We start from the raw sequence: 42625 nt of genomic DNA on the forward strand, positions 1-42625 counted from the left end.
TCAGTTAAACTGTGAGTAAGTTTCCATGTCATTGCATCTCGCTTGGCATCCTCTCGGAACTTAAGGTGTACACCATGAATGTTAGAATGTTTGAAGTCGGCAGGATTTACCACAGAGTCACTTGTAACTCCTACATGGAAACTGCCGAGGCCATCAATCGTGACCTCCTCACCATTAAGAAGGTGGTCACGAATTACATCCATCAACTCAGTAAGGACCAAAGTAACATCGCCACACGTGGCTGAACAGTTCCTTTGTATCTCTTTAGCGATTTCATTCATGCCGATTTTTCCAGTCTTTCTTGTTCTTGCGAAGTATTTTTCTTCTGTTCTGGATTTCTCCAATGTGCATTGTATTGCCATAATAATATTTTTTTATTTTGTTTTTTAATGTCGTTTCCTACATGTTTTTACGAAACGCATTGTTATACAACACGTTAGCTAGTGTATATGAATCCGTTGTTATACACTAAACAGAGTGATTAGGGCTTAATCACTCGATTGTTCTACATGCTTTTCAGAGTGATTAGGGTCTAATCACTCAAAGGCGCAACGAAAAAGGTGATTTTATTCTCGCTGCGCTTCGTGATTATGCAGTGACTATAACCTTGTATTTCATGCCTACAGCTAGTCTTTTTGATTCAAATCCACGGTTAGTCAACAATCGTCCAAGACTTATTAGTGCCTGGCGGTCGTAGGTTATCAACTTATAATACTTCCTAATGATATCAACCATCTCTGGCAATGTCAATTCTTGCGGTGTTTCGTAAGGCTTTGGTACACGGAACAGGCTGTCGATTATTGGTTCAATATCTGAAATTTCGATAAACTGTTTGTTGTCCAGCATGATCTTCATGGTTTCCTCGTCGTTGAAAAAATATCTTTCACCAGCAGCTATCTCAGCAACAAGTTGAGCATAAAGCTGTTCATATTCTACCTCACTTGTGAAATCTATGTTACCATCTATCTCAATACACAGATAACGACGGCTACCAGTTAGGTCCTTTAGCGGTTTCACAGTATTTGTCGTTGCCACAAAACTAGCATAGCGTCGACGATTGGAGAAACTAGCCTGATACGGCATTCTCATTCTTACCGTAGGAGTAGAAATAAGGTACTTCAACAGTGGTTGTTTACCCAAACTGACAGAATCAAATTCGTCAATGTTGATCAATGCAGTATTGGTCAATCCCATAAACATTGACGTATCGTTTTTAAAGCTGATACGGTCGTTGTAGAATTCCTGAAGTTCGGGAGGCAGGATGATAGCACAAAATGAACTTTTTCCACAACCCTGCTTACCAATGAATAGCGGAACGATTGCATTAGCCTGTTTCTGCGTACGTCCCATCCAATGCGCTACCATTGAGAGCATCCATACATGGAAGTTGTGAACAAAGTCGGCATTGCCTGTCGGCACTCTTCTAGCAAACTCACTCACACGGTCTTTGCCATCCCATTTCGGCAAGTTATCAAGATAGTCGTTTATCGGATCATAAGTAGGGATAAGCGTTGAATCAAGATAACGATCCAAGTCTTTGTCCCATGATTCAAGTCCCATTTTCAATGCTTTCAGTGTCATGGTGTAACGATCCTCTTTTTCCATTGGTCGGAAAGAATAGTCATAACCGTTTTTATATCTGAATTCGTTTTTCCCAGAAATAACATTCTTGCGGAATTCATAGAATGTATTCATAAACGCTTCCTGCTTGAAAGCCATGAGCTGTACTTTGGAAAGATGTTTTTCTGGGTAAAACTTTTCCATTTCCTTATGGTAAACTTCCATGAAAATGTTTTCTACAAGTAGTTCATCGCTACCAAATTCAGAGTTATATTTTATGAGTTTGATGCACATTCCCATCGGCAGCCCTGATTCGTGACAGTATTGGGCAAGAGTATTCAGAAAATCATGAACCTTATATTCATCTTCATCAAGACGTGTATTGTTAAGCGCATCCATAAAACAGTAATGAAATAGCATCTGATTGGTCTGCGACTTTGTTCTTCCCATAAAGATAGGCAGTTCGTCAGCCTTTTGGGGCATTACAAGCGGTTTGAGACTAGGTGTGTGTTCGTTATCCTTTATAGATAGAGGTATTGCGTCTTCGTGAATAATCGCATCAAAGTCAACAGACACACAGCAAGATGTTTCCAACGTTGGCGGAATGTTGTCAATCGACATCTGAAGTTGGGTGCTGTAGATATAATGCAGTTTACGATAAGCTTCATTAATGAAAGTCTGTCTGTTTTCATCAGGCAGTTTTCCGTCGGGAAGCGTTGCCCGGCATACTATTTTCACGGAGCATCCTGTTATTCCGATGAACGTCATTAGCGTGTAAGGGATCAGTGCAGCTTGGTCACGGATTTTCTTAGCTTGATCATCGTTTTCAAGGCGGTTAATTTCAAGAAGAATAAGTCCGTTGAAATTATTGATGACAGTTCTTCCTTCAGTCTTTTTCCATTCGGCAGCAAAACAGACGCGTCTTGCTTTTTTCACAGAATCAAGTTCGTTGAATTTCGGTCCATTGTGAAGGAGTGTTAGAGGAAAATCTTCTCTTACTTTGTTTACTTCTTCGGCATATTTGCCAGAGATAATGTTTTCGTAGATGGTTGTAAGTTCTATTCTTGTAAAGAATATTTCGTCCTTTTCTTTTCGGGCAATTGATGTTTTCATTTCGCTAATTAATTATTTTTTTATTTTATCATAGAAATCGGTTAAGGATCATGTAGGATCAATGTATAAAACATGTAGGAAAAGCACTTCTTATACATTAGCAAACGTGTTGATTAGTAGCGATTTAGACCTCAAATGTAGGTAATGTAGGTATTTCCTAAACATTTTTAGAATTTTCGTTTCCCATGACCGGTTAGTTCATGCAAAGGTAATAAAAAATACATAATTTTGCAAATGTTTGAACAAGAAATACGGAATAGGATGTAACACAAATAAAACAGACGGATATCATTTCTTTTATAGAAGTTTTGCTTCATCAAATTGCCTTGATCTTTACTTGTTGGCTTTTTTTCATAGCATGGTTTATGCCCTCACAGAAAGCAATTGCGTGATAAATAAAGAAAATAATAACAACCGTTGAAAAAGCAATCACAAGTAACGTGTTTTCAAAAGAGGATATTCCTTATTTTAAAGAGTTTTTGAAATTTTATTTTTATAGTATATTGTCATTGCAAATGAGAATAAGATTTTCATAATGATCCAATCCATTGTTATATAAAGATCTCTGAACTGATTTATTGTTGCTCGCCAACTTGGGACTAAATCATACAGCAATACGTCTATAAGTCGCTATCATGGGTTTTCAACATAATTTGTAGAGTATTTATAAGTTAGTGACTTATACACAAAAAATGCTCCTAACAGAACTAGTGGTATTGACAGCCACTGTCCCATATCTAAAGCCATGGAATACTCAAAGTCAACTTGTACCTCTTTCACAAATTCTATAAAGAAACGGAAAGTAAAGATCGTTACTATGCAATAGCCAAAAAAGAAACCATGTCCAAGACTTTTGCCCAATCTTGTTTGACGATATAAAATCACGCCTATAACAAACACAATTAAATAAAACAAGGCTTCATATAATTGTGCAGGATGCCTAGGCACAGAGTCAACCCTGTCAAAAATAAAAGCCCAAGGTACATTTGTTGGGCGTCCGATTATCTCGGAATTCATCAAATTACCCAATCTTATCATCATCGCTGTAAAAGGCGCAGCAATTGCTATACAATCTAACACATAAAGTGTTTTTACTTTATTGTGTTTGCAATAATACCATAAAGCTATGATTAAGCCGATAACGCCTCCATGTGATGCTAATCCGGCATACCCTGTGTATATCCAATCACCATTTACAAGAAATCGAATGGGAATGAATATCTCTATAATATGCTTAGGACTGCTAAAGAAATATTCATAATCATAAAAAAGGCAATGACCGAGTCGTGCTCCTGAGAATATTCCTATAATTGAATACAGAAATAGTTGGTCTACTTTTACATTTTCATTTTTGTTTGTTTTACATAGGTATTTAACAATATTATATGCTCCTATTAATCCTATAGCCCATAATAGTCCGTACCAACGTATTGGATAACCAAAGAAAGAAAACAACTCTATTTGTGGATTCCAGTGAATATAGTCCATGGCAAAATCGATTAAAATTTATGACGTAAATTTACTAATTCTAATCAACAAAACAAAGTTTCTATTTTGGCATTAACTATAATAAACATAATTCTCAAAACATTTGCACTATACACTTGATATACTCACTAAATACCAAACACGAGAAGATTATTACTGCACAAGCTATCCATTTACAATCAGTGTTAAATCATGAGCAACTATAAGTTGCTCATGTACTGATGAAAAATCTAAGCGGTGAGTGATGTTTAAAACTTCACACCAAAGAACCACCCAAACCACATTGCTTTATTGTTGTTCTGAAAAGCTTGCGAGATCATACTGCTGCTGTTTCCTGTGAATGATATTTTACCCGCAGAACCACTTTTTTCATTTTCTTTGTCGGGATCATAATAATTAAATGACAAACCACCGACCAATGTCAAATGTTTCTCTAGACGATAATTGAGACCCAATCGAACATTCACCATACTTCCCTGATATGTATCGGAAGAATTTGTAGCAAGCAACGAACTATAAATGGCATCAATGTTTACAGATAATCTTTTATAAATTGGTTGGATAAATCCAACACCGTATCCAACACCTACTTTGTCTTTGCCTATTCCTGCGTCAAGAATAGAATAGAGCTTTTTGCCACCTGTTTTATACATAAAATTGCAGTAGTAGGTTTCATCCTTTGTGAATTCCAAAGCTCGATATCCATTCTTGACAAAGTTGAACAAGCCGACTTGGACTCCGCTTTCAATCGTATCTGCAATATTAACAAGTCCAAACTGTAAACCATTCAACTTTCTTGCCCTGTTTAAAATCGAACTAACTTGCACACCAGAAACATCATGAGTTGTGTGGCTCATGATTCCAGAGAGTTGTACACCATTGACGTCAGAAGCGAGTCCGTAAATTCCTGAAATCTGACAGCCTGTTATTTGGTTAACTTGAATATTAGCAATACCTGCTAATTGCAAACCTGTTATTTTACTCAAATTCGTATTCAAGACACCACCGAGCTGCACACCGTCAATAGTCCCTTTGTTATTATTGAAAATACCAGCAAGCTGTAATCCTTCTACATCATGATTGCTAATATTTCCAATTCCTGAAATTTGTGCACCAGTGATTTTACTGAAGGTATAATTGAAAATACCAGCAAGTTGCAAACCATTAATCTGTCCATTAACGACATTGACTAAGCCTGCTACTTGCCCACCCTTGACATTACTCTCGGTAATGTTGGCAAGACCTCCGATTTCAAAGCCTGATAATCCTTTTGAGTAACCTGCTAAAATATTTAAAGAGAAATGATTGACGTTTAAGCCCTTGGTTAATTGCTGCGAACCCATACCAGGCAAAAAGGATACCTGAACAGGAATAGAGCGAATCGTATTTACTAGCCTATTAAGATATAATGCCGATTGCGGAACTAAATTCCGAACTAATGATAATTTTTCAAACTGCTTTTGAGAGGATGACACCTTTAATTCCTTAATTTCAGAAGGTGAAAGGGTTGTGCTAGGAACTTTTCGATTAAGATTAATTATTTTCTCCGTATTTAATGTTTCTGCAACCAAAAGGGTATCTATATAATCGGGGCAGCTTATATGGATGTATTGTGTTGGTTCTTTCAGTCTAAGATGAAATGCTCCATCATTATTTGTGATGGCAGCTTTGTTTTCTTTAACCGCATATACAACGGCTGAATCCAAAGGAAGCCCATCTGAGTTTCTCACAACTCCTAGAATAATAAAATCTTCTGATTCTGTGTTTATTCCTTTCAAACGTAAAATAACATGGTTCCCGATGGTCGTGTAAGCAAAACGGTTGGACAAGATTCTATCCAAAGCCTTTTTGAGAGCTATGTTTCTTTCGTTCATCGTAACTCTGTCATACGCAGGAATTTGTCTTGGATTATATGCAAAGAAGAAATCATAACCTTGCTCTATAACATGCAAAGTCTGCGGGACAAACAAGTTTTGCACGTTGATAGATATTTTGCGGTGCAAATCAACTTGTGAAGATGAGTTTTGTGCTACAAGAGCCAACATTAATATCAGCAGGAAGTATCTTATTTTATTCGTCATCATTTCCATTGGTTATATAATACACATTTCCTTTTTTGGTGTAATCAAGATTCAAAGTTTGCGTGATAACAGTCAAGATTTCATTCAAAGAATTGTCCTTGAATGAAGAAGAAAAACATAGCTTCTTATCCACCGCATCATCTATTTTTATTTTTGCAGAATAACTTCTTTCCAACTTAGCCATGATCGTTGGCAGATCTCGATTTTTAAAAGTAATAATCTTGTGGACCTTGAATATCTTATTCGTGACATGAGAAACCAAAACATTTTTTGTTAGCTTCATAATTGTATCGCTGCTAGCCTTGATCACAGCTTTTTCGCCATTGGTAATGATTAACGACAAAGTATCTTTGTGAGCACGCGCAAGAAAAACTTTAACTTTTCCAGACAAGACATAGACCATCACGTCGTTATTTTTCTTCTCGTTTACAGAGAATTTTGTACCTAACACTTCCACTCCACCACGATTAGCTTCAACTATAAAGCGATGTTTTATATCTCGCTTTACATTGAAGAAAGCTTTTCCAGAAAGTTTTGTTAAGCGAATTTGTTTTTGAGTATCAAAGGTATATTCAATCTTTGAATGCTTTGAAAGCAATGCTGAAGAACCATCTGGCAATGTAGACATTAATGCACTGTTGGCACTTGCTACAGCAAATTCTGGTGAAGAAGTAGCTGTATGCTTATTGAAAAATGGGATTGAAACAACAATAAATACAACTATAGCAGCGGCAGCAGCAGTAAGATAATATAGATTGAAACGACGTTTCTTCTGCGAAATGCGACGACTGACTTTTGACCACGCTTTTTGAACGTTAAAAGGTTTATGAACAGATGACTCAAACCACAGTTTCTCATATCGGATAAATTCCTCCAAATTTTCATCAGAAGATTCCATCCAATCAATCAGTTCTTTTATTTCTGTCGCATTGGCTTCACCCGAAAGGTATTTCGCGATAGAAATCTCGTCAATATGTGGATATTGGTCTTTCATTTTTAATTGTTATCTATTCAAAAATTCTATTTTATCAGTTATGTTACATTTAAAATATCACATTATTGTTTCTAAGCTTTTCATTTTATGCTTTTATCTTTATTTTATTCCTATACAAATTGCAATGATTATCGCAGGCAAATACTCTGACAATTCCGTTCGGAGTGTAGACAGAGCCTTTCCCATCTGATTTTCAACCGTCTTAACAGATATATTTAATTCTGCAGCAATTTCTTTATATTTCATGCCATCTTCACGACTCATCAAAAAGATTTTTTTACGCTCTGTTGGCAATTCATTTACTGCTTGTAAAATCATCTCTTGCAATTCACTTGTCTCTGCGGGATTGGCAGCACACTGTTCGGCATCAGATATGCTTGCCTTATTAAAGATATTAAATTCTTTTTTAATATCGAAATGCTTTAAATGATTCAGCGCCATATTCCGTGCCGCACGATACATATAAGCTTTTATCGAGAGATCATCGGGAAGTTCATTTCGCTTTTCCCAAAATTTGACGAAAAGTTCTTGGATAACATCTTCACTTGCGTCGTAATCCTTGAGTATGCCGAACACAAAGTTGCAAAGGGGTTCGTAATGCTGCATAAACAGTATCTCGAATCCCTCCTTCGTATGCCAAGTATTTGGAAATGTCACGATTAAGTCTTTATTATATTTTCAACAAAGATATATACTTTTTTTTATACTAACTTGCTTTTTAAAGAGAAAATACGATTCCTGCATTAAAACCAATCCAGCCTGCAACTTTATATTTACTTCCACTATGTTCAAAGAGTGTATGCGGCATTTTGATTACGCTGGCAAATTCTCCATTTTCTTTTTGATTAGTGACAAATGTCTTGAAACTTGGTCCCACCTTTATTCCGAGATGCTTTGTTACTTGATATTGATAGTTCAAATTGAATTGGTTTAATAAATTCATTTTGTTGTCACCCCATTTCCAATTGTAATGAAGAGCATCGCAAATCAGTTCCATATTTAATTTATGATTGTCCTTTATAGGAATTATTGAACCAAAGCCCAATCCTGTACTAAACACCGACTTATCATTGTGTTCGCCAATGCCTGCTCTGAATATCGTATGAAACTTTTCTTTGCCCATCTTATAGGATAAGCTTGTAATAAAGAGTTCATTAGTAGAAACTTCGAAAGCATAATATCCATTTTTAACTACATTGAAGAGACCTATCGGGAGAACATCATCATCGGCACCACAAACATTTACAACGCCAATTTGGATTCCTTTTCCTTTTTTAGCATAATTCACTACGCCTATTTGACTTCCATATAAATTGTTTTTAACAAAATTGATTGTAGACAACTGAAATCCGTTATGTGAATCAGAGACATTTGCAACACCGGAAATTGCTACGCCTATCGATTGTCCCTTAGTCAAGTTTGCGACTCCAGACAGAAGAAGTCCTTTACTATCTCCCGACGCTATATTGCAAACTCCCGAAACAATTCCTCCCCTATTATTACCTGATGTGACATTGCAAACTCCAGATATTTGACATCCGTTCACGTCTCCTTGATTAATATTTGCCACAGATCCAAATTCGAATCCGTTTACGCCACCATTTAATCCACCGATAATGTTGAACGAAAAGTTATTCTTATAATCTACAGAATTAGTTCCAGCTGTCCCAACCGGATAGATAAATGACACTTGCACTGTCTTCTTTTCTTGCGCATTTGTATTCAAACTGGCTAATACAGCCAAAAATAAAATGCTTAATCCTTTTATTGTCTTCATTGTTTATTATAAAAATTGTTTTGTTATACTTATAGAACATCTATCATAGATGTTACCCCTATTCCACTCTTAAAAAAACATCGAATTATCTCATATTGCTTAAAACGACACATCTTACTTATTAAGAATCGCATAGTTACAAGTTTAGTTTTCTCACATTTATATGATATAGTCGTAAGTATATATCGTACAAATAAGAAACAGCCATTCTTTGGAGAAATATCTAGCAAGTGAGAGCAGATCCGAGTCCACTTATGAAGGATTGCACCCTCTAAATTGACGAAGAACCATCTTAAATTTGAAAAAACATCTGTTTATGTTTAAAATCAGTGCAATACAGTGACGGAGAAAAATAGTATTTTACACTACTACTATTGTTTATCTATAGCTTCAACGATTAGTTGAGGACTTTGAGTAGTTTTAGCCCTTTTCATTTTTTAATGACTGACAATCTACATAAAGTTATAAATGATTCATAACTATACCATAATTTATTATTTATATTTATAAAGTTTGTCTTGGCTTTGCATAAAATTCAGCAATGATGGACAGAACTTTCAGATATATACAATGATCTTATTCTCGTTTAGAGAATCTTTATATCAACAAAATCAAATAATTGGATAAAATGGCTAGAAAGACTTTACATACTCAAATATATGATTTTGGCAAGTTTTATAAATATTTTAATTAAGCAAAAGAAAACAAACAAGAAAACAAACCATTTACCTGATATTATAGAGAATATACAGGAACTAACAAGATACTATGGAGACAAGTATAAAATTAAGAAAACAAAGATAGAAAATATTCTACTAGAAATCAACAAACACGTTTTTATAAAAATAAACAAGGGAATATATTGTGATATATTTAAAAAATAACAAGCCATCTGAAAGAAAAAAAATAAAGATAAGATAAAAAACATCAAAAAATATTTGGAAGGTATCAAAAAAAACTATATATTTGCAAATAAAAAAAAGATGAAATTCAAAATTCTAAGTTCAAAAGAGTACAATATCAAACTAAAAGCTACAATACACAGTAGCGGAAAGTTAGGATTTACAGCGGACACTGCGGATAAACTAAAGTTAAGCCCAAAGTCTGCCATAAAATTTGCACAGGACGAAGACGATGAGAGCATATTATACCTCATAAATGCCTCAGAACCAGATTCCGATTCTTTTCCTGTGAATAAAGCTGGTAATTACTATTACGTAAACGCAAAAGGTCTTTTTGACCATTTAGGCTTCGATTATATAAATAACAGCATCATGTTTGACATGGCTGATGTTAGCGAGAATGACATTGAAATTTACAAATTAACTAAAAGAGAAAAGCGGAGAATAAAAGGGGAATAATAAAAAAGATGCAAACGTGAATTCGCATCTTTCTTAAGAAAATAAAATATTACTTTACCAGGGTCATATTTTTCCGAGGCTACTCACCTCTATATTCTCTTAAGCAAAGATAAGAATTTTCGAAAAGAAATCGAAAAAATTCATGTTAAATTACGCATCTGCTTTATAGCTTACCCAATAATTATTATTAAAAATGCTGAATATTCTTTATTTTGGCATGTCAAGATTGCAAATTTAACTATTTGCAGATCTTTAATCGAGTGTTCCATTTATTTTTTTATCAACATGATAGAAAATAATATGAGATGGATTATATCCATGTCTAATAGAATGAATCGCATTCGATACTTTTTCAAGTAACATAGGTTAGTCGGAAGAAAAATCACATTGTTTACAAACATAATTCGATTTCTTGTACGACTCTCCTACATTTATTTAATAAAAATATATAAGATATATGTATAATACAAATATACTCTTAGATAAAAAAAATAAAAAAAATATGTTTAAAATAATAATAGATAATAAAGTATATGATGTTGCAGCACCTTTGATTACAGGCCAAGGGATATTGGAAATAGCATATAGCTCATTCAAAGGTTATGAACTATGTATGAAAACATCAGGCAATACAATGAGAAAAATTGCGCATGATGAAATAATAGACTTAAGTTTGCCCGGGTTGGAACATTTCGTTACAATTGCAAAAGCTCATGATAATGAGCTTGATTCCAAAAAGCCACATTCTAAAAAATACAAAGTCAAAATTGATAAGAATGAGTATGAAGTCGATCATCCTTTAATAACTGGTAGAGAATTGCTTGAATTGGCGAAAAAGATTCCTTATACAAAGTATGGTATAAGTAAACGTATAAAAGGAAATAAATATATACCAATTGAGTATGACGAAAACGTCGATTTATCTGAACCCGGAATTGAGAAGTTTGTAACCCTTCCTTACGAACATACAGATGGAGAAGAGCCCGAAAGGGCCTTCTCTTTTAATGAAGAAGACACTTTTTTTTTAGATTCTTTAAATCTCCCCTATGAGGCTGTATCAGATGGTAACACTCATTGGTTATTGATACACAATTTTAATATACCAGAAGGATACAACACAGATAGTGCAACAGCAGCTATTATCATCCCAAGTGGCTATCCTGATACGTCATTGGATATGGTTTATTTTAATCCAAGTTTGTCGTTAAATAATGGACAACAGATACCTGCTACACAGTGTCAAGTTCTGATACGCGGACTTTCTTTTCAGAGATGGTCTCGACATTTTACTGCGCAAAATCCATGGAGACCTGGTATAGACAATCTCAATACGTTCTATCTCTATATTCAAAATTGGCTTAAAAGAGAACTGAAAAAATGAAATACAAGTTACGTTTAATTAAAGATGATTACAATTTATTGCAATCTCATCTTTTAGGTAATTCTGGCAAAGAAGCCGCTGCTATTGGTCTATGTGGAAGATGCGAGTATGGAGACGAAAAAGTTATGACCTTACAAAAGGTTGTTCTGATACCTTACAATGAGTGTTATTGTTCCGAAGATAATGTAAGTTGGTCAACTAATCAATTGATTCCACTGTTAAAGGAAGCTGCAGATCATAATTATGCCATTTTAAAGATACATTCTCATCCTAAAGGTGGAAGATTCTTTTCCAAACAAGACAATCATTCTGACGATGATTTGTTTAGTTCTATCATAGGCGGTTGGTGCGAGTCAGATCAACCTCATATTTCTGCAATTATGTTGCCAGACGGAGAAATCTATGGAAGAGCCGCTTTACCTAATAATCAATATGCAGATATATACAGTGTTATGGTTGTAGGTGAAGAAATAGACTTCTTCTATCATAAATATCAGCATTTTTCGGATAGCTATTCTTTACGAACAATACAAACATTCGGAGAGGGTACCTATTCAAAATTAAAGCAGTTGAAAATCGGAGTTGTTGGCTGTTCAGGAACAGGCAGTATTACAATTGAACAGTTAATGAGATACTGTGTAGGTGATTTTGTACTGGTGGACCCTGATATTATTGAGAGTAAAAATCTGAATAGATTAGTAGGAAGTAAGCAAACCGAAGATTGCATTGGCATGGCTAAGGTTGATTTCTATAAAAATCAGATTATAGCAGCAAATTTAGGTAGTAAAGTAAATACTTTTAAATCAAATATTTGTAATTCTAAAGAAACACTTCAATGCCTATCAACTTGCGATATTATTTTTGGTTGTATGGATTCTGCATCGGGAAGAAATATTCTAAATCGCTTATGTACTTTTTGTTTAATTCCTTATTTCGACATGGGGGTATACATATCAGCGGATGGTCATGGCGGAATTGATAAAATTTCAACTGCAGTTCATTATCTACAACCAGCAAAATCAACTTTATATACGAGGAAAGCATACGACATGAATCAGGTGAATGCAGAACTGATGGAGTTAACAGAACCTGAACGGTATAAAACTGAAAGTAAAGAAGGGTATGTAAAAAATGCAAATGTAGAAAGTCCAGCTGTCATTAGCATTAATTGTTGTGTAAGTTCAATAGCCGTTATCGAGATGCTTAATAGAATTAGCAAATTCAAAAATGAACCAGCAGAACATTTTTCAAAGATTGTTTATGATATTTCGGAAGGTGCTATTATTCCCTATTCTGAGGATCAATTTGAAGTAGACGATAGATTGACCAAATTTAAAGGAAAAGGATGGTGTAAACCATACTTGGATATACCAACTTTAAGCTGATATTATAATGAAATCATTAATTTATATTACATGGTTCCACTAGCAATAACAAATATTTTATGTAAAATTATAAGAAAGCAACAAAAGTATGCACTTGTGCGGTATATTGCCATAAAATAGCACGTTATATGAACAGTGCTTAATATGTTCCCCGAAAGTTAACCAAACTTTCGGGGTTTATTATGAAAAATATAAGAAAAAAGTTGATATTAAGTAGTATAAGTTCGGCACAATACCTGCCGATTATAATAAAGGTATAAATTATTAATAATATTTTCAAATGCTTAACTTCATGAGAGCTCTTCAATTTTGATTATTTATAGTTTATTTTCTCCTATTTAAGAATATTAATCTAGGAATTTGATTACTTTATGAATTTTAAATGAGAATCATTTTCAAATATTGTTAATACAGATTTAGCAGATTAGCAAGCTACAAAAAATTGAATTTTACTTTAGAACATCTAACATATTAAACACCTAACATTTCTGGAAGCAGCATATAAAGCATCTCTCTATTTTAGTGGACTTATTTCTTCATTATAAATGTAGCCCATGGTGGCTATAATATATACTTTCTTCTAAATATGCATCTTTTATAATTATTCAAACGTCTCTTGAACATGGTTCAAGTTAAATATTTATAGATAAAAATTATATCGAATAAAGCATGTTGATTAAACAATAAATAATAAAAGCACTTAAAAGCAAATATTAGGGATAAAATATATATTTATTTCCTTTTATGAATAAAATGATATATATTTGCATTGTTAAATATAAAACTTTGATGCATGAAAAAATTATTATCTTTATTTGCTATACTACTATTAGCTGCAACTTCTTACGCACAAAACAAGATCGATGGAGTTTGGACTGGTAAACTAAATGCCGGTGCACAAACTCTGACAATCGTTATCCACGTAAACCATGATACAAATGGAAATGCAACATCATCACTTGATAGTCCTGATCAAGGAGCAAAGGATATTCCAGCAAAAGTAGACTACAGTTCTTCTGATTCTATTGCAATAAGTATTGTTAAGTTGGGAGCTTCTTTTAAAGGTCACTTAAGCGGAGATGAAATCAATGGTGAATTCTCGCAAATGGGATATAATTTTCCACTTAATCTTAAGCGAGGTGAGGAAAAACTTAACCGTCCACAAAATCCAACAAAGCCATACCCTTACAAAACAGAAGAGGTGACTTTCACGAATGCCACGGACAAGGCTATGCTTGCGGGAACAATCTGCTATCCTGTGAACTACCAAAAAGGTAAGACTCCCGTTGTACTAATGGTAACAGGAAGCGGTCTTGAAAACAGAGACGAAGAGGTGTTTGATCATAAGCCATTCTTGGTAATTGCGGATTATCTTGCTCGCAACGGTGTCGCAACACTGCGATATGACGACCGCACTTATTGTGAGTCTAAAGGTGGTGACGTAAAAAATGCAACGACGAAAGATTTTGCACGTGATGCAGAAGCTGGTATAGCATATCTGAAATCAACGAAGAAATTCGGTAAGGTTGGCGTGCTCGGTCATAGCGAAGGCGGTTCGATCGCATTTATGCTTGGAGCAAAGAACAAGGTTGACTTCATCATCAGCATGGCTGGTATTGGGGTCAAAGGCGACACAGCTCTTACGGCACAAACCAACAAGGCTATGGAACTAGCAGGACAGACTAACAGACTTACCACTCTGCAATTCAGAATAAGCACTTCGTTTAAGAAATCACCTTGGCTAAACTATTTCATTGATTATGATCCTGCTGCCGACATCGCTGCAACGAAATGTCCTGTCATGGCTATCGACGGCGACAAGGACTTCCAGGTGATTTCATCGCTAAACTTAGCTGGAATAAAAAAGAATCTTCATGAAAGTCAATACAATTTTATTCGTGAATATCCATCATTAAACCATCTTTTTCAGCATTGCACTACAGGTGCCTTAGATGAATATCGGTCAATAGAGGAAACGGTGTCACCAGAAGTGCTTAGCGATATGGCAAAATGGATTCATTCTCTGAAATAATACAGATATATTTGAAAACAACAACTACACGATTAAAGACTAATACTAAAGTATGAAAAAAGAGATTTTGGCTATTATGATTTGCTTGCCATCGATGATGATGGCACAATACAAATCACAAGTATGGAGTCCCGACAACGGAGATGGCACTTACACAAATCCTGTAATTAACGCAGATTACAGTGATCCAGATGTTATGGCTGTGGAGAATGATTATTATCTCACAGCAAGTTCGTTCAACTGTATTCCAGGACTACCAGTATTGCATTCACGCGATCTGGTGAACTGGGAAATCATTGGGCATGCTGTTGACAATCTAGAACCAGACTCTATATTCAGTAAACCAGCACACGGCATGGGCGTGTGGGCACCAAGCATAAGATACCATAACGGCGAATATTATATATATTGGGGAGACCCTGATTACGGTGTATTCATGGTTAAGACAAAAGATCCTTCAGGAAAATGGGACGAACCAATATGCGTGATAAAGGGTAAGGGAATTATTGATACTACCCCATTATGGGATGATGACGGGCGTTGCTATCTCGTAAACGGATGGGCTAACAGCCGTAATAACTTCGCATCAATTTTGACTGTAAGAGAGCTTTCGGCTGATGGAACACATGCAATAGGGAAACCCGTGATCGTGTTTGATGGCAACGGAAACGAAAACCGCACTTGCGAAGGACCGAAGTTTTACAAGCGCAACGGATGGTATTGGATTATGTGTCCAGCAGGTGGTGTGCCAACAGGTTTCCAACTTGCTATGCGTTCTAAATCTCCATACGGTCCTTATGAAAGTAAGGTTGTGATGAGACAAGGCAAAAGCAATATCAACGGGCCTCATCAAGGCGGTTGGGTTCATACTGCACAAGGCGAAGACTGGTTTGTGCACTTCCAAGACAAAGGAGCTTACGGCAGAGTTGTACATCTCCAACCGATAGATTGGTCGACAGGTTGGCCTATCATGGGAAATAATGGTACTCCATACGAGAAATTCCGCAAGCCGAAATCAGATAGCAAGACTATCGTAAACCCACAGGAAAGTGACGAATTCAACTCTCCCACCTTGGGACAACAATGGCAATGGCATGCGAACTACAAAGATGTATACGGAATGCCAACAAGCTTGGGAGTATTCAGAATATACAATAACAAGAGTAACCAAACTATATGGCATACCCCCAATCTGCTATTACAAAAAACTCCTGCCGACAACTTCACCGCCACGGCAAAGCTACGATTAACGGCAAAGAACGAAAACCAAATGGGAGGAATAATCATGATGGGACTTGACTATTCAGCACTTGTGGTAAAACGCGTAGACGACAAATTCCAACTTCAACAGATAACATGCAAGAATGCCGACAAAGAAACAGCCGAAGACTGTAAGATTATTGCAACTCTTGACGCAACAGCAAAGGACAAGATTGACTATCAGCCAGCAATACACGAAGACATATACATGAGAATGAGCGTGAACGCAGGAAAATGTCAATTTGCATGGAGTGCAGACGGAAAGACATTCCATGATGTTGGTAATATATTCACCATGAAAGAAGGCAAATGGATTGGTGCAAAAATAGGATTCGTGAGTAAGGAACCTGAAGGAAAGAACAACCGCGGATGGATAGACGTGGATTGGTTCAGAGTTACAAAATAGAGAATTTAGAAATAAAAAATGAATATATTTTTTGTATTTCTGCCGATTTACAGTACTTTTGCAAAGCATAACATGAAAAAGCTACAGAAATGAAGATATCGAAGATCTTTTCAATTGCCGCAATAGCTCTTGCCGCAATGAGTATGGTTTCTTGTAACAACAAGAAATTCCATGTAACAGGTGAGATTTCCAATGCAAAGGATTCCACTCTGTATTTTGAGAACATGAGTTTGAACGGTCCTGTTGTACTTGACTCTGTAAAACTGGATAAAGACGGTAATTTCTCTTTTGATGGGAAAGCTCCGAAAGCTCCAGAATTCTATCGTCTGCGTATCGCCGGTCAGATTATCAACGTGAGCATAGACTCTACAGAGACTGTGAGCATCAATGGCGCATATCCTACTATGGCTTCAAAATATGAAGTAAAAGGCAGCGAAAACTGTTCTAAGATAAAGGAATTGGCTATACTACAGCTAAAGCTGCAAGCCAATGTAAACTCTATCATAAACAATCCTAATCTTGGCACTGATGCTGTTGAAGCAAACGTCAGCCAACTGCTTGAAGCATATAAGAACAACATCAAGCGTAACTACATCTTTAAGGAACCAATGAAAGCAAGTTCTTACTTCGCACTGTTCCAGACTGTAGTACTTGGAAACACTCAAAGTCTGATTTTCAATCCACGCAACAACAAGGAAGATATAAAGGTTTATGCTGCCGTAGCCACAAGCTGGGATACATATTATCCAAAAGCTGAAAGAGGACTCAACCTACACAATATTGCATTGCAGGGAATGAAAGACGTAAGAATCATTCAGGCAGAGCAACAGCAGAAGCAACAGATTGACGCAAGCAAGGTGAGTGTGACAGGAATTATTGATATAGCACTTAACGACAACAAAGGACACGTGCGCAAACTATCAGACCTAAAGGGCAAGGTAGTACTGCTAGACTTCCACATGTTTGCCGGAGAAGGTAGTCTGAAGCGCATCATGATGCTTCGTGAACTATACAACAAATATCACGCACAAGGCTTTGAAATCTATCAGGTATCTGTAGACCCAGACGAGCACTTCTGGAAAACACAGACATCTGCTATTCCTTGGATAAGCGTACGCGATGAGGACGGAACAAACTCACAGGTTCTTGCTCAATACAATGTACAGAACATTCCAACATTCTTCATTATCGGAAAAGACAACGTATTGAAGAAGCGTGACGCACAGATTAAAGATCTAGATGCAGAAATAAAGAGTCTGCTATAAAAGACAAATAACAATATAAAAAACAGGAGTAGCATCAATTAGAAGCTACTCCTGTTTTTTTTGTTGGGTTAAAATAGTTCATCATTAAAGATATCCAATATTCCGTTATAATAACGTCTTGTATTGTTTTCATATTCCATTTTAGCCTCATCCGGACAACCTAGATGTCACTTGGCTACGACATCTCAAAAATCAGTATATGCATATTTTAAATGCTTCAAAGCCATTAATGGTATCTTTCAACACACACCATGCTCTCAATTCCTTATAATTCAAATCCACAAGAGAATGGTCATCATTTTCAATTTTGATAAGACTGCACAATATTACATCATTCTGATTGCACAAACCCTGCCATAGCTATTAAACGGATTATATTATAATAACCATATGGCATATTTGCCAAACATAGCAGCAATAATGAATTGTATGTACTTCATAAGTATCAGTCTTGATGTGGAATATTAGTTAACAGGCAACTATTAATTATAGATAATAAATATTGTCTACTTATTTTTCTTTTATAGCTATTGTTATTTTGGACATTACATATAATTCTACCTTTTATATTATACCAACCTCAAATAGATTTGGTGAACAAATCAGATTCGTGACCAATTTGGTACACTTACGATACAGCCGCAGTAATTTATTTTTTCATTTTCCTTTTTAATGCAAACAATGCATCGCTTGCAGGCATATATTTTTTCTTTTTTGCTAGTTTGAACATTTTTTTAGCATCCCCAAACATACCACAATATTCATAGTAAACTCCACTATAATAATAAGATTCACCATTCTCCCATTTTGTACTTAAAGCAATCATTATATCATTATGCATCTCTGTATAATTTAATGATTTAAAATGCTCTCTTGCATCTCTGACTTTTATATCAAAAACTTGGAATAATTTTTGTTCAGCGCATTCTTCTCCAGCTTCTTTAGCTGTATTGTAATATGAAACAGCGAGTTCGTATGCGTGTATTTTGACAGCACAATCACCAGCTAGAATTTCCATATCACGAATTGCTCTATTATCAAAAACATAATACACATATTTAGACTGCACATTATTACACAATTGAATTGCTTCTTTAAAATCTCCTTTTTGGAAAAGTCGATACATTTCCTCTCTATAAGGTTGAACCGTATGAGATATCTGTATCGCTCTTTGCGTCATTTCACCATATGCTTGAAGATACGTTTCCCTTAAACTTGTATCATAGATTTGCGCGTTAAGATTTAAACTAAATGCTAATCCTAAAAATATTATTATTTTTTTTATCATCTTTTATATTATTGAGTTAAACGTTTAGATGTTATTTTTTTAATCATTTGATATCCTTCTTGTGGAGATTGATCATCTTTGTATTGTATCATTTGGCATCTACCTCCTCCAATAGTTCTTTTTAGGAAAAATGACAATTTTTTAAATTTATCAATATGATAACACGTATATTGCACTATATTTCCATCACCATATTCAGACTTAGTTTCAAATCGAGTATTTCTAACTATTATCATTTTAAATAAGTCCTTACGATACTCATATACTTCGATATCTTTACAGCTGAAAAATTTTATAATTCGCCAATTGAAAGCTTTAAATATTGGATTAAAAAAATTATCCATATCTGTAACATTACAATAAAACTGCCCATCAGTTGCGACAGCTCCAATAAGTTGATTCGATACTGTAATTATTTTCCTTGTATTATTTATATATGGGATATCAGATTTGTTATTATCATAGGCTAAGTTAAAAAGTTCATCACACGTTTTTAGATCACTATTAAGTAAATCATGAACTTTAACGGTATTAGAATGATGGTTTGGATTATCAAAAAAAGAACCTACAGTTTCTTCCACTAAATCACAAAAAGCACCAATATTTTCGGACTGTGCGTAAATGTAGGTATCACCTAACAGAATAAAAACAAATAAAATAAATATTTTTTTCATATTTGATTATTTTTGATACGTTTTTAATAAAGGCTCAGGGTTACTTAATATAACGTGAGTTCAATAATGCGGAAGATGGTGTCTAACAAAGGTTTAATTGCTTTCACTGTAAAATACTGGTTTGCTAGCTTTTTACAGTGAAAGGGAAGAAATACTTAATTATATCTTTTCTATGACTCTATGTAGAATCAAATTCAGTTTAAAAACTTCTTAACCAACTTTCAAGATCAAGTAACATCTGAGTATGATACTTGAAGCTTGTATGTATTCCCCATCCATGTCCGCCAGAAGGATAAACATGAAGAGATCCAGGAACATCATGACGATAGAGTTCTGAATAATAGTTCACACCATTAGAAGGAAATACGACACGGTCGTCATCACTTAATGCTATCCATGCACGCGGTGTAACTCTCGTAACCTGCAAATCATTGCTATACAGTTTTTCATCTTTCTTACGTGCATCTTTTCCCAATAGATTGTCGTGACTGCCCTGATGAGTATATCCCGGAGCCATCGTTATAACAGGATAGAAAAGAATCTGAAAATCTGGCTTCGCATCACCGCTGCTATGAGTAGCAATTGTAGAGGCAAGATGTCCTCCAGCAGAAGAACCCATTATACCGATATCATCGCTTTTAATATTCCAACTAGAGGCATTAGCTCTTACCAATTTCATGGCAGTTTCAGCATCACTTATAGGAACATCGACATTACCCTTTGGCATACGGTATTTAAGAACGATAGCCGCAATACCCATGTTATTGAAAAATGGAGCCCATTCCTTACCTTCATGATCCATAGCCAGACCAGCATAGCCACCACCAGGACATATCACGACCGCTCTTCCGGTAGCAGCCTTATCACTAGGAAGATAAACATACACCTTTGCGGTATCGGTGCTGTCACCATTACTGTTTGGGGCACCACTTTGCCACAGATTCATTTCCAATTGTTTCTGGGCAGAAGCAGAAAAAGCTACGAGCAGCATGCCCAAGGATAACATTAAATGTTTTGATTTCATATACTTTTTGTTGTCGTTTTATCTTATTTTACTACTATCACTTGCAAAGATAGCGAAAAAATCGTAATATTGCAGCGAGATTAAATTTATTAAACACACCATGTTAAGACGTATATTATTTTTTGCCGCACTTTCTACAATGACATTTGGAGTGCAGGCCAAAGTGAAGCTGCCGCATATTATTGGCGACAACATGATTTTACAACAAGATTCCGAAGCTAGACTTTGGGGTTGGGACACTCCAGGAAAGACCGTCAAGGTGAACGTTTCGTGGAGCAAGGAATCTTATTCTGCAAAAACAGACAGCAAAGGGAAATGGATTGTTGGGGTGAAAACTCCAAAAGCAAGTTATACACCTCTGTCGATAACATTCAACGACGGTGACAACAAGACAACAATAAACGACGTCCTTTCAGGCGAGGTCTGGGTATGCGCTGGACAAAGCAACATGGAAATGCCAGTAAAGGGATTTGGCAACTGTCCCGTTGAAGGATATAACAAAGCGGTGATGAATGCCAATGAATACAAAGGCATACATTATGTGAAAATACCTAGCGTGATGAGTACCAAACCTCTTGATGACGCACAATGCGATTGGAAGGTTATAGGTCCTCAGACTGTCGGCGATGCTTCGGCTACCGGATATTTCTTTGCCCAAGCAATAAACAAGACTCTTGACATACCTGTCGGTTTGGTTATGGCAAACAAAGGCGGCACCAGAGTAGAAAGTTGGCTTGACCGTGATTATCTTGAAAAGAATACCACAGAGCCACTTGACTCAATGGAGATGGTGAAGAAATTTCCATGGGACTATCATCGTCCAATGTTATGGGGTAACGGCACTTTCTCACCAATACTCAACTATACCGTAAAAGGAATCTTGTTTTATCAGGGATGCTCTAACGTAGGCGATCCTGCAGGGCAATACACAAAGCGACTCAACGACTTAGTTTCTCAATGGAGACGTGACTTTAAATTGGGCGATATTCCTTTCTACTTTGTACAGATTGCACCATACTACAATTCTGACGTGAACGGTGATTGGGGTCCAAGACTTCGTGAACAGCAGTTTAATGCCTCAAAGATAATTCCAAACAGTGGGATTGTATGCATAGACGACCTTGTATATCCATACGAGAGTCAACAGGTTCATCCTTCACAGAAGCAGCAAGTTGGAGAACGACTTGCACTGCAAGCACTGAACAAGACTTACGGCATGAAGGATATATGGTGTGATAGTCCTGAATACAAAGATATGAAGATAAGCAATGATACATGCTACGTGAATCTAAGAAACGACTATGGCGGAATAAATCGTTATGAAGATATTCAGGGATTTGAAGTGGCTGGAGCCGACAAAGTATTCCATAAGGCAAACGCTTCTTATTACTGGACTAAAGGAATTATCATCACAAGTCAAGAAGTAAAGAAACCTGTAGCTGTGAGATATGGCTTTAGAAACTGGGGATATGACAATGTTAAAAATGCAGCACTACTGCCACTATTCCCATTCAGAACTGATAACTGGTAAACAATGAACATGTTGAATAAATTCAAATATTGTCCTATTTGCGGTTCTTCTCTCTTTAACATTAGTAGTGAGAAGAGCCGCAAATGCGGGAAATGCGGCTTTGAGTATTTCGTAAATCCAAGCAGTGCAAACGTGGCTTTTATACTGAATAAAGACGGAGATTTACTTGTAGAGCGCAGAAAGAATGAACCGGCAAAGGGAACTCTTGACCTTCCGGGTGGATTCGCCGATATGAACGAAACTGTAGAACAAGGACTCGTGCGTGAAGTAATGGAGGAAACAGGGTTAGAAGTTACAGAAGTAAGATATATGTTCAGCAAACCAAATACATATCATTACAGTGGAGTTGACATCCCTACTCTAGATATGTTTTTTAGTTGCAAGGTTAAAGACGACAGTAAAGTGAAAGCAAACGACGACGCTGCCGAATGTATCTGGATACCTTTAAAAGAAATCAAAACAGAACTATTCGGACTTAATTCAGTAAGACACGGACTCATTGATTTTATAAAGAAGCCCAATGGCACATTGTAATAACATTTCGCAATTATTTTATATCAGCTTAACTTCAAACTAAAACTAAAATACTTAAAAAACCGAAAAAAAATGCCATATAATAATGTATACGTAAAAGTTTTAGTTACTTTTGCGCCCTAACAACGTACAATTCGCAATTATGCAAGAAAATTTAGTTATCGTAGAGAGCCCCGCAAAGGCTAAGACTATTGAGAAATTTTTAGGAAACGATTTCAAGGTAATGTCTTCTTATGGTCACATTCGCGACCTCAAGAAGAAGGAATTAAGTATAGATGCAGAAACACTGGAACCAGATTACGAAATTCCTGACGAGAAAAAGAAACTTGTTTCCGAGTTGAAGTCAAACGCCAAGAAAGCCAAAAAGATTTGGTTAGCATCCGATGAGGACCGCGAGGGAGAAGCTATTTCATGGCACCTTTGCGAAGTACTTGGACTTGACGAAAAAAACACAAGCCGTATCGTGTTTCACGAAATCACGAAATCAGCTATCCTTGACGCTATAAAGACTCCACGTCATCTTGACATGAATCTTGTAAACGCACAACAGGCACGCCGCGTGCTTGACCGCCTTGTGGGATTTAAACTATCACCTGTATTATGGAGAAAAGTTAAACCAGCTCTAAGCGCAGGACGAGTACAGAGCGTTGCTGTGAGACTTATTGTTGAGCGAGAGCGCGAGATACAGGCTTTTAAGAGCGAACCATACTATCGCATAAATGCAATTCTCACTATCACGAATCCTAACGGAAACATCAGTGAAGTGAAAACAGAATTGGACACACGATTCAACACACACGAAGAAGCTGTTGCTTTCCTTGAGAAATGCAAGGATGCAAAATTCACAGTGTCATCTATAGCTAAGAAACCTTTACACCGCACCCCAGCGCCTCCTTTCACTACATCAACATTGCAGCAGGAAGCAGCAAGAAAACTGGGATTCACCGTAAGTCAGACGATGATGGTGGCACAGCACTTATATGAGAACGGACGCATCACATACATGCGTACCGATTCTGTTAACCTCTCATCACTTGCGATAAATACCAGTAAAGACGAGATTATCAAACTGTGGGGCAAGGAATACAGTAAGACTCGCAAATATCAGACTCATTCTAAGGGAGCACAAGAAGCACATGAGGCTATACGTCCTACTGAAATGAATAATACCGAGATTGAAGGTACATTGCAGGAAAAGAGACTGTACGAACTTATCTGGAAGCGCACAGTTGCATCACAAATGGCTGACGCCGAAATAGACAAGACTACAGTAACAATAGACGTAGCCGGAGTAAAAGAGAAATTTGTTGCAAACGGCGAGGTAGTTACTTTTGACGGTTTCCTGAAAGTTTACCGTGAGTCTACAGATGATGACGACAACAATCAGGACGAGTCAACTCATAATCTACCAGCAATGAAAGAGGGTGACGAACTGCAAAGACGTGAGATAACATCAACAGAGCGTTACAGCATGGGTCCAAACAGATACACTGAAGCCAGTCTGGTACACAAACTAGAGGAACTTGGTATCGGACGTCCTTCTACTTACGCGCCTACAATATCTACTATACAACAACGTGAATACGTTCAGAAAGGTGATAAGAGCGGCAAGGAAAGAGAATACGTTATCGACACTCTGAAAGGCATAAAAGTTACAAGCAAGCAGAAAAAGGAAATGGCTGGCAACGAGAAGGGAAAGCTTCTGCCTACAGATATCGGAATCGTTGTTAACGACTTTCTAATGGAAAACTTCCCTGACATTATGGACTATAACTTCACTGCAAAAGTTGAGCAGCAGTTTGACCAAATAGCTGAAGGTAAGGAAGAATGGAACATCATGATGAAAGACTTCGACAAGGAGTTTGAGCCAACTGTTGAGAAGGTTAGAAATGCACGTTCAGAGCATAAAGCAGGAGAACGCGAACTTGGAACTGATCCAAAGAGCGGTAAACCAGTATTTGTTAAGATTGGTCGTTTCGGTCCTTTAGTTCAGATTGGTTCTGCCGATGATGAAGAGAAGCCAAGATTCTCACAGTTACCATCCGACAAGAGTATGGAGACTATTACCCTTGACGAAGCTTTGGAACTGTTTAAATTGCCACGCACAGTAGGTCAGTTTGAAGATACAGACGTTGTTATCGGTGCTGGTCGTTTCGGACCATACATAATGCACAACAAGAAATACGTTTCTCTGCCAAAAACAGAGAATCCAATGACAACAACATTAGAAACAGCTGTAAAGCTGATAATGGAAAAGCGTGAGCAAGAAAAGCAACGCCACATCAAGTCATTCGAGCAAGACGCAGCGATGGAAGTGCTTAACGGCAGATACGGTCCATATATCGCTTACGACGGAAAGAACTATCGCATGCCAAAGACTCTGCACGACAAGGCCGCAGAACTTACTTTTGAGCAGTGTATGGATATTGTGAAGAATGCCCCTGAGCCAAAGGCTAGAAGAAAGAAATGAGAAGAATCATTATAATTGGATATATGGGTGCCGGCAAGACAACTGTCGGCAAGACTTTAGCACAAGAACTCAATCTGCCCTTCTATGACCTAGACTGGTACATAGAGAGCAGAATGAGAAAAACGGTAAAGGAAATCTTTGACGAACGAGGAGAAGAAGGGTTCAGACTTATTGAGCACAACCTTCTTCATGAGGTAGCTGAATTTGAGGATGTGATAATCAGTTGCGGCGGTGGAGCACCATGTTTCTATGACAACATCGACTACATGAACCAACAGGGAGACACGGTCTATCTAAAAGCCACTCCCGAAGTATTGTATGGTCATTTGAAAATGGGAAAGAGCGTGAGACCATTACTGCAAAACAAGACCTCTGAAGAGGTGAAAGAATTCATAAACGACCAGTTAGTGGTACGCGAGCCATACTATAGTAAGGCTAAGTATACCCTTGACGTAAACCTCATGGATAATTACGAGAAAATTAAAATATTTGTTACTAAATTAAGAGAATTGCTCGGTTTATAAGCAATCATATTATTTACATTTATGTTTTTAACTTCAGAATGAAAAAATGGACTATTGAGGATTCGAAGGAACTCTATAACATCAACGGATGGGGTACCTCATATTTCGGTATAAACGAAACAGGCGACGTTTATGTCACACCGTGTAAAGACAACACGGAAATAGACTTGCGTGACATAATGGATGAACTGGCATTGAGAGATGTAACAGCACCGGTTCTGCTGCGCTTTCCCGATATCCTCGACAATCGTATTGAAAAAACTTCAAGCTGTTTTCAGCAGGCTAAGGAAGAATATGACTTTAAAGCCGAGAACTTCATCATCTATCCTATCAAGGTAAACCAGATGCAACCTGTTGTTGAGGAGATTATCTCTCACGGCAGAAAATTCAATCTGGGACTTGAAGCTGGTTCTAAACCAGAACTTCATGCGGTGATTGCGGTTCAATGTCAAAGCGATTCGCTTATCATCTGCAACGGATACAAAGACGAAAGCTATATTGAACTGGCATTGCTTGCCCAAAAGATGGGAAAGCGCATCTTTATCGTAGTTGAAAAGCTGAATGAGCTTGACTTAATAGCAAAAGCAGCGAGAAAACTGAATGTAAAACCAAATCTTGGAATAAGAATTAAACTTGCATCTTCAGGTTCTGGTAAATGGGCTGAGAGCGGAGGCGACGCTTCTAAATTCGGACTTACAAGTTCGGAACTTCTGCAAGCTCTTCAGAAACTTGATGACAACGGGCTACATGACTGTCTTAAGTTGATTCATTTCCATATAGGAAGTCAGATAACAAAGATTAGACGTATACAGACTGCATTGCGCGAAGCTGCACAATTCTACGTAAACCTTCATAAAATGGGTTACAATGTAGAATTTGTAGATTGCGGTGGCGGACTTGGAGTTGACTATGATGGAACCAGATCATCAAGTAGCGAGAGTTCTGTTAACTATTCTATTCAGGAATATGTAAACGACTGCGTTTATACGTTTGTTGACGCATCGGATAAGAACAACATACATCATCCAAACATTATTACAGAAAGTGGTCGGTCACTTGCAGCGCATCACTCCGTTTTAGTCATCGACGTACTTGAGACAGCAAGTCTTCCAGAAATGAAAGAGGAGTTTGAGCCAGGAGACAGCGATCACCAACTTGTAAAAGACCTGTATGATATATGGGATAATCTGGATTCACGCTCAATGCTTGAAGACTGGCACGATGCAGAACAGATTCGCGAAGAAGCTCTTGAACTATTCTCTCATGGAATAGTTGACCTAAAGACACGCGCTGAAATCGAAGCAATGTACTGGAGTGTTTGTCACGAGATAAATAATCTGGCAAAGAATATGAAGCATGTGCCAGACGAATTGCGCAATCTTGACAAGCTGCTCGCAGATAAATACTTCTGCAACTTCTCTCTATTCCAGAGTCTTCCTGACAGTTGGGCAATAGACCAGTTGTTCCCAATAATGCCAATACAGAGACTTACAGAACGTCCTACACGTAATGCCACACTACAAGACATTACATGCGATAGTGACGGAAAGATAACCAACTTCGTAACAAACGGTCATGTGGGACACGTGCTACCACTACATCCATTAAACAAAGAAGAGCCTTACTATCTAGGCGTATTCCTCGTTGGAGCATATCAAGAGATATTAGGAGATATGCATAACTTGTTTGGTGACACGAATGCAGCTCACATCTCTGTTAAGGACGGAAAATACAGCATAGACCAGATCTTTGACGGAGAAACCGTTGAAGAAGTTCTTGACTATGTACAATACAACCCAAAGAAACTCGTAAGACAACTCGAACAATGGGTTACAAAGAGTATTAAAAACGGAAAGATTTCTCTTGAAGAAGGAAAAGAATTCCTAAGCAACTATCGTTCTGGACTATACGGATATACATACTTGGAATAAGAGATGAAAGAAAAAATCACTGTCGTAAAAGTCGGAGGAGCAATCGTGGAAGACAAAGAAAGGCTGTCACAACTCCTTAAAGACTTCACTGCCATTGAAGGTAAAAAAATTCTTGTACATGGCGGTGGACGCAGAGCCACTAAGGTTGCAGAAGCACTTGGCATTGAAAGTAAGATGTTGAACGGAAGACGTATTACCGACGCAGACATGCTGGAAGTTGTAACTATGGTATATGGCGGACTTGTAAACAAGAATGTTGTTGCAATGTTACAGTCAAACGGCATAAATGCACTTGGACTAACAGGTGCAGACATGGACGTGATAAGAAGCCATAAACGCCCCGTTAGAAACGGACTGGATTTCGGATATGCAGGTGATGTTGATCATGTAAACGGATTCGAACTAAGAAATATTATCGAACAAGGTATTACACCAGTAATGGCTCCGCTAACACACGATGGATGCGGAAACATCCTCAATACCAACGCTGACACCATTGCTGCCGAAACAGCCAAAGCGCTTGCACGTTTTTATGAAGTGACACTGATATACAGTTTTGAGAAGAAAGGCGTATTGAGTAATCCGGATGATGACAATAGCGTGATTCCGGTTATCACTCGCAATGACTTTAATAAATATGTAGCCGACGGAACGATAGCAGGAGGCATGTTGCCAAAATTGGAAAATGCACTTGCTGCCGTAGACAAAGGTGTGAAACAAGTTATAATAACGTTGTCTAACGCCATAGACGGTAAGCACGGAACAATAATAAAACAATGTTAAATTTGAGATAATTTCGAGTTCTCTTGTAACTTTCGAATAATCCAATCGTCATTTAAACAGAGCGCAGATGAAAAAAATCAGTTTTCGAAATGATGTACTGCCGCTGAAGAATCAGCTATACAGGCTTGCTCTACGCATAACACTTAACAGTGCAGAGGCGGAAGACATCGTGCAGGAGACAATGATTAAGGTCTGGAACAACAGAGAAACCTGGGAAGAAATTGAATCTATTGAAGCTTTCTGTTACACAATTTGTCGAAACTTGTCTCTTGACAGTTTAAAGAAACACGACAATCAAAACAGCCAGCTTGATAGTACCGGGGGAGATGCTCCTGACAGCGCTTACAACCCTTACGAGGACATAATCCACAAAGACAGAATGAGTGTGGTGAAGAAAATCGTAGACGAACTTCCAGAGAAACAACGATTCTGCATGCAGCTTCGAGATTTTGAAGGAAAAGCTTATAAGGATATTGCCAATGTGCTTGAAATAACAGAAGAACAGGTTAAAATAAATATCTACAGAGCACGTCAGGCTGTAAAACAAAAATTTCAAGAAATAGACAATTATGGATTATAAATATATCACACAGTTACTTGAGCGCTATTGGAAGTGCGAGACGACTCTAGAAGAAGAGGAAATCCTGAAGGCTTTCTTCTGTCAGAAAGACGTACCTGCCGACCTTTGCAAATACAAGGATTTGTTTGCCTACCAGCAGGTAGAGCATAAGTCTGACGTATTGGGTGATGACTTCGACGAGAAGATTATGTCTATAATTCAAGGACCTGCACCTGTAAAGGCACGCGTGATAACCATGCAACAGAAACTTAAACCTCTGTTCAAGGCTGCCGCAGTTGTTGCCATCATGCTCACACTGGGCAATGCCGCACAGGTTCCTTTTAATGATGATGCCAGTCCTGTTGTGAACACAGCAGGAGCAACACACAAGGGTGTTTCAGTCGCATTAAGCGATTCTGCAGTCATTGACACGATGCAACAAAGCAGCATGAACGCTGTGGAGACACCGGCAGCATCAATTTTGAAGTAGATATATTTCTAAGCTTTCTCTATAAAATCATGTTTAATAAAACAATTATGAAACTGTGAAGTTTCAATTCTCTCAAATTTTTCATAACATACTAACGTAGAAAAGGCCTGCAAATCATTATATGATTTGCAGGCCTAATCATTTTTTACATACCCTAGCTATTGAAATTATAAAATATAACGCAGATATATAATTTCGATCTGCGTATATATCTTATTTAGCGAATTACTTTTTTAGTCGTATATTCAACTGGTAAAGTGCAGGTAAGAAGATGCACAACGAGAATACTAGATACAATACAATTCTCATTGTCTGTCCGCCAGCAAGTTGGCTCAATGTAGCATCTTGTGTTCCTGGCATTAAATTAGCAGCAATATAAGCAACAGTATTGTTCACCCAATGAAGTACAACTCCAGGAACAATGCTGTCTGTGCGATAATACATCCAACCAAGCAACAGGCCAAGCAATGCGGCATGAACAAATTGAGCTAAATTTGCGTGTACAGCACCAAATAGCAACGCTGATATAAGAATGGCAACCCAATGCTTTTTATCGCCTAATACAGAAAGTAAACGACGTAATATAGCTCCACGGAACACGATCTCCTCAGCCAAAGGTGCCAATATTCCTATTGCAACATATCCCAAAGGCTGTTTCATTATTCCAGAGAACAAATCTCCGAGCTGCTTAGGCAACTCTAACTTCATCAGTTCCTCTAATCCCGCAGCAGGAAGTATCAGTCCAAGTGTTGCTATTGCAACCCATACAAGAGTTGTCCACGGACGAGACTGAATATACTTGCGTGACTTAGAAACCCAACCACGCCATACAAACAGAGCTATTGTTATCAGACTACTCAATATCGTTGTTACAACGATGAGTATTACATTACTTGTCAAAAGATGATTAAATGACGAAATAGGTAGTCCCTTAATTCCGATCATCACCATTCCCCCTGCAAGAGTCACAACAAACTGTACTAAGATAAATACCACCAGATACCATAGGGCATCAAGAACAACATTCAAGATTTTCTTCATATTATTAATCTTCTTTTAAAAACTGCTCTTCAACAAGTCTGCGATCGTCTTTAAGCTGACCTGCCAATTCAATAGCATTGTTAAACTTACGTTCTTCTCTTATGCGATGAATAAACGATACACTCATAATTTTGTCGTAAATATCAGCAGCAAAATCAAATATATTCGTTTCTAAAGTAATATTATCACCACCAAATGTCGGACGTTTGCCGATATTCATCATTCCGTTTCTACATTCATCTTCTCCATCAATATGTACCTTTACAGCATACACACCAGGTGAAGGAACAAGCTGATGAGAATCTGTCATATCAAGATTGGCTGTAGGGAATCCCATTTTACGTCCCTGCTTATAACCATGAACAACCTTACCAACTATTGTGTAATAATATCCAAGACACATTTCTGCCATTTCAACTTCACCATCTTTAAGTAGTGAACGTATAACCGACGAACTGACATTCACGCCGTTTAACACGAAAGCCTGATTATGAATAACTTCAATGCCAAGTTCTTTGCCGTATCTTACATAATCATCAAATCCTTCATCACAGTTATGTCCGAAACGGTTATCATATCCGATTACCAATTTCTTCACATTCAATTTGTCGCGCAACACATCTCTCATAAATTCATAAGAAGAAAGTGAAGCCATTTCCTTATCAAAATGCACTACAACTCCGTTATCAACACCTGTATCTGCCAGCAGAGACATCTTTCTATCAAACCCACTTAGTATCTGCGGTATATAATCACTCTGCAGTACCTCACGTGGATGTCGGTCAAAAGTAATCACATCAGACTGCAATTCTGAATCCGCAGCCTCCTGAATAACATGATTTATAAGGAAACGATGTCCTTTGTGCACACCGTCAAAGAAACCTATTGTTGCAACACATGGTGCAAGATTTGCAGTTTCCCTGTTTAATTTTATTATCTTCATATTCTCTTTATCAATCTTATCCCCTCACCGATAAACAATACTGGTGAAGTTACAGCCACAATCGTAGCCCATTCAGTAAATGACAACGGAACTGTGCGGAACATTTTTCCACCAAAAGTTACAATCATCCATTGTCCTACAAATATCAACAGCAAAACTAATGCCATTCCTTTCTCGGCACCAATATGGCTGAGCGCAGACTTATTGCCTCCAAGTGCCTTTGCATTGAAGAGGTTCCAAAATTGCAACATGACAAATATAGTAAAAAATATCGTGAGTTCATGAGCATCTACGATATTTCCATCTTGTTCAAAATATACAAGCAGCCCGAGCAATGCTGCAAAGAACGCAAAACCCCATGCAAATATACTGCCACCTATCTTGCGTGATATGATAAACTCGGTCTGCTTTCTCGGCTTATCCTTCATCACTTCTCGTGAAGGTGAAAGCGAAGCAAGAGCCATTGCGGCAAAAGTATCCATGATAAGATTCACCCACAGAATCTGGGTCACAGTGAGTGGCATAGCAGTTCCCACGAATGAACCACCAAGAACAAGAAGCAAAGCGGTAACATTTACAGTAAGCTGGAAAAATAGGAAACGCTGTATATTCTTATACAACGATCGTCCCCACATCACTGCATTCACAATAGATCCGAAGGAATCGTCAAGCAAAGTCATGTCGCTGGCATCCTTTGCTACATTTGTTCCTGAGCCCAATGATAATCCAACATGCGCATAATGTAATGCTGGAGCATCGTTTGTTCCATCACCTGTAACAGCAACAACTTCTCCTCTTTTCTGCAACATCTTAACAAGACGCAACTTATCTGCAGGACGGGCACGACTCATAACCATTATCTTTTCAGCACGATCAAGAGCCTCATCATCACTCAACGCAGCCCATTCAACTCCCGTTATTACGGCTGAAGCAGGAATATCATGAGACATATCCTCACCAAAAACACCTATCTGACGAGAAACCTCTATAGCAGTAGCTGCAGTATCACCGGTAATGACCTTGACATCTATACTAGCTTCATGGCACTGTCTCACAGCATCAGGAACATCCTTGCGTATCGGATCGCTAATACCAACTATGGCCTGCAACTTATTATCTGTTGCGAGTGCCAATGTACGCATTGCTTTTTGCTGATAAGAAAGCAGTTGATCATTTGCTTTTTTACGTTCCTCGTCTGTTATGTCACACATTGCAATGACTATCTCAGGTGCACCTTTAAGGAATACATGTTTCGTACCATCAACGACAGCCGTCGTCTGCATATATTTTTTTTCAGTGGAAAAAGGCACAGAAGATTCGATCGTGCTTTTGTGACGATACTGCAAATAATCAACACCCTTTTCCTTCATCCATATAAGCAATGCCCCTTCTGTTGGATTACCTATCACGTTGTCGCCATCAAGTTCGGCAGTTGAGTTCAATGCTATTGCGGCATAATATAAATCTATGTCAAAATCATTCTTTCCTTCTGACGGATCAGGAGAAACTACACTCATGCGATTCTGCGTCAACGTACCTGTTTTATCTGTACATATCACCGTTACAGCTCCCATTGTCTCGCATGCATGAAGTCGTCTTACAAGATTATTCGATTTCAACATACGGCGCATATTCAAAGCTAGAGAAAGAGTTACAGCCATTGGAAGTCCTTCAGGAACAGCCATTACGATAAGAGTAATAGCCATCATAAAATACTTCAAAACGACTTCTGTCATCTTAAAATAATCAGAACTATGCCAAACTGGTTGGGTGAGAATATCATGTGTCAGGAATATAGCAAAAGTCAGAACTGAAACTATAGTTCCAACTTTAGATATCAATGCTGCAAGTTTATTAAGTTGCTTATTGAGCGGGGTCACTACGTCTGTTTCCTCTGTGCTTTTCTTTGCCACACTGCCAATTTCGGTATCATCCCCCACAGCAGTAACAACAGCTTCACCATGGCCATTCATAACCATAGTGGAACGCAGAATCATATCAGCGGGATAAGCTGCATTTAAATCATCTTGCGGATTAGCATTCTTGTCAGAGAGTAGCTCTCCTGTAAGACTTGACTCGTTGATTTGCAAATTAACTGAAGATATTAATCTGGCATCAGCAGGAACTTCATCACCTACCTCCACAATAATAAGGTCGCCTTTCACAACATCTTTACGAGGAATTTCTATCACATGTCCCTCACGTCTTACTTTGACGAGCTGCACGTCATCCATCTTAGTAAGCAGATTAAACCTCTTTGCAGCATCACGTTCAAAATAAAATCCTACGGTAGTAGCGAAGAATATTGCCAGAATTATCCCAACAGTTTCCACATAATCATTCTCCACCCATGCCATAGCCAAAGATATAGCAGCGGCAACCAACAGAATTTGTATTATAGGATCTTTATATTTTTCAAGATAAAGTTTCCACATAGATGTCTTATGTGGAGGCGTAAGTATGTTCATGCCATGGGAATTACGGCTTTTTTCTACTTGTGAAGCCGTAAGTCCTTGGAATCTATTTTTTATATCGTTATCATCTATTATCATAAATCCTATTTTATGCAAAGATAGTGCAAATGAGAGCAGAATCATCAAGCTTGCTTGAATATTATGCCAAGTGCAGCCTTATCTTATTCAAAGATACCGCAAATGAGAGCAGAATCATTAAGCTTGCTTAAATATTATGCCGAGTGCAGCTTTATCTTATTTAAAGATAGTGCAAATGAGAGCAGAATCATCAAGTTTGCTTGAATGTTATGCCGAGTGCAGCCTTATCTTATTTAAAGATACCGCAAATGAGAGCAGAATCATCAAGCTTACTTGAATATTATGCCAAGTGCAGCCTTATCTTATTTAAAGATACCGCAAACGAGAGCAGATCTACCAAACTCTGCAAAGGTACACCAAGCGAGCGGAAAAGCAAAATAAAAAAATACTTTTTATACTTATTGTTCAAGACGTTACTTCATTTTATTGCATGATATAAGTACGGCAGAACAGAAGAATACATTGCATGATTACGTAAATTTTTCAAAAAACATTTGGTAATTTGCACAAAAGGCGCTATCTTTGCATCCGAATTCAAAATTCAGGACTTGTAGCTCAGTTGGTTAGAGCAACAGACTCATAATCTGGAGGTCCCTGGTTCAAGCCCAGGCTGGTCCACAATAATAAAAAGGAGTTACATTTCTGTAACTCCTTTTTATTTTGCCCATTATTCATTTCGCTTGATTCTTTTAAGTAGATTATTCAGCTTTTGTGTCTTGATGACATGAAAAATAAAGCAGACGGCGATTCTTTCTCAATTAATTGTAAGAGAATATCTATTCACGACATCACTTCCCCCACACTTTTTCAAATACTAATCAGATAAATTATGCTTTCTTATAATTATCTGATTCTCTGTAAATTTTGCAAGTCAATTCATTGCTATTATTGTAAAAAATGATTATCTTTGCACTATCACTAAACCATGAAACGAATGAAAATAAAGACTATTACCACGTATGACATCTATTATCATGATTCCCCTTAATCACCATAGATATTTTACAGAAATGAGTTAAGTAAATTATGTATTCATAAACACTGAAAAAAAATTTAGTTCTGTATATAAGGAATAAAGATGGACAAAGTCTTTAATCTTGTTTTAATTTACTTTATCCATTATTCTCAATGATTAATTTCACCTTCGTATAAAAAACAATTAACCAAATAAAAAATATGATTACCTTAAATGTTTGCAAAAAGATTAGCCAAAAGAAAATTCTTATAGCTTGCATAATATCTTTTTTTATGCTTTTAATTCCAACAACTATTATCGCTCAAGATGACATGAAAAGTTTAGACAGTCTTGCAGAAATAGCAATAAGCAACGGAAATTTTGCCGGAGGCTATCTGCTAAGGACCAAGCAGATAGACACACTTTCTAAGCAAGTGAACAAGGGCGATTCAAATCTCATCCGGCTCATTGCCAATCGCGGAATGTGTCTGGAACGAATAAAGAAATTTGATGAAGCTTTGATAGAAGAGAAAAAGGCAGTTGAGCTTTGGACTAAATTCCAAGACACCACAAGTTATACCTATGCATCTCTTCTGAGCAATCTAAGCATTTGTCAGATAGATGTCAATCAGCTTGATGCTGCAATAGAAAATTCACAGAAATCGATTAGTATCCTTGAGACGTTGCCAAAGACAACTATGACACAGTGGATGTATCAGGCAAAGACATACATCAACAAAGCAGAGGTGTTGGCCAAAGCAAAACGATTCAAGGAAGCTATTACGGAAGAATGGAAAGGACTAGAAATTTTCAGGAGATATTATGGAAATGATACTAGTCCATATTTGAAAGAGCTGACTTATCTTCAGAAATACCTTAAAGAGTCTGGCAATGAAGAGGAAGCGGATAAAATTGCTATAAAACTAGAGGAAGGAGCTGCCGACTTACGGTTACCAAAAGTAAAGGAGTTTGCTTCTGCCGAGGAAGCTTCAAAGTATAATAAAGAAGCGATATACTGCTGTAATTATTACCTCGACCATCCTATAACAGCTCCAAAGATGATAGAGGCTGGACAGTTCTTTGAAAACTGGAATAATTTATCAAAGGACGTGAGGATAAATATGGGAAAATTTGAACATGATCTACTCCAAAGTCAGGGTGGAAGCCTCTGTTACCTTGCCTATGAAGCTAGTATGATAACCAATGAACTCCGCAACAATGTAAAATTCGATAAGGTTATTTACTTGGCAGCCATAGTTGAGGTTACGGGATTTTACGTTGACAACAAGCAGAGTATCGGTCTTGTAGCTACACTTGAGCCATTTGCGAAGGTTTATTCTATAGATAATCCAAAACCAGTCTTAAAACTGGCTGAAGAACAATATGATGCTCTTATGAAACTCATGAAGGAGAATCGCAATACAAAGTTACAATGATTACAAATTTATAAAACTTGGAACATCCAATATCATTAATATTGGATGTTTTACTTTTGAATACAAAATAAATAAAAAATAGAATCACGTTAATTATGTTTCTAATGATAATGTATGGAAGTATTCTAACCTTTGGAAAGAATTTGCAAACTAAATTGACATTGCCACAACATGTAAGTAATCTATAATCGATGAGAATCATAAACCATATTTAAACATTATAATTCCCACAAAATGTTAACTATAACAAAATTAGTTAAAGATACGTTATATCTGTACCGTTTTCACTTTACCTTTTCAAATCCATACGCTTAGTATGTTATAATGAAACACCAAGAATTTGCAAACATAGCTATAGAGCTTAGAGACGTGATGCTCTCCATAGGCCGAGAATTCTTTGGCAACGAAGAAGATGCCAAGGATGTCGCGCAAGAGGGATTGCTGACACTCTGCAAATATATGGAGCAGTTGGATGTCGACAAGAATCATCGCCCATTAGCTATCAGGGTAGCAAAACACTGCTGCATCGATATGGTGAGAAAGCGAAAGAAGCAAATTCCTATGGTAAGAAACTATATAGGCGATTATGCTCCGCCGAACCTAAGAATGGGGACTTCTCCACAAGAGGAGTTGGAAAATAAGGAATGGAGACTGGCCATGTATGAAGCAGTAAGGCACTTGAACGAAACTGAACGAAAAGTCTTTGAAATGCGACAACTCCAGGGAATATCTCTCGACGAAATTTCATCATCTGTTCACATCGCCAAATCATCAGCCAAAAGCATGATATCGGCGGCACGAAAGAAAATATTCGAAGAACTCAAACAAAAAATGAAATCATGACACAGAAAGATACAGAACAACTCATCAAGAAGTACCTCAACGGTGAAACATCACTTGAGGAGGAAAAGCTTCTTGCAAGGGAAGTATCGCGCGATAATGCTCCACAGGAGTGGAAAATTATTACCGAAATGATAGGTGACTTAGCAGTAGACGAAACTGTGTATGACGAGATGGTAACCAAGCGAAAGACATCTCGTACCTTTAAGATATGGCCATGGCTAGGGGCCGCCTGTGTCGCAGCGCTGATGGTGGTTGTGTTTACTCCTCCAAGAAATGAAAACACGCTGGCAAAGAACGGCAATAAGAATTCTAACGTTACTATAAAGAATATTGTAGAGGAAGCCCCAATCACTCCCAGTGAAAAATCAAAACTAGTTGAGACAAAGACGGAAAAACAAGTGCGTACTCGAATGGTCGCTGCAAAAGTCCAGAAACGTACGACAAAAAAGCAGATAATAAAGACAACTGCAGACTCTCCAGCTGAACCCCAAGTGGAATCAGCAAGCGTCGAGATAGTGAAAACAGTCGATCCAGTAGAACTTTATAAAAAAGAATTTCTTGCCCATACAAATGCTATCAAAGAACGTGGCAAGCGCGTCACAAAAGATGTGGCTAACGCCAACAATGAAATGAACGCATTGCAAAACAAATTATTTAATTAAATATATTATCAATTAATAAACTGAAATATGAAACGATTTATCACAATAATATTATCGGCTATAATAGCCATAAATACTTCAGCGCAGAACACTCCTCTGGACAATGTTTTCAAGCAGATAAAACAAATTAATGATTGGTATACACCAAAAAGATCAATCGGCAATTTTGGCAATGGAGATTTAATGATTAGCAATACACTCAATTTACATTTTATGCAGGTTTGTGCTAAGAGCATTTGCGGTGTAACCCCCGTTAATGGATTTGAATCAGATAGTATAGCGGCTGAGTTTGATAGCAAGAATAAAAAAGATAGCGAAAAGATACTATCACTTATCCGCCACAATATCGATTCACTTTCAACTATATCAGAATCGAGTTATCGCACTGATCTGCATACCAAAGAAACCGACAGCATTAGTTATTCACTCTGTTTCAATTGCAATGGATATTCTGCCGAAAAAGCTATGGAAACTGTATCCTTTCATTACGAAACTAAACAAAACCTAGGATGCAAGATACACAAGGAAGGTTTTGGCGAGCTAAAATATGGAAAGATTGAACCGGTAGGCGAATCAAAGCCTTTCAACTTAGTAGACTATATGAAAACCATTATGCCAGAGCTGGAGAAGAAAGGCGTAAAGATGCGTCAATTTAAGTGGGTATATGACGATCCAACAGCTATTAAATCTGAGGATTACATGTATACAGAGACGTTATATATGGAAGATGGAGAACATACTACAGGTATCACATATGGCACAATGTACTATCTTCCTCGATCAAAGAAAGCTGCAGATTGGTTGCTAGCAATCGACAGCCTTACCTATAATTTTGTTGATGCCCGCCATGATCAGATATTCACATATTATTTTGATATTCCTCTGGAAGTATTGAGACCAGGATGTCTTGGCAGAATCAATAGCATGCTCAACTTAAATGATACCAACATCTTAGTGGCTTGTGACGAAGATAATTATTACATTTTAGTGACCCACACGAAAGGTGTGCTATGCGTGCCAACAAAATGGTCGAAACTGAAAAGCTTTGTGAATGGCAAAAAAGAGTATCTAAAATAATCGAGCTATAATTATCGGGGCTGGTTGATCTCATCCCCGATATTATTTTATAGCCTTACGGGGGGATGGATTTTGGAAACCAAAGTCTTATGTAGTTCTTTATCAAGCAACCAATAACATAATATCTTTTTTATTTTGCTTGACTGCAAATTAAGGTTCCATCGCTAAGAAGCAAGGTTTCGTCTTTCATATTTATTGCAACATCCATTTCCATACTGGCATGATATCAATTATTCCATGCACATTTTCAAATGAACATTTTGAACTTTCGTCATAAAGTTATAAATGCCATTTTGAAGATTTACTATTCCTCAAAGGAAAATTAAGTTTCCGCTTCAAATTGTTATTTTCCACATCCTTTTCTTTATTTTCCGAATTAGTGCCACACTGTTGTACCTTTTGGTTGAAAGGATTGAATCAACAGGGCACTACAATTATCATGGTAACCCACTCACAACATGATGCCAGCTATGCCAATCGTATAATCAATCTGTATGATGGTCAGGTTATAGATCAGGTGGAATTATAACTTGATGACAAGGGCTACTAACTGAAAAGAGTCGCTAGAAGCATTAAAAGAAGAGATTACACGAATCAAGTAATCCTCCATATATCAATAATAAAGGAGTATACACACAAGTATACTCTTTTATTTTATCATTTGTGAAACTAGTTTGTCCAAGTTTGATAACTTTCATATAATCAACTATCCTAATTACATAGTTTTTAGTAACTTTGTACTCAATTGAAAAGCTAAAATTCATATTTTTAATAAAAATACCACTTTTTTTACTTGACGATTTAACTTCCATGCGTATTCCTATTGTATGACAACAGAAAATTTCGAAAATCTAATCCATGAGCTTAGGCCTATCTTGTACAAAGTAGCCTTCAACTTTTTCCATGACAAGGATGAAGCAGAAGACACCATACAAGAAGTTCTTATGAAGCTATGGATGAAACGAAATGACCTAAATGAGCAAGTAAGAAGTCTCGCTATAATCGCTACAAAGAATCTTTGTGTGAGCAAATGGCGAAAACAAAAGCTTCGGGCTTCGGCATCTCTTAATAAGAATACAGATGAGTTGCAAAGCGGAGAGTCAACAAACGCCCACTTAATGGCTGAGGAGCAAAGGAAAATGATTGAACTAGCTATCAGTCATCTACCGCGATCAGAACAACGACTCATGCAAATGCGACAGCAAGGAATGGAAAATGAAGAGATTGTTGCCATAACAGGTATTCCGATAAGATCCATCAGAACAATGCTTTCATCGGCAAGAAAAAAAATGATTAAACAATTAAAAATATGAAGCAAGCACTTATAAATAAATATATCAAGGGACTTTCAACCCATAAAGAAGAGATGCTACTGAAATCATTACTTCAGCAAATTCCTTTTGAAAAGCTTTCTTCTATGGAGAAAGATGTACTCGCTATGCTTTGCTTTGACTTTTCTTATGATGATGACGAAGATATCTTCAGCGAGGATTACTCGGCCGAATACAATCGCATCATCCAGAAGCGAAACAATATTCATACCATCATCGAGGAACTTCCTCAAACGACAAATGAAACGAAAGAAAAACCAAAGATCATTTCTTTGGTGTGGAAGATTTCGGCTGTAGCAGCCGTTGTTGCTTTACTCTTCACTTTAGCTCTACCCTTGATGAAACAAGGAGACAAGACTGTTGCTGAAACAAAGCCTAAAATGGAAAATAAAGTGACTAGAGAAAAAGCTACAGATGAAGACACAAAGAATATGAGCAAGGACTCTGTTGACAATAAAGTTCAATCGACAAAAAAGTTTGTTCGACAACCTATCTGTCGTCCTTTGATGGCGAAAATAGAAGTTCCAAAGGTTGAAGAGAAAGATTCCACACCTGTAAATGTGAGCAACACCCCTACTGTTAATAACCAAGTAGCTGCGGATAAACTGGATGATACCAGCAAACAACGCCGCAAACGTGTTGACGATATTGTCAATCATTACATGGCTTCAGTAGATTACAACGATCCATTTTAAAATAGAATACATCTATGAAAAAAATAATATTTATCATTATAGCCATTCTTGCACCAGCTATTGGTTGGTCACAGAATCCTATATTAGACCATATAAATGAACTCAACAAATTGGGGGATGGTGTGATGCATTATAGCATCAATTATTTTGGCATTCAACAAAATTTATCATATAATTATAAGAATCTGAGCAAAGAAGACATCAATATTATTCGACACCTGATGTTTGAAGTTGAGGGCAAGACCAAACTAAGCAATCATTACGAATGCCACGAGGCTAATATTGACACTATTGCTTATCGCATGTTAGTCCAAATAGACTCCGTGAATCGTTATGCTGTAAGCAGTGAAATAGTTAATCATGGTGCAAAAGGTTTTATCAATGTCAATCAGACTAGTACAGTAAATCCCCAAACAGACATTTCAAAAGAAGAGACTATCAAGAAGCTTTTTGAGGAAACAATTCATAAAGCAAATATTACCGGTGAAAATGTTTTTTTCGATGAGAGCAAGGACTTTTCTAAATTTAAACCTGAAATTGGCGATGAAATCAGTTCTACTAATCGTACAGCAAAGGCGAAACTTTATATTTTCCCAAACGAAGGCAATGGCTTTTGTGAAAAATTCGAGAAGTATTTGCTTGATAATCTCAAAAGCATCAACCATCCTCGCATAATAAATATAAGAAAAGGCATTGGAAAATCTATTAATAAAAACTATAAGATTGTCTTTATTGGTTCATTTAGAGGCGATCAAGAAACGCCATTCTATCTTTCTATTATATATAATGGGAAATTGAGATTGCTTGTAGGCAAAGGTCAAGACATCTATATTCCAGCGTATTGGTTCATGACCAAGCAGGAAAAAACAGCAAATAATATTGAATAACAAATTAACAAAGAAAATCATGAAAATAAAAATATATTTACTTGCTGTATTTTGCATGGCTGCGATCTATGCAAAAGCAGAAAAGACTATTGCTTTTAATCATCCTGTAGCTGTTTATACAGCTCCAGTCAACCTCTTTCAGAAGAATACGACATTGGAGTTTGTTAAAGTTGAATTCACAGATTCTGCGACTGTTGTGACTGTAAAGACTGACAATTCAGAGAAATTAATTTTTAGCAATCGTATAGCTTTAGTATCTGAAAGCAAACAGTATTATAATATTCATGGATTC

The 42625-nt window shown here is 37.2% G+C and carries 36 protein-coding genes, 1 tRNA gene and 1 pseudogene; 24 read left to right on the plus strand and 14 right to left on the minus strand.

The window, feature by feature from the left end:
* From B045_RS14450 to B045_RS0107765, 7 genes are all read right to left on the minus strand, one after another.
* Positions 1-362: HU family DNA-binding protein (locus B045_RS14450; protein WP_018463704.1), on the minus strand; the 362-nt coding region annotated here is incomplete at its 3' end.
* 226 nt (positions 363-588) lie between these two features.
* Positions 589-2673, minus strand: a complete 2085-nt coding sequence (locus B045_RS0107735; protein ID WP_018463705.1) for a VapE domain-containing protein — start codon at positions 2671-2673, stop codon at positions 589-591.
* Between the two features lie 633 nt (positions 2674-3306).
* Complete coding sequence (gene lgt, locus B045_RS14455) at positions 3307-4161, minus strand: prolipoprotein diacylglyceryl transferase (protein ID WP_018463707.1); 855 nt, start codon at positions 4159-4161, stop codon at positions 3307-3309.
* 248 nt (positions 4162-4409) lie between these two features.
* Positions 4410-6245: a carboxypeptidase-like regulatory domain-containing protein gene (locus tag B045_RS0107750; RefSeq protein WP_154650130.1), complete on the minus strand. Its 1836-nt coding sequence runs from the start codon at positions 6243-6245 to the stop codon at positions 4410-4412.
* Complete coding sequence (locus B045_RS0107755) at positions 6232-7236, minus strand: FecR family protein (RefSeq protein WP_018463709.1); 1005 nt, start codon at positions 7234-7236, stop codon at positions 6232-6234. The genes B045_RS0107750 and B045_RS0107755 overlap by 14 nt, the downstream gene beginning before the upstream one ends.
* Before the next feature lie 99 nt (positions 7237-7335).
* Positions 7336-7893, minus strand: coding sequence for an RNA polymerase sigma-70 factor (locus B045_RS0107760; protein WP_025882761.1), 558 nt, complete (start codon positions 7891-7893; stop codon positions 7336-7338).
* Between the two features lie 61 nt (positions 7894-7954).
* Complete coding sequence (locus B045_RS0107765) at positions 7955-9013, minus strand: LA_2272 family surface repeat-containing protein (protein ID WP_018463711.1); 1059 nt, start codon at positions 9011-9013, stop codon at positions 7955-7957.
* A 938-nt stretch (positions 9014-9951) separates the two neighbouring features.
* On the opposite strand from B045_RS0107765, the gene B045_RS0107775 reads away from it, so the two are divergent.
* From B045_RS0107775 to B045_RS0107800, 6 genes are all read left to right on the plus strand, one after another.
* Positions 9952-10374: a hypothetical protein gene (locus B045_RS0107775; protein WP_238311953.1), complete on the plus strand. Its 423-nt coding sequence runs from the start codon at positions 9952-9954 to the stop codon at positions 10372-10374.
* Positions 10375-10831: 457 nt separating this feature from the next.
* The gene (locus tag B045_RS0107780; RefSeq protein ID WP_018463714.1) at positions 10832-11755 is read left to right on the plus strand and encodes a multiubiquitin domain-containing protein; all 924 of its coding nucleotides are present in this window, start codon (positions 10832-10834) and stop codon (positions 11753-11755) included.
* A complete protein-coding gene (locus B045_RS0107785) occupies positions 11752-13140 on the plus strand; it encodes a ThiF family adenylyltransferase (RefSeq protein WP_018463715.1) in 1389 nt (462 codons plus the stop codon). Before B045_RS0107780 ends, B045_RS0107785 begins: the two co-directional genes overlap by 4 nt.
* A 793-nt stretch (positions 13141-13933) precedes the next feature.
* On the plus strand, positions 13934-15172 hold the full coding sequence (locus B045_RS0107790) for an alpha/beta hydrolase family protein (RefSeq protein ID WP_018463716.1): 1239 nt from the start codon (positions 13934-13936) through the stop codon (positions 15170-15172).
* 52 nt (positions 15173-15224) lie between these two features.
* The gene (locus B045_RS0107795; protein ID WP_025882754.1) at positions 15225-16838 is read left to right on the plus strand and encodes a glycoside hydrolase family 43 protein; all 1614 of its coding nucleotides are present in this window, start codon (positions 15225-15227) and stop codon (positions 16836-16838) included.
* Between the two features lie 89 nt (positions 16839-16927).
* A complete protein-coding gene (locus B045_RS0107800; RefSeq protein ID WP_018463718.1) occupies positions 16928-18103 on the plus strand; it encodes a TlpA disulfide reductase family protein in 1176 nt (391 codons plus the stop codon).
* Between the two features lie 331 nt (positions 18104-18434).
* Here the strand turns inward: B045_RS0107800 and B045_RS15855 are convergent, their stop codons facing one another.
* From B045_RS15855 to B045_RS0107815, 4 genes are all read right to left on the minus strand, one after another.
* A complete protein-coding gene (locus B045_RS15855; protein WP_373277729.1) occupies positions 18435-18521 on the minus strand; it encodes a DUF6804 family protein in 87 nt (28 codons plus the stop codon).
* Positions 18522-18752: 231 nt separating this feature from the next.
* Positions 18753-19391: a hypothetical protein gene (locus B045_RS0107805; RefSeq protein WP_018463719.1), complete on the minus strand. Its 639-nt coding sequence runs from the start codon at positions 19389-19391 to the stop codon at positions 18753-18755.
* An 8-nt stretch (positions 19392-19399) separates the two neighbouring features.
* Positions 19400-20065 (minus strand): hypothetical protein, encoded by a 666-nt coding sequence (locus B045_RS0107810; RefSeq protein ID WP_018463720.1) that lies wholly within the window; start codon positions 20063-20065, stop codon positions 19400-19402.
* A gap of 199 nt (positions 20066-20264) precedes the next feature.
* Positions 20265-21089, minus strand: a complete 825-nt coding sequence (locus B045_RS0107815) for an alpha/beta hydrolase (RefSeq protein WP_025882751.1) — start codon at positions 21087-21089, stop codon at positions 20265-20267.
* 100 nt (positions 21090-21189) lie between these two features.
* Here B045_RS0107815 and B045_RS0107820 point away from each other — a divergent pair, with 100 nt between their 5' ends.
* The 8 genes from B045_RS0107820 (at position 21190) to B045_RS0107855 (ending at position 29911) form a co-directional block, all read left to right on the plus strand.
* Positions 21190-22620 carry a sialate O-acetylesterase gene (locus B045_RS0107820; protein ID WP_018463722.1) on the plus strand — a complete coding sequence of 477 codons (1431 nt, stop codon included), beginning with the start codon at positions 21190-21192 and terminating at the stop codon, positions 22618-22620.
* Positions 22621-22623: 3 nt separating this feature from the next.
* A complete protein-coding gene (locus B045_RS0107825; protein ID WP_018463723.1) occupies positions 22624-23154 on the plus strand; it encodes an NUDIX hydrolase in 531 nt (176 codons plus the stop codon).
* A gap of 142 nt (positions 23155-23296) precedes the next feature.
* Positions 23297-25624, plus strand: coding sequence for a type I DNA topoisomerase (gene topA, locus B045_RS0107830; RefSeq protein WP_018463724.1), 2328 nt, complete (start codon positions 23297-23299; stop codon positions 25622-25624).
* Entirely contained in the window at positions 25621-26148 is a 528-nt protein-coding gene (locus B045_RS0107835; RefSeq protein WP_018463725.1) for a shikimate kinase, read from the plus strand. Before topA ends, B045_RS0107835 begins: the two co-directional genes overlap by 4 nt.
* Before the next feature lie 38 nt (positions 26149-26186).
* On the plus strand, positions 26187-28079 hold the full coding sequence (speA, locus tag B045_RS0107840) for a biosynthetic arginine decarboxylase (protein ID WP_018463726.1): 1893 nt from the start codon (positions 26187-26189) through the stop codon (positions 28077-28079).
* A 3-nt stretch (positions 28080-28082) separates the two neighbouring features.
* Positions 28083-28862, plus strand: coding sequence for an acetylglutamate kinase (gene argB, locus B045_RS0107845; RefSeq protein WP_018463727.1), 780 nt, complete (start codon positions 28083-28085; stop codon positions 28860-28862).
* A 67-nt stretch (positions 28863-28929) separates the two neighbouring features.
* Positions 28930-29442: an RNA polymerase sigma factor gene (locus B045_RS0107850; protein ID WP_018463728.1), complete on the plus strand. Its 513-nt coding sequence runs from the start codon at positions 28930-28932 to the stop codon at positions 29440-29442.
* A complete protein-coding gene (locus B045_RS0107855) occupies positions 29432-29911 on the plus strand; it encodes a hypothetical protein (protein ID WP_018463729.1) in 480 nt (159 codons plus the stop codon). Before B045_RS0107850 ends, B045_RS0107855 begins: the two co-directional genes overlap by 11 nt.
* 225 nt (positions 29912-30136) lie before the next feature.
* Here B045_RS0107855 and B045_RS0107860 read toward each other — a convergent pair whose 3' ends face one another.
* From B045_RS0107860 to B045_RS0107870, 3 genes are read right to left on the minus strand one after another with little or no spacing between them, the layout of a single operon-like run.
* A complete protein-coding gene (locus B045_RS0107860; protein WP_018463730.1) occupies positions 30137-30952 on the minus strand; it encodes a CPBP family intramembrane glutamic endopeptidase in 816 nt (271 codons plus the stop codon).
* Between the two features lie 4 nt (positions 30953-30956).
* Entirely contained in the window at positions 30957-31895 is a 939-nt protein-coding gene (locus B045_RS0107865) for a bifunctional riboflavin kinase/FAD synthetase (protein ID WP_018463731.1), read from the minus strand.
* Positions 31892-34447, minus strand: a complete 2556-nt coding sequence (locus B045_RS0107870) for a calcium-translocating P-type ATPase, PMCA-type (RefSeq protein ID WP_018463732.1) — start codon at positions 34445-34447, stop codon at positions 31892-31894. Before B045_RS0107870 ends, B045_RS0107865 begins: the two co-directional genes overlap by 4 nt.
* A 544-nt stretch (positions 34448-34991) precedes the next feature.
* Here B045_RS0107870 and B045_RS0107875 point away from each other — a divergent pair.
* The 10 genes and pseudogenes from B045_RS0107875 to B045_RS0107920 all read left to right on the plus strand — a co-directional run.
* A tRNA-Ile gene (locus tag B045_RS0107875) sits at positions 34992-35065 on the plus strand.
* Between the two features lie 630 nt (positions 35066-35695).
* On the plus strand, positions 35696-36838 hold the full coding sequence (locus B045_RS0107880) for a tetratricopeptide repeat protein (RefSeq protein ID WP_018463733.1): 1143 nt from the start codon (positions 35696-35698) through the stop codon (positions 36836-36838).
* A 372-nt stretch (positions 36839-37210) separates the two neighbouring features.
* Entirely contained in the window at positions 37211-37681 is a 471-nt protein-coding gene (locus B045_RS0107885; protein WP_169400981.1) for an RNA polymerase sigma factor, read from the plus strand.
* Positions 37678-38343, plus strand: a complete 666-nt coding sequence (locus tag B045_RS0107890) for a hypothetical protein (RefSeq protein WP_018463735.1) — start codon at positions 37678-37680, stop codon at positions 38341-38343. The genes B045_RS0107885 and B045_RS0107890 overlap by 4 nt, the downstream gene beginning before the upstream one ends.
* 27 nt (positions 38344-38370) lie before the next feature.
* Entirely contained in the window at positions 38371-39420 is a 1050-nt protein-coding gene (locus B045_RS0107895; protein ID WP_018463736.1) for a hypothetical protein, read from the plus strand.
* A 403-nt stretch (positions 39421-39823) separates the two neighbouring features.
* Positions 39824-39949, plus strand: a pseudogene (locus tag B045_RS15325) (ABC transporter ATP-binding protein); the annotation flags it as partial.
* Between the two features lie 298 nt (positions 39950-40247).
* Complete coding sequence (locus B045_RS0107905) at positions 40248-40733, plus strand: RNA polymerase sigma factor (protein ID WP_018463738.1); 486 nt, start codon at positions 40248-40250, stop codon at positions 40731-40733.
* Entirely contained in the window at positions 40730-41446 is a 717-nt protein-coding gene (locus B045_RS0107910; protein WP_018463739.1) for a hypothetical protein, read from the plus strand. The genes B045_RS0107905 and B045_RS0107910 overlap by 4 nt, the downstream gene beginning before the upstream one ends.
* 14 nt (positions 41447-41460) lie before the next feature.
* Positions 41461-42333, plus strand: a complete 873-nt coding sequence (locus B045_RS0107915; protein ID WP_018463740.1) for a hypothetical protein — start codon at positions 41461-41463, stop codon at positions 42331-42333.
* Between the two features lie 19 nt (positions 42334-42352).
* On the plus strand, positions 42353-42625 hold a 273-nt coding region (locus tag B045_RS0107920; RefSeq protein WP_026234370.1), incomplete at its 3' end, for a hypothetical protein.

Source organism: Segatella paludivivens DSM 17968 = JCM 13650, assembly GCF_000373185.1.
Classification (GTDB): domain Bacteria; phylum Bacteroidota; class Bacteroidia; order Bacteroidales; family Bacteroidaceae; genus Prevotella; species Prevotella paludivivens.

What these genes read in the sequence shown, in the direction of transcription:
- B045_RS0107735 (WP_018463705.1), bottom strand. Translation starts at nt 2,673, where the DNA reads ATGAAAACATCAATTGCCCGAAAAGAAAAGGACGAAATATTCTTTACA.
- lgt (WP_018463707.1), bottom strand. Translation starts at nt 4,161, where the DNA reads ATGGACTATATTCACTGGAATCCACAAATAGAGTTGTTTTCTTTCTTT.
- B045_RS0107750 (WP_154650130.1), bottom strand. Translation starts at nt 6,245, where the DNA reads ATGATGACGAATAAAATAAGATACTTCCTGCTGATATTAATGTTGGCT.
- B045_RS0107755 (WP_018463709.1), bottom strand. Translation starts at nt 7,236, where the DNA reads ATGAAAGACCAATATCCACATATTGACGAGATTTCTATCGCGAAATAC.
- B045_RS0107765 (WP_018463711.1), bottom strand. Translation starts at nt 9,013, where the DNA reads ATGAAGACAATAAAAGGATTAAGCATTTTATTTTTGGCTGTATTAGCC.
- B045_RS0107780 (WP_018463714.1), top strand. Translation starts at nt 10,832, where the DNA reads ATGTATAATACAAATATACTCTTAGATAAAAAAAATAAAAAAAATATG.
- B045_RS0107785 (WP_018463715.1), top strand. Translation starts at nt 11,752, where the DNA reads ATGAAATACAAGTTACGTTTAATTAAAGATGATTACAATTTATTGCAA.
- B045_RS0107790 (WP_018463716.1), top strand. Translation starts at nt 13,934, where the DNA reads ATGAAAAAATTATTATCTTTATTTGCTATACTACTATTAGCTGCAACT.
- B045_RS0107795 (WP_025882754.1), top strand. Translation starts at nt 15,225, where the DNA reads ATGAAAAAAGAGATTTTGGCTATTATGATTTGCTTGCCATCGATGATG.
- B045_RS0107800 (WP_018463718.1), top strand. Translation starts at nt 16,928, where the DNA reads ATGAAGATATCGAAGATCTTTTCAATTGCCGCAATAGCTCTTGCCGCA.
- B045_RS0107805 (WP_018463719.1), bottom strand. Translation starts at nt 19,391, where the DNA reads ATGATAAAAAAAATAATAATATTTTTAGGATTAGCATTTAGTTTAAAT.
- B045_RS0107810 (WP_018463720.1), bottom strand. Translation starts at nt 20,065, where the DNA reads ATGAAAAAAATATTTATTTTATTTGTTTTTATTCTGTTAGGTGATACC.
- B045_RS0107815 (WP_025882751.1), bottom strand. Translation starts at nt 21,089, where the DNA reads ATGAAATCAAAACATTTAATGTTATCCTTGGGCATGCTGCTCGTAGCT.
- B045_RS0107820 (WP_018463722.1), top strand. Translation starts at nt 21,190, where the DNA reads ATGTTAAGACGTATATTATTTTTTGCCGCACTTTCTACAATGACATTT.
- B045_RS0107825 (WP_018463723.1), top strand. Translation starts at nt 22,624, where the DNA reads ATGAACATGTTGAATAAATTCAAATATTGTCCTATTTGCGGTTCTTCT.
- topA (WP_018463724.1), top strand. Translation starts at nt 23,297, where the DNA reads ATGCAAGAAAATTTAGTTATCGTAGAGAGCCCCGCAAAGGCTAAGACT.
- B045_RS0107835 (WP_018463725.1), top strand. Translation starts at nt 25,621, where the DNA reads ATGAGAAGAATCATTATAATTGGATATATGGGTGCCGGCAAGACAACT.
- speA (WP_018463726.1), top strand. Translation starts at nt 26,187, where the DNA reads ATGAAAAAATGGACTATTGAGGATTCGAAGGAACTCTATAACATCAAC.
- argB (WP_018463727.1), top strand. Translation starts at nt 28,083, where the DNA reads ATGAAAGAAAAAATCACTGTCGTAAAAGTCGGAGGAGCAATCGTGGAA.
- B045_RS0107850 (WP_018463728.1), top strand. Translation starts at nt 28,930, where the DNA reads ATGAAAAAAATCAGTTTTCGAAATGATGTACTGCCGCTGAAGAATCAG.
- B045_RS0107855 (WP_018463729.1), top strand. Translation starts at nt 29,432, where the DNA reads ATGGATTATAAATATATCACACAGTTACTTGAGCGCTATTGGAAGTGC.
- B045_RS0107860 (WP_018463730.1), bottom strand. Translation starts at nt 30,952, where the DNA reads ATGAAGAAAATCTTGAATGTTGTTCTTGATGCCCTATGGTATCTGGTG.
- B045_RS0107865 (WP_018463731.1), bottom strand. Translation starts at nt 31,895, where the DNA reads ATGAAGATAATAAAATTAAACAGGGAAACTGCAAATCTTGCACCATGT.
- B045_RS0107870 (WP_018463732.1), bottom strand. Translation starts at nt 34,447, where the DNA reads ATGATAATAGATGATAACGATATAAAAAATAGATTCCAAGGACTTACG.
- B045_RS0107880 (WP_018463733.1), top strand. Translation starts at nt 35,696, where the DNA reads ATGCTTTTAATTCCAACAACTATTATCGCTCAAGATGACATGAAAAGT.
- B045_RS0107885 (WP_169400981.1), top strand. Translation starts at nt 37,211, where the DNA reads ATGCTCTCCATAGGCCGAGAATTCTTTGGCAACGAAGAAGATGCCAAG.
- B045_RS0107890 (WP_018463735.1), top strand. Translation starts at nt 37,678, where the DNA reads ATGACACAGAAAGATACAGAACAACTCATCAAGAAGTACCTCAACGGT.
- B045_RS0107895 (WP_018463736.1), top strand. Translation starts at nt 38,371, where the DNA reads ATGAAACGATTTATCACAATAATATTATCGGCTATAATAGCCATAAAT.
- B045_RS0107905 (WP_018463738.1), top strand. Translation starts at nt 40,248, where the DNA reads ATGACAACAGAAAATTTCGAAAATCTAATCCATGAGCTTAGGCCTATC.
- B045_RS0107910 (WP_018463739.1), top strand. Translation starts at nt 40,730, where the DNA reads ATGAAGCAAGCACTTATAAATAAATATATCAAGGGACTTTCAACCCAT.
- B045_RS0107915 (WP_018463740.1), top strand. Translation starts at nt 41,461, where the DNA reads ATGAAAAAAATAATATTTATCATTATAGCCATTCTTGCACCAGCTATT.